Genomic DNA, 57,671 nt, shown 5'->3' on the forward strand with positions numbered 1-57,671 from the left:
TGTTTGTTTTAATAAAGTGAAACGCTTTTATCGGTATACTAAATCTATGTTTCTATATGTTTGAATTAATTGTACCCAACGGGTTAAAATGAAACTCTAAAACTCAGGTTTGGAGTTCTTTGCAGTGAAAATGTATCCACTTCTTCTATAGAATTGGTTAAAGAATTAATTCTATAATATTCGCTGATTTCATTTCTACGGTTTAGAATATTTAGAATTGAAATTCCTATTTTATATTGAATTCCGTCTCCGGTTTCCCACTTGTAGGTTGAAGAAAGATTAACCTGCGAAAACATATGCAGATTGCTATTGTTTGGTTTGTTATAAACCAGTACAGGATCAGAAAGATCAATTTGAGATAAGTCTGGAGATGTTTTTGGTCTTCCAGAAGTCCATTTTGTTCCTAAAGCAATCTTGAAATTATTTTTCTCATAAATTGCCGCCCACGATAAAGTGTGTGTCAGCTCAAAGTTATTTGGAAAACGAGGATATTCATAAGTAGTAAAATGATAATTGTTTTCATTGTAAGTATAACTTAACCACGTAAGAAAGTGCTTTATTTTTTTCTGAACCAACATTTCTGTTCCCCAAATTTCATAGTCACCAGTAGTTCTGACAAATTCCAACTGATTCTGAAAACCCTGGCTTGAGGTTGTTATTCCAGTTACTTTTTTGTAAAAGTTTTCGATGTCTAAAAGCCAGTCGTTCTTTTGGTAGAACAGATTTACAGATAATTGTCTGCTCCTTTGAATAGGAATTGTGCTGTTATTAGAGATAATCCAGCGTCTTTTTTCGATGCCAAAATAATCTTTCTGTAGATCAATAATCTGTTGGGAGTTTTGACTTTTGAGTTCGCCAAGAAGTTCTAAAGTTACACTTTTACTAAGTCCGTAACCCAATTGAATTCTAGGTTCTGCAATATATTTTTTGAATTTTTCAATATAATTAAGCCGCATGCCGCCTTTAAAATATACTCGGGAAATGGTGTCGTTATATTTTCCCTCTAAAATTAAAGCGTGAGTTCTTAGTACATCTTTTACTTTACGATAAAAATCAGGATTGGTTACCTGTTCTAAATTAGTAATACCAATTTCATTAAATTGATAACCGTCGCTAAAACTAAATTTAGAGTTTAGGATATGATTATTTTCTAAATTAACGCCATTGTTGTTTACCGTATTTTCCTGAACTACAGTTTGGTTTTCATAAGTTGTATTTTGATTGGCCAAAAGTTCATACGAAGAATTGTAAACATTAATTTTGGTCGTGTTGAAGTTATTCCAGTTTCTTTTCCAAGACAAATTTGCACCATAATTCTGCTGGCGTAAAGTATTGTTTTGCGATTTATTTATATTGTATGAAGCAGCACTTTTAGTAACTTGAAGATTATCTTTTATCGTTATTAAATCAAGAATGATTTGATCTTTGATTCCTATTTTTTGAGCATATTTTATGGTAGCATCATAAAAATCAAATTTTTTATCACTTTTATAATTAAGATTTTGGCCCTGCGAAAAATCCGTGATTGTAGTATTTTGAAATACTTTATTGAAATATTCTTTATAAGTAGGAGTTTCTACAAAATCAGTAATCGATTTACGCGCCGAAATTTCGATATAACTTTTTTTAGAAAGATTATACTTTCCATAAACATCAGCATTAATCATATTGATTCCTGCGCTGAATGAGTTTTTTTCTGCTTTTTCCGGAGTAGAAGAAATCGCGACTACACTTGAAACGCTTTCTCCGTAAAAGGCAGAACTTCCGTTTTTGTAGATCGAAATGGTATGTGCAAGATTTGGATTGAAAACAGATATCAAACCAAAAAAATGTCCCGTTTGAAACATTCGGATTCCATTCCACAAAAATAAATTCTGATCATGCGTGCCACCGCGAACGTTGATGCTGGATACACTTTCGTCGAGACTGTTTACACCCGGAATCTGCTGCATAGTCTGCAACGCATCAGGTTCAATAAGGCCTGGAAGAATACCAAATTTCTTAGGCTTAATTTCAAGAGATCCGTCGGTGTTTTTTGAGATACCCGAAGCTAAAATTGCATTCGTTTTAATTTCGTGCAATTCTGTAATTTCAGGTTCTAATACGATTTGAATGCAGTCTTTAGCCTCCGTATTTCCTGTCGTAATTCGCTTTGAGACAAAACCAACGTGACTGATTACAAAAGTATTTTTGCTCTCTTTATTAAATTCAAAATAACCTTCAGAATCAGTAGTAAAATGACTTTTATTATTTACACTAATATTGGCGTTTTCAATAGGTTTTTTATCGACTGAAGAAAAAACAAAGCCACAAATCATTTTTGGAATAGTATCCTTTTTATATATATTGATGAATTTGTTGCCTATATTTTCAAAAGATAAATTGGTTTTTTTTCTAAGATATTCCAGTTTTTGCTCTAATGAAAATGATTTTTTGGGAGGATTTAATTCGAGACCTATAATATTATCTTCGGTATAATTAAAACTTACACCATGCTGTTCTTCAATATCAATTATTATTTTTTTAAAAGGCATCACTTTTCCTTTGTCCTGAGCAAAAAGATTGAGGACAAGAAAAAAGAGAAAAAACAAAAAATGAAATTGTTTGGGGCGGAACATTTATTTTTCGTCAAAAATTATTTTGTTGTTTGAAACTTTTCTAGCTTCTAAATGATAGGTTGTACTAATAATCTGCAAAGCTGTATTTAGATCTTTTGCAGGTAATTTTCCTGTAAACAGAGAGATAGTATCTTTGGTGTTTAAATCGATTTTAATATTGTATTGTCTTTCAACTTCATCTAAAATAGTTCTTATGTTTTCTTTATAGAAACATATTTGGTTGTTCATCCATTCTGGTTGCAATGTATTTACAGTTCTTTGAACCTGTTTTCCATTTTCAAAACGAACGCTTTGTCCGTGATTTAATAGGATTTGAGTGTTCGCATAAGTTACTTTGACACGACCTTCGTAACACACAACATCAAACCTGTTTTTTCTGGCTTTAACGTTAAATTGTGTTCCTAAAACAGTTACTTTTCCAAGATTGGTCTGTACTTCAAATTTTCTGCCTTTCGCAACTTTGAAAAAAGCTTCTCCTTTTAGTTCCAGATTTCTGTTGTTGTCCCAGTTCCACTTTTTATAGTGAATTTCAGAACCTGAATTTAAAACCACCTCAGAATTATCAGGCAATGAAAAAGCGGTCTTTTTTCCAAGATCGGCAGTTTCCCTTTGAGATACAAAAAGGCTCATCGCAAACGTAATTCCAAGAGCAAGAACAAATATAGCTGCAGCTTTAAACATCCATTTTTTGTATAAAGGCACTACTTTTGGCGCTGTTTTTTTCTGGCTTAAGATGTTAGAAAGCATAGCATTTTCATCCAAATCGCCTGCTTCAAGACGAGCGGTATAGTTTTTTATCTTTTGGTATTTTTCAAAATCGGGGCTTGCCTCAAATGCTGCTAATTCATCCGGAGATAAATCGTCGTTGAGCCATTTTGCTAATAAGCGATTTTTTTTCATTTTATCGTATTATTTAATTAAAACAATTAGAACTAAATTTACCCTACTTTTTATAAATCAATTTCTTTACGTAAGCTTAACAGAGCCAAATGAATGCGTTTTTCTACTGCTTTTATGCTAATGTCTAGCTCTACAGCAATTTCGCTGTATTTTTTACCGTCAATTCTGTGCATTAAAAAAGCAGTACGCTGTTTTTCGTTTAAGTTTTCGATGGCTTTTAAAAGTTTTGCCTGAAATTGTTTTTCTTCCAGAAGATATTCCGGACTTTCATTAGTTTTATCTAAACCAGTGAAGTTTTTTTCATAATTCAAAACTACTTTCTGGTGTGCAATTTGGTTAAGACTGCTGTTATTTGCAATCGTGTAAAGATATGATTTTGCTTTTTCTAAAGGGACAGAAGCACAGTTCTGCCAAAGCTTTACAAATGCTTCCTGAGTTATATCTTCTGCTTGTTCTGCATTTCCAAATTTGTAAAAAAGAAAATTCCGAAGTGCTTTTACATGACTTTTGAAGAAAGACGAAAAAATGATTTCATCACAAGTATTAGATTGGTTTTGATGTGGCATTTAGAGTTTCAGTTTTTACAGCGTAAAAGTATTTGTTTTTAATTTAAGTAGGGTAAAAGTAAAGATGATTGTTTTATAGAGGAACAAAATGCTATTGGTTTTTGATAATTTAGTATAGATGAAAATTATGAAACCCTTGATGTTAGTTTATTAAAAAACAGTTTCTTTTAAAATTTATTTACCTTTGTAAAAACATAAAGATGTCCCTTTTGAAAAAATATTTATCAATTGCAGTTTTCCTGTTATTATTGTTTTCTTGTCAAAGTGAAATAGACGAACAAAACAATAATTCGCAGGGGACAATTACGACTGTTTCTCCACTTACTACTTATCTGCAAAGGGTTGCTATGGTTAGAACTGTACAAGATAATATGATCGATGGATCTAGTTACTGCACCATAAAACTCCCATATACTGTTACAGTAAATAATGAACAAATTGCACTGAATACGACTGCCGATTATCAAAAAGTTTTGGATAATATGAATGCGAGTTATTATGATGATGATATTGTAAAAATAGATTTTCCTGTAACAATGGTGTATTATAATTACATCGAAAAATTGATTCCAAATCAGGCAGATTTTGATTCTTTAATTGATTACTGGAATCTTTATCCGGATCTTTTATCTAAAATCAACGGACTAAAAATCAATTATCCCATAACAATTAATATTTATAACAGCATCAATCAAGCAGCAAGTTCTCAATCGATAGTAAGTGATCAGGCCTTTTTTAATTTCATTAAAAATTTGAATGAAAGTCAGTATATTTCTTTAAAATATCCTATCACGATTGCAGATTACAAGGATCAGACAAAAACGATTTCAAATAATCTGGAGTTCGAAAACGCTATTAAATACGCCATAGATTATTGCCCGGAAAATAATCTTGTGACTCTAGATTTTGCTGCAACCATCACAAAAGATTCTTGGGAAATACCTTATTTTTATGATGGTGCTGTAAATACTTCAAATTACAGTGGCTACACCTTTGTATTTAAAACAGATAAGTCTGTAGTTGCCACCAAAAGTGGAACTACAGAAATAGGACAGTGGCAAAGTTCAGTCCAAAATGGGATCACAGAAGTAAAGATCAGTTTTAGTACGGGAGTGCTTTCTAAATTAAATTTTAACTGGAAGCTGTTTGAATTCAATAATTCTCAGATAAGATTGCGAGATGCAGGAGCAACTACTAATTATCTTTACTTTCAGAAAAAATAGTAACGACTTTTTCTAATTCTGGATCTTCATAAGTTGAATTAGGTTGCAATTCTATAGATGTGTATTTTTTCAATAGCATTGAAATAAGTATCAATAGGTATTTTTTTATTCCGATGTTTCAGAATTTTAAAAAAATCAAGATTGATAAAACATCGATTCCGTCTTAAAAACTAAAATAGTTCAAATTAGGATTACTATAAATACAATAAGCTCGGACATAAGTCCGAGCCATAAATGTAAAAGCCCATTCTTTATTAATATAAAATGGGCTGTAAAAAGTATTTTCAAATGTAATTAACGCTTTTAAAAAGAGTAACCCAAAGTTAAAAGCCAATTCGAAGGTGCCCCAGGGAACAAACGAATATAATCATATCCTCCAACCCAATAGGTTTTGTTTAGAATATTATTAGCATTCAGCTGAATTTTAAACTTATTGATATTATAGTAAAAAGCAGCATTAAATAAGGTATATCCAGGAAGCGTTTCTGTAGTCGTCTGGCTCATAGTACGTGTTGTCGCAAAATTAGATCCCATTGCGATTCCAAAATCTTTTAAAGCGCCATTTGTAAAATTATAGCGAGTCCAGATATTACCCTGTTGCCTTGGAGTATTTGGTTTTTGTCTTCCAACTTCAACTTCAATCGGGCTTTCTGTAATAAAAGCTTCATTATAACTATAAGCGGCAGAAATGCTCCAGTTACGCGTAATATTTCCATTCAAATCAAATTCGATACCTTTAGATTCTTCCTCCCCAATAGATCTCATTAAATCTGGGTTTGACGGATCATTAGCAGGATATAAGGTGTTTTTCTGCTGTATTTTGAATAAAGCAACTGTCACAAAAAGTTTTTCTTTGAACCATGATGATTTTCCTCCAAATTCAACCATATTACTTTCTAACGGATTAAATGGTCCTCCCGAATTTGGATTGGCCAGAGTAGATGCCGTTTGAGGATTATATCCCTGAACGTAAGTTCCGTATAAGTTAATGTTTGGATTAAGTGTATAAGTAAGACCAAAACGAGGTAAAAACGAATGTTGTTTTACTTTTGTTTCTATGGCTTTTTTGTAATTTGCTTTATCTGAATATTCATCGTAACGAAGACCAATTAAAGCCTGGAAAGCGCCAAATTTAATATGGTCCTGAATATAAATTCCGTACAATGAATAGTATGTTGGATCAACTTGGCGGGCTACATAAAAATATTTACTCATATCTTTTAATTGCTGCGATGCAAGTGGATTGCTCAAATCAAAATGAGCTACGTTTGGCACTGGATTTCCCTTAGAATCCAATAAATAATTGGCTTTGTTTGCAGGATTATAAGTAGCGATAAAGCCATTGTTGGCAGCATTTCTATAACCACTTGCCGTTAATTGCGACCCACCAGAAGGAACTTCTTCCTGAGCATAATCAAAACCTGCAATTAAATTATGGTCTAAAGCACCTGTTTTAGCCTGATATTTAAAGAAAGTAGAAAGATTATCAATATAACGCTTGCGTTTACGTTGAAAAACCTGCATTTCGATTGCTGTTGGAATTGTCGATCCATCTCCGGCAGAAGCATATTTATTGGCACCGCGGTGCTCTAAAAGATCTTCATTATACCCCGTTCTGATATAAGATCCTGAAAACGATAAACGATCTGAAAACTGGTGATTCAAAGAGGTTGTAACGATGTAGGTTTCTTCTTTTAAATAATCGTTTGTTGAGTTTAATGAATTTGAAATTTTTGTAGAATAGAGGTTGTCTTCATAAGTAGATTGTCCGCGGTCCAGATTTCCATTTGAGCTGCTATAAATCAAATCAAAATTTACGCTTGTTTTATCATTTGGAAGAAAAGAAAGGGAAGGGGCTATAACAATATTTTTATCATATTGTAAATCCCTGAATGAATTAGCATTTTCGTAACCTAAATTCAAACGGTATAAAAGTGATTTGTCTTCGGTTAAAGGTCCGGTAAAATCGGCTAAAGCTCTTAAAGTATTAAAACTTCCGGTAGAAAAACTCACACTATTTGCTGCCTGATCTAATGGTTTTTTGGTCACACGATTTAAAACTCCTCCAGGAGAGGCATTTCCAAACAAAGCCGATGATGGTCCTTTTAAAACTTCCACACGCTCCAGATAATTTGCCAGAGGCTGTTTCCAAAATCCGGTAGATGTTCGCATACCGTTTAACAATTGTGTATTGCTTCCTCCGTTTATTCTAAAACCTCGAATAGAGATATCATCATAAAAAGTAAACTGACTAACACCGCTGAAATTTTTTACTACCTCGCCCACGCGAATTGCTCCCTGATCAGCTATTAATTCTTTGGTGGCATAGGAAACTGCTTGTGGTAAATCTTTTAAAGCGATTTCTGTTTTGGCTCCGATAAAAGATTTTGTATTTCGATAGGATTTCTCTTTACGTCCGGTAATTTCTACAGTCTGCAGCGTATTGATGTTTTCTTTTAAAGTAATAGAGATATTAAGATTTTCATTTTCATGTAGTTCAACGTTTTTTTCTTCAACTATAAATCCCATAGCAGAGAAATAAACAGTGTAGTTTCCAGGAATAAGATTTGTAATTTCAAAATTTCCCTTGTCATCAGAAGTGGTATTCTTTTTAAGACTTTTTATTGATACAGAAGCATAAGAGACGACTTCGTTATTTTCGGAAACAATTTTTCCGGTAATTTTAGCATTTTGTGCCAGACCAATATTTATAAAGGCAAGCAGTAAGAATGAGAAAGTTAACTTCATGGCGGTTATTTATTTTTAGGCCGCAAATCTACAATTATTTAGACTAAATACAAATAAGGTTTTGTTTAACAAAATTTTATTAAGTGCTAAATGATCTCAATAATTTAATTCCTGCAACTTCTTTTTCTATTTTAGTTTGTTTTTAATGCAAGTGATTAAAGCTGAAAATAAATGGATAAGTGTTTTATTTACAGATTGTAAAGAGTCAATTAATCGATTGTTTTCTTTTTGTATTAAATAAGGGATTTTTCATTTTAAAACTTTGATTTTTCTTAAAATGAAATTAAAAGAAGTTACCTAAAAGTAAGTGAATTTTAAAAAAGGGATAAGGTATTATCTTACAGATGTCTTTTACTATTTCCTAATTTTTTTGTTTTACCAATTAAAAAGCCAAAATGAATTCGTTTTTATTTGTTGTTTTTCTACACAGTTTAAGTTAGAAAAATTATAAAAACAGGGCTGTGTTTTTTAATTTCGTCCTATAAAAATATTTGGGAGTTATAATAAAATAAAAGAGTAATGATTAATTATTTAATAGTGCCTGGACTTGGAAATTCAGGAGCAGAACACTGGCAGACGTATTTTGAAAATTCAGGAGACAACTTTTACCGAATTGATCAAAAGGAGTGGGATGCACCAAATTGTGAAGAATGGATAGAAACTATTGATAAAAAAGTTTCAGAGTTCGATCCTTCTACTGTTGTACTTATTGGACACAGTTTAGGCTGTTCAACCATTGCGCATTGGGCAACAAAATATAAGAGACAAATTAAAGGAGCACTTCTTGTTGCGCCAAGCGATCTGGAAGCACCTCAGTATTCTTTTCCTGCAGTTGGTTTTGCGCCAATTCCTTTAGTTCAAATAAACTTTAATACCATTGTAGTAGCAAGTTCAGATGATATTTGGGTTTCGCTTGAGAGAGCTAAATTCTTTGCAGATAATTGGGGGAGCGAGTTCATTAATATTGGAGATGCGGGACATATAAATGTTTCTTCTGGACATACAAATTGGGAAGAAGGACTAGAAATACTGCGAAGAATTGTCTAGAAACAATTTTTAGTCTTTCATAAATATCAATTTTCAGGGACGTTGTCTAAATAATAAAACAAAAGCCATTGAATCAATGGCTTTGTAAAGAATCCAGCATTTTTTTTATGGTGCTGTAAATGTAATGCAGATCGTCATTGGAGATGCAGTAGGGAGGAACTAAATAGATGATATTTCCCAATGGACGCAAAAGAATCCCTTCATTTAAAAAATGAGAATAAAGATGGGCATATTGGTTATTGAAATAAGAACTTTTATTAGCTGTCTGTAATTCAATTGCCAGTATAGTTCCCTGTTGTCTTGTTTCTTTTATTTTTGGATGTCCATCTAAATCCGCGGCAAACTTTTCATGTTCTTTGCTGATTCTCTGAATGTTCAGTTGAGTTTGGGCACTTAAAAGCAGTTCCAGACTTGCCAGTGCAGCAGTGCATGCTGAAGGATTAGCAGTAAAGGAATGTCCGTGAAATAAGGTTTTATAAGGATCGTCAGAATAGAAAGCTTCATATATAGCCTCGCTGCAAGTTGTTATTCCTAAAGGGAAAAAACCTCCTGTAAGTCCTTTAGAAAAGCACATAATATCGGGTTGTTCTGTAAGATAGTCGGCAGCAAACAGTCGTCCTGTTCTTCCAAAACCTGTAAAAATCTCATCCTGAATCATCAGGATTCCGTTGGAGCGACAGTGTTGCATGAGTCGGCTTAAGTTTTCGGGTTCATGCATCAGCATTCCTGCAGCTCCTTGAACCAAAGGTTCGTATATAAAACAAGCCAGTTCATCAATATGCTTTTCAATAACAGCTTTAGTATCATCAAAGTTCTCTTTTGTGGGAGTTTCAATATAAATTACTTCAAAAAGTAATTCTTTAAAAGGTTCCGTCCATTTACTCCGACTGCTGACCGACATAGCTCCGAAAGTATCTCCATGGTACCCATTTTTAAAGGCGAGAATTTTTGTCTTTTTTAATCCGTTGTTGCAGGCATACTGAACGCACATTTTCAAAGCCGCTTCCACTGCAGTAGAACCATTATCGGTATAAAAAACTTTCTGCTGATTTGCTGGCAGCAGACCCAAAAGCTTTTCGGAAAGTTCAACAGCGGGCTGATGCGTAAAGCCGGCAAAAATCACTTGTTCTAAAACTAACAGTTGTTCAGCAACTTTTTTCGCTATAAAAGGATTTGAATGTCCATGTAGCGTTACCCACCAGGAGGATACGGCGTCAATGTAACGTTTGCCTTCAGTATCATATAAATAAGCGCCTTCACCTCGTAGGATCGGTATAATGTCATCCGCTGTTTTCATTTGGGTGTAAGGATGCCAGTTCACTTTTTTATCGCGTTCTTTTAAACTATTGTGCATGCTTTTTTATTTTCTTTAGTCATAGGTTTAAGACCAAGGTTTTGAAACATCTGCATGTCTTCGCTTACTCCTGGATTTGGTGTTACCAGAAGAGTTTCACGCTCGCCTGTAAAAATAGAATTGGCTCCTGCCATAAAACACCAGGCTTGTTCTTCTTCGGTCATTTCTATGCGTCCAGCGCTGAGACGTACTATGGAAGCGGGCATGATAATTCGGGCTGTGGCAATCATTCTTACCATATCCCAAACTGGTACTTTCGGATTATTTTCTAAAGGCGTTCCTTTTACTCTGGCCAGGGCATTTACAGGAACAGATTCCGGATGACTAGGCATAGTTGCTAAGGTTAACAGCATGGAAACACGATCGGCCGAAGTTTCTCCCAAGCCGATGATACCGCCTGAACAGACTGTAATTCCTGCTTTTCTAACATTGTTGATGGTGTCAATACGCTGGTCGAACTTTCGCGTGCTGATTATTTCATCGTAATAACTTTCTGAAGTATCCAGATTGTGGTTGTAAGCATGAAGTCCCGCTTCTTGGAGGCGAACTGCTTGTTCTTCGGTAAGCATTCCTAAAGTGCAACATACTTCCAAACCTAGATCGTTAACGCCTTTTACCATATCAATTACACGGTCAAAATCTTTATTATTTCGAACTTCTCGCCAAGCCGCCGCCATGCAGAAACGTGATGAGCCACTTTCTTTTGCTTTTTGTGCATGTTCAATTACTGTTTGAGTTGGCAATAGCGCCTGAACTTTTATATCGGTATGATAGCGTGCCGCTTGTCCACAGTAGGAACAGTCTTCTGGGCAGCCTCCGGTTTTTACAGAAAGTAGTGTACATACCTGTACTTCTGAAGATTTGTGCCATTCGCGGTGCACAGTAGCAGCCTGATAAACCAGTTCTAATAAAGGCTGGTCATAAATAGCTTGAATTTCGTTTTTGGTCCAGTCGTGTCTTACTTGTTTGTTCATTTTTTTTATGATTTAGGATTTTTATTTGTTTTGCGGCTTTTTGAATTGAAGCTGGTTCTAAAACTGTTATATCAGGCAGTTGTAAAATTGGGATACCTGTAGGTAAAAATGCAGTGATTACGCGTTGGGCATCTGGATCAAAAACTCCGTTAAAAACAAAACAGCAAAGCGGTATGTTTTCTGCCTGCAGTGCTTTAAGTGTCAGTAGAGTATGATTGATGCATCCTAAATAGTCTCTGGCTATGAGGACTATAGGAATTGAAAAATGACGAATAAGATCACTCATTAATACAGTGTCCGATAGAGGTACAAAAAGTCCGCCTGCTCCTTCAACGATCAGAGGATTATTGGTTTGTGGCAGCGTAAAATCTTCCAGCTTTAGGTTTAACTGTTCTTCAGCTGCTGATTTATGCGGAGAAGCGGCAAGTTTTAAGCGATAACGTTCGGTATGGATTTTCAGATTTTTGCTAATCATCTGCTCAACAAGTATACTGTCAGATTGATCCAGATCTCCAGACTGAATAGGTTTCCAATAATCAGCCTGAAGATATTCTGCCAGTACAGCAGAACAGATGGTTTTACCGATTCCGGTGCCAATTCCGGTTACAAAAAACTGTTTAGGTAATTTCATGTTTTTAAGCTGGTTTTTAGTGATTCAATAAGCAGTTCAACTTCAGCAGAAGTATTAAAAGCATGAAGACAGATGCGCAATCGCTCACTACCCGGTTTTACTGTTGGTGTAACAGCGGCAAAAGTCAGGAGCTGTTTTTCTTCCAGTTCTTTTTGCAATGCTTTTACAGCCGAATTATCGGGTACGAGAATAGTCTGTATAGGACTGCTTGTCGATGAAGTAGAAGTGAATCCAGCATTTTTAAATTGATTGATACGTTGCTGTAGGATTTGAGACAATTCAGGATGGTGTGCTATAAATTCGTAACCTTTCTGTATGCTTATAGCATGCCAGTCGTTTAAAGCAGTGGTGTAGATAAAAGGAGCGGCATAGTTAACCAAATAGTCAATCATAGACTGGCTTCCTAAAACAGCAGCGCCATGAAGGCCCATTGCTTTGCCATAAGTAACTACTGCAGCAAATATTTTATTTTGCATTTTTTTATGAGCAATTAATCCATAGCCAAAAACACCAAAAGCATGAGCTTCATCTACAATCAATGCAGCTTCATATTGCTCCGCTAATGAGGCAAGGTCTTCTAAAGGAGCAAAATCACCATCCATAGAATACAGGCTTTCCACTGCAATAAAAATCCTTCCTGATGCATTTTTCAACTGTTGTTCCAGATGTTGAAGATCATTATGTCTGAATTTATAGCATCGGGCAGTAGATAAACGTGCTCCGTCACGTACAGAACGGTGGATAAATTCATCCATCAGCAAAGTATCACCACGCTGTGGTATACTGGAAAATAGAGCGAGATTCGCCATGAAGCCGGAAGGGAAAAGAAGAGCGGCTTCAGTATTATGCTGCATTGTAATGAATTTTTCTGTCTGCATTGTATATTCAGAATTACCACTGATAAGCCTTGAACCTGTGGCTCCCATTATCAAGGCAGGTTCTGTATTTAAAGTCTCAATAAGTAAAGATTGAAACTCTGAATTGCAGGCTAATCCCAGATAATCGTTTGAATAAAAATCAACTCCTTTTTTAGGAGATTTTAAACGCCTCAGGATATCTAATTCAGAACGTTGCGTTAAGCTTTTCAGGAAGTGTTCTTCTATTTGAAACATCTTAAACTTCTTTTTTAATTTGCTGCATCCAGTTTTCAAACAATATTTCTTCGAATTTTATGACGGCAAGTGCATGTTTTTCCCAATCAGTATTAAAATGCGTTAACTGGTTGATCATCTCCTCTAAGTGACCTTCCTCTTCAACGATAATTGATTTTACCATTACAGGATGTTTAACTGAGGTTAAGCTATTCTGGTAAATCGGATATAATATATCGGCGCGCAACTCAATTGCATAAGTAACAAATAAATAAGCAGCATATCTGAGCTGTTCTCCCTGAAGTTGCAGCTGTTTTTTTAAGTAACGGGAGCATTGTATATCCAGAGCGTGTAAATAGTATCGGGTTGCTTTTGCAGCTAGAAGTTCATTATCAGTGTAGGTGTAACAGTTTTGAGGATCAATCTTTAAAATCTGTTTTTTTAAGTAGTAAGCATGACGGTGTTCTTCTGCTGCGTGCTTCAATTGAATGATGTCAACATGAGAAGGATGCTCACAGGCTGATATTTTACGTGCCCCTGCATTTTCCATAAATGACAAAGTATTGAGCCATTTAATATGAATAGTATTGTTTTTGACAATATTTTGAATTGTTTCTTCCATACTTTTAATTTTTGAATCAAAAGTATCGTCTTCTCCGGTAATCAAAATATACCGCTTTTTATATTTTGAGTGGTCCGGTTAAAATGATTTCTAAAAGGAGTTTTTATAAATAAGGAATATTTTTTTTAGAATTCTATAAGAAGCCCTTTAGTTTAAAGGGAAAAGACTCTTTTCATGTTTCTTTAATCTGAAGCGGTTTGATGAAACAATTAAGTTTGCAGCATATAATTTAAAGGACTATGATTTTGACTGCCTTCATGAAAATAATATGTAGAAATTACAAAAGAGTTGTTTGTAAGTGATATCTGTATGTAAGTGGTTGAAATGTAATTGAATAATATTAATTGAACTGTGACAAAAAACACAAAGACTATAAATGAGATATTTTACTTTCGCATTTTAACAACCAAAAAACTTTTGAATTAATGAAAACTTGATTTTTAAAATTGTAGCTAATCCTTTTAGATTAGAGATTTTAAGGATTAAAAACAAAAACATCAAATAAATGAAATTAGAAGATAGATATACAGCAGATAATTTAGGATTCTCAAAAAGAGTAGAGAATCTGGAATCTTATTTCAGTGCATTTCGTGAAGGAATTGTTGGAATAGGACAGAGTTTTGAATCTCCATACGGGGTTCAAGAGATTATTTATGCAGATTGGACAGCCAGCGGAAGATTATATCAACCAATTGAAGAAAAATTGCTCAATGAAGTTGGTCCTTATGTAGCCAATACTCATACAGAAACTGCTATTACGGGCTCTGTAATGACTCATGCTTACCATGATGCGAGACAGATTATCAAAGAGCATGTAAATGCATCATCAGATGATATATTGATTACTGAAGGAACCGGAATGACGGGTGCGATTAATAAATTCCAGCGAATTTTAGGACTAAAAGTCAATGAAAATTTAAAAAAGCATACCAAAATTCCTGAGGAATTAAGACCTATTATTTTTGTTTCGCATATGGAACATCATTCCAATCAGACTTCCTGGCTTGAAACTATAGCAAGAGTAGAGGTTATTCCTGCAGATTCAAACGGTGTTCCATCTTTGGAAGGTCTTGAAAATTTGCTTAAGAATTATAAAGACACACCTATAAAAATAGCTGCAATAACAGGTTGTTCGAATGTAACAGGCATACGAACAAATTATCATGCGATAGCCGGAATAATGCATAAAAATGGAGGGCTTTGTTTTGTAGATTTTGCCTGTTCAGCTCCTTACACAGATATTGATATGCATCCCGAAAAAGAAGAAGAGTATTTAGATGCGATTACTTTTTCGCCTCATAAATTTCTTGGAGGTCCAGGTTCCTGCGGTGTATTGATTTTTAATAAAAAATTATATAAGAATCTGGTTCCCGACAATCCTGGAGGAGGTACTGTATCGTATACCAATCCATGGGGAGACCGTGATTATATTGATGATATAGAAACTCGTGAAGATGGCGGTACACCAGGATTTCTCCAGACGATTAGAACAGCTATGGCTATTAGACTGAAAGAGCAGATGGGGACTGAGAATATTTTACAAAGAGAGCACGAACTGAATTCAATTATTTTTGAAAGACTTTCCAAAATAGAAAACCTGCAGCTGTTGGCGCCAAACAATACAGAACGTCTTGGGGTATTTTCTTTTTATATTGAAGACTTGCATTATAATTTAATAGTCAGGCTTCTAAATGACCGTTTCGGTATCCAAACCAGAGGAGGTTGTTCTTGTGCAGGGACTTACGGACATTATTTATTAAATGTAGATGTGTCTTTATCGAAATCAATCGAGCAGAAGATATTGGGCGGATGTTTAGCAGATCGACCAGGCTGGATTAGAATGTCAATCCATCCAACAATGACAAACAAAGAGACAGAATATATCTGTGATGCCATTGAAGCTGTATCGCAGAATGCTGCCCATTGGCAGAATGCTTATCGTTATGATAATAAAAAAAATGATTTTATTCATTTAGCAGGGGAACCAGCTGAAAAAGATATTATTAAAAATTGGTTTATTGTTTAAAGTTCTTTAACGAGCATTATAAAAGATAGAAAATGATTGAAAAAATTAAATGTCTGATTATAGGATCAGGTCCCGCAGGTTATACAGCAGCAATTTATGCAGCAAGAGCAAATATGAATCCGGTTTTATATCAGGGCATGCAGCCGGGAGGTCAGTTGACTACAACTAATGAAGTAGAAAATTTTCCTGGGTATGTTGATGGTATTACAGGACCGGAAATGATGATGCAGCTTCAGGAACAAGCAAAACGTTTTGGTGCCGATATTCGTGATGGCTGGGCTACAAAAGTTGATTTTTCAGGAGATATACATAAAGTCTGGATTAATGATTCTATCGAATTACACTGTGAAACGGTAATTATTTCGACAGGAGCTTCGGCTAAATATTTAGGATTACCTTCAGAACAGCATTATCTAAATATGGGTGGAGGAGTATCAGCCTGTGCGGTTTGTGACGGATTTTTCTATAGAAATCAGGATGTAGTAATTGTTGGAGCAGGAGATTCAGCCTGTGAAGAAGCACATTATTTATCAAAACTATGCAGTAAAGTAACGATGCTGGTAAGAAGTGATAAATTTAGAGCATCCAGAATAATGGAAGAACGAGTTCGTAAAACTCAAAACATTACTATTCTAATGAATCATGATACAATAGAAGTAGTGGGAGATAATCATGTCGTATTTGGTGTTAAGGCTCTTAATAAAACGACAGGAGAGGTTCTTGAAATTCCGGCAACTGGTTTTTTTGTCGCTATTGGTCATAAACCGAATACGGATATCTTTAAAGATTATATTAATCTGGATGAAACAGGATATATCATAAATACTCCGGGAACATCTCATACGAATGTTTCAGGTGTTTTTGTAGCCGGTGATGCTGCAGATCATGTTTATCGTCAGGCAATTACTGCTGCGGGAACAGGATGTATGGCAGCCTTGGATGCAGAGAGATATTTGGCGGCAAAAGAATAAGTGTAAATTAGGAATACCATTGTGTTAGCAAAATAATTGATTTTTAAAAATATATTGAATGAGGAACTGCTATCGCATTATTTAAAGCAATAAAATTTATCAGGAAGTGAGTCTGAGAAAAATTGTTGCGGCATTATGAATAAAGCGTTTTAAAAGTTCTATTGCATTCAGTGCTATAAATTTTGTTTAATATTTTATTTAAATTATTAGGATGAGAATAATTTCTAAAATGCCAGCTGCAAATAGAGGAGTGATTGCACTGGAGAGATTCCGTCTAACTTCGGAATCAGTTAAAAAAAACACAATGGTCAAAGAGCTATTGGTGCAGAGATTTTTATCAATGATTTTACGGTTTATAAGAGAACTGTTATTTCTTTGGAAGTACAGGAATTTTTGAAAATCCGAAAGTATAGTTCATGCAGTTCTTATTTAAGAATGCTGGATAGAAAAAAATATGAATTCAGTTCATATTTTTTTTAACCCTTTTTACTATATCGATTTCGTAATAATTAAAATCATTTAAAAACTACACACTAAATAACTTAAATTATGACTGACTTAAAAAAAACGGTATATACGTTTGGAAGTAAAAAAGCACAAGGAAATGCTCAGATGAAAGACCTTCTTGGAGGCAAAGGAGCAAACTTATGTGAGATGAATCTTCTAGGAATGCCGGTTCCTCCGGGATTTACAATAAGTACTGAAATGTGTTCGCTCTATTCTAACAGCGGACGTTCAGTAGTCTTGAATAGAATAAAACAGGAAGTAAAAACGGCTATGATCGAAATGGAAGGCCAAATGGGATGCCTGTTTGGCAGTAATTCGGAACCTCTTCTTGTTTCTGTTCGTTCCGGTTCGAGAGCTTCCATGCCTGGAATGATGGACACTATATTAAACTTAGGGCTGAATGATGAATCAGCAGAGGGATTAACCAACAAAACAGGAAATCCCCGTTTTGTATGGGATTCTTACCGCAGATTTGTTCAAATGTACAGTGAGGTTGTTATAGGTATTAAGCCTTTAAACAAAGATGATAAAAATCCTTTTGAAGAAATTATTGAGGAATTAAAAAAGGTAAAAAACGTAAAACAGGATCATGAATTTACAGTTGAAGATTTAAAAGAAATGGTTTATCTTTTTAAATCTATGGTCAAGAAAAATTCAGGAACAGATTTTCCTTCTGATCCATGGGAGCAGTTGTGGGGAGCAATCACAGCAGTTTTTGACAGCTGGATGAATGAAAGAGCTGTTTACTATCGTCAGTTAAATAATATTCCGGAAGATTGGGGAACAGCCGTAAATGTTCAGGCAATGGTATTTGGCAATATGGGAAAAAATTCGGCAACAGGTGTCGCTTTTACCCGTGATGCCAGTACAGGTACAAATATTTTCAACGGAGAATACTTAATCAATGCGCAGGGTGAAGATGTGGTGGCGGGTATCCGTACTCCTCAGCAGATTTCCTTGGAAGGTTCCAGAAAATGGGCCGATTCAGTTGGAATTTCTGAGGACGAACGCTTAGAAAAATTTCCTTCACTGGAAGAAACGATGCCTGAAATTTTCATAGAACTTCAGAATATTGGAGTAAGACTTGAAAATCATTACAAGGATATGCAGGATATTGAGTTTACTATTCAGGAGGGCCAGTTATGGATGTTGCAAACCAGAAATGGAAAACGTACCGGATCGGCCATGGTAAAAATGGCAGTAGATATGTATAATGGAGGACTTTTAACAGAAAAAGAAGCTTTGTTAAGAGTACAGCCTGAGAGACTTGATGAGTTGTTGCATCCTGTTTTTGAACGCAATAACCTCAATAAAGCAATTGTTTTAGGACAGGGACTTCCGGCATCACCGGGAGCGGCTTCAGGACAAATTGTATTTTTCGCGGAGGATGCTGTTAAATGGGCAGAAGAAGGAAAAACGGTTATTTTTGTCAGACTAGAAACTTCGCCGGAAGATTTAAAAGGCATGGTTGCAGCACAGGGCATTCTTACTGCCCGAGGCGGAATGACATCTCACGCAGCAGTTGTAGCCAGAGGGATGGGAAAATGCTGTGTATCAGGAGCAGAAACCTTAAAAATAAATTATAAGACTCGAAGTCTTAAATGTGGTGCTATTGAACTTCAGGAAGGAGACTGGATTTCGCTTGATGGTTCTACAGGAAAAATTTATAAGGGACAAATTGCTACTACTGCAGCTACATTAAGCGAGGATTTCGATACACTGATGAATATGGCAGATAATCATGCAAGAATGAAAGTCCGCACCAACGCTGATACACCTAAAGATGCCGAAGCTGCAAGACGTTTTGGAGCTCAGGGAATTGGATTGTGTCGCACAGAGCATATGTTTTTTGAGGGAGATAAAATAAAAGCAGTACGCGAAATGATTTTAGCAGAAGATAAAGCGGGGCGTGATGCCGCACTTGCTAAACTGCTTCCTATGCAGCGTCAGGATTTAGAAGGAATTCTTTGGGCTATGGAAGGACTGCCTGTTACCATTCGTCTATTAGATCCTCCTTTACATGAATTTGTTCCTCATGAAGTGGCAAGTCAAAGGGAAATGGCAGAAGAGATGGATATTTCACTTGCAATGCTTCAGGATAAAATAAGGACTATGCATGAGTCTAATCCAATGTTGGGACACAGAGGGTGCCGCTTAGGAAATACGTATCCGGAAATTTCAGAAATGCAGACAAGGGCCATTATAGAAGCAGCTCTGAATTTGAAAAAAGCAGCTATTAAAACTTTTCCGGAGATCATGATTCCTTTAACGGGAACTCCTGCAGAAATGGAAATGCAGAAAAAGATTGTCAATCAAACAGCAGAACAGGTTTTCCTGGAATACGGGGAACGCATCGATTATAAAGTGGGGACTATGATTGAGGTTCCTCGTGCTGCTCTTGTTGCCGATAAAATTGCCCATTGCGCTGAGTTTTTCTCTTTTGGGACTAATGATCTTACACAAATGACCTTTGGTTATTCAAGAGATGATGCCGGTAAATTTCTTCCGTTTTATCTTGAAAAAGGTATTTTAGAACATGATCCTTTTCAGGTGCTGGATCAAAAAGGTGTAGGAGAGCTTATGAAAATGGCTGTGGCTAAAGGTTTATCTGAAAGACCTGATCTCAAATTAGGAATCTGCGGAGAACATGGGGGAGATCCGTCTTCTATAGAATTCTGTCATAATATTGGGATGGATTATGTAAGCTGTTCTCCTTTTCGAGTTCCTATTGCTCGACTTGCAGCAGCTCAGGCAGCAATTAAAGATTATGAGAGCAATAAATTGAAATCTCTCAAAAACCTTGAAATGCTGTCAGTATTATAATGCGGTTTATTTAAAGCAGTATCAGGCAGCTCATTATTTAGGGAATATTAATTAGAAATCAAATGCAGGAAATAGTAAAGCAACATATCAATAAGATAGTACAAATATCGCATGAAGAGTTTGAAGAAATTGAAACCTTTTTTTATAAAGAACACTACAAGAAAGGCAGTTATCTGGTTGAGGCTGGAAAACTGGCAACTTATGAATTTTACATAACAAAAGGCCTGGTAGCTTCTTCTTTTCTAAATGAATATGGGAAAAACAGTATTCTGCATTTCGCTGCTGAAAACCAATGGATATCAGATATAGAGTCTTTTAATACCGGCGCTCAAACCAGAATAAATATAAAATGTCTCGAAGACACCGAGGTATACAGGATTTCATATCAGGATAAAGAAAAGCTTTGCGCTGTTTCAAAAAAGATGGAATATTTTTTTCGAAAAAAAAGTAATGATACCTGTATTATGCTTCAAAACAGAATCATGATTTTTATGTATACCAATTCAAAAGACAGGTATGATAAATTTATGGCTTTACACCCATCGATTTTTTTAAGAGTTCCGAAGTTGCTTTTGGCTTCTTTTTTAGGCGTGACAGAAAGAACTTTAAGTGTAATCTAACCTAAATTAGAATTTTTATTGAAAAGCAATTAGGTGTATTTGTACGTTGTAAATCCGTGAGTATAGATTGCTCACGGATTTTATTAAAAGGATTCTTTTAGCATAGTGTATGCTTTGTGCGATTCCTTTTTTAACTTATCTTCGCTGTTTATTCATTTGTGAGTACATTTGACTCATTAAAAAATCTAATCTGTGAAACAAAAACATGAAGATCTACAGGACAATCAGCTTAAACGTGGATTGACTAACCGACACATTCAGTTAATTGCCTTAGGCGGATCAATAGGAACAGGTCTTTTCCTTGGTATTGGTCCGGCAGCTGTATTAGCAGGACCATCTGTTATTTTAGGCTATGCTGTTGCCGGAATTATCGCTTTTTTTATTATGAGACAACTTGGCGAAATGGTTGTTGAAGAACCTGTATCAGGAAGTTTTAGCTATTTTGCTTATAAATATTGCGGTTCTTTCGCGGGTTTTGCTTCAGGTTGGAATTATTGGATTTTATATATTTTAGTGAGTATGGCTGAACTTACAGCCATTGGGGTTTATGTACAATTTTGGTGGCCCGAAATTCCGTTGTGGGCATCCAGTTTATTTTTCTTTCTGGTTATTAATGCTTTGAATTTTGCCTCTGTAAAAGTGTACGGAGAAACAGAATTTTGGTTTTCAATCATAAAAGTTGCCGCAATCATTGCCATGATTCTTTTTGGTACTTACCTGCTAATAAGTGGTACAGGAGGAGAACATGCTACAATTCATAATTTATATAACGATGGAGGTTTTTTTCCAAAAGGGCTCTTTGAAAAAAATACTGATGGCAGTTTTCAAGGTTTACTATCAGCAATGGCGTTGATTATGTTCTCTTTTGGTGGATTAGAACTTATTGGAATTACTGCAGCTGAAGCAGAAAATCCGGAAAAAAATATTCCAAAAGCCACTAATCAGGTTATTTATAGAATCCTTATATTTTATGTTGGGGCATTGGTTATTTTATTTGCTTTATCGCCCTGGAGACAAATTACGACAGACAGTAGTCCGTTTGTAATGGTTTTTCAAAATTTAAACGGAATGGAATTTGAGTTGTTTGGACACAAGATATTCTTCACAAGTCTTATAGCCAATGTGCTTAATTTAATTGTCTTAACTGCCGCTTTGTCTGTATACAATAGCAGTGTTTACAGTAACTCCCGTATGTTGTTTGGTTTAGCAGATCAGGGTAGTGCGCCTGAGTTTTTAAAGAAGTTAAACAAACAATCGGTGCCCGTTAATGCCATTTTAATTTCTTCATGCTTTGCTGCTATTTGTATTTTAATAAACAAAGTAATTCCGGAAGAAGCTTTTAGTATTTTAATGTCTTTAGTTGTGTCTTGTTTGGTGATTAACTGGGTTATGATTTCTTATACGCATTTAAAGTTTAGACAAGCGAAAGACAAGGAAAATACCAAAACGAAGTTTGCTTCTATATTTTATCCAATAAGCAATTACATCTGTTTTGTATTTTTATTGGGTATTTTATCCATAATGTGGATGACGAATATGAAGATATCTGTAGAATTAATTCCTATTTGGCTGGGGATTCTTTTTATATTTTATAAAGTTTTTAAGAAGAAAAAATAAATCCGAAGAACGTATAAAGTTATATTGAAAACTAAATTATGTATATTTGATATATGAACAAACAGACATCTTTTTCGGTATGTGGAGAATCATTGTCGGCTCCAATGCACATTTGCGGTTTTTTCGATTCCAGAGAACAGCAATATGAGGTAATTATTCCTTATATTTTGGAAGGACTGGAAGCGAATGATAAAGTAATTAATATTCTTGAAGGAAACCGTCATGGTGAGCATTGTCGTTGTCTCTCTGATAATGGCGTATCTATTGCTCAAAAACTGGCGAGTGGTCAGTTGGAGGTGCTGGCTTCTGAAAATACTTACATCAAGGATGGTGAGTTTGCTGCCGAAAAAATGTATAAAATGCTCGAACAAACTCTATTATCTGCTTCAAGAGCTGGTTATGATAGTGTAAGGGCGTGCGGAGATATGGTTTGGGCTCTCAAAAATCTGCCAGGAACCGAAGAACTCTTAGAATACGAAGCCAGACTGAATCTACTTACACCACAACATGCAGTTTCACTAATTTGTATGTATGATATTAGCAGTTTCAGCCCAGGTACACTTACAGATATATTGCTTACACATCCTTATGTAATTAAGGATGGAAAGATCAGCAAAAATCCACATTATGTAGAACCTTTAGAATTGATTTCAAGTCTTTCTTCTCGATCTGGTGCGCTTAAGTCTTAAGTAATTATTTTTTATTTCCTGATAGTCCGACTCCCCGAAGAGTTCAACTGAATAACTGCACAATCCTGAAACATTTTGGGACTGACTTTACGTATTTTTTGATCCGTTTTAAATGAAACTTTGCTGGTGAGAGTATCTCGCGTGTGCACTTAATACTCAAAATCAATTTACATGATTATCTCAATTGCTAGAATGGGCATGGCAGATAGCTACAGATTAATTAGTTGAGACCTAAATTTTCTTTACCAGTATTAATTAAAGTAATTTTATTGAATTAATTGCAATTTTGATGTAGTCACTTTGATTTTTGCAATATTATATAAGTTTCTATTTTTCAAAATTATCCTGAGTACTGTGAAAATTTGCGACTTTAATCTTTAAACAAGTACTGCGTAAAATTTAATAGTAAAAACGATTTCTAAATCAATAATAAAATAGCATTAAAGTATTATTTTTTAAAATAAGAATCTAACAAATAAAATATACTGTAAAATGACATCCGATTTTAATCCTGATGTTATTAATTTATTATTTTTACAACCAGACATAGAATTTTTAAAAGGCACAGAAAAATTGAATTCAGGTAATAGCCCACGTATTAAGGACGATTTGAAAACGGTATTTGACCTATATTACGAAGCTCTCGTATTATATGCAAATCGCTTTGTGATTGTTCTTGATGAGTGTGAAGATCTTGTTCAGGACTTATTAATTGAGTTGTGGGAAAAAAATCCCTATTTTCCTGATGATATTTCCCTTAAGGTTTTTTTATACAAGTCTACACGTAATAAATGTTTGAATGCTATTAAGCATAGTAAGGTTAAGGATAAATATGCAGCCGCAAATTCTATTGCACAGTTAGAAGATGACAGCTTATTTTTAGAACAAATTCTAGAGGAAGAAATAGTCAGACAGCTCTATCAGGCCATTGAGCTGCTTCCCGACCGTAAAAAAGAAATTATAAAATTGAGCCTGAAAGGATTAAAAAATCAGGAAATCTCAGAAATACTCAATATAAAACTTCAAACTGTAAAAACTTTAAAATCCCAGTCCTATACAATTCTACGACAGCAGTTTCAGGATTTGGATACTTTTTTATACTTCTTATTATCGTAAAAATAGCTCTCGTTTAGTGGTGTTTTAACTTTTTTTTTGCTTTTTATGTAAAAAAAATCAAAAAGCGATAGTACTTTTTTATCTCTTTGTTGTTCTATATAAAAAAGGATAACCTAATGCGAGATATTTTCCACTTATCTGTATTGATAATTAAAAAGAAACTGAAGATTTTAAAAGATGATGAAAGACATCTTTTAAAGTCAATAAAAAACGAGCACTCTATTAATAAGAAAACTGATTTTGCAAACATCGTCAAAAAAATTTCAGATTATTCTTTAATAAATAAAGAGCAGGCGTGGAATTCGATTTTGGAAAAAAGAACACGAAATATAGTTCCACTTTATCCAAATAAAAAACAGTCATGGTATAAATATGCCGCAGCTGCATCTTTAGTATTGCTTTTTTCCGTTACTTATTTTGTGTGGAATAAAAACGGCATTAAATCACAAGACAAGATCGTGACAAATGAGGTTATTGAAATCGGAAGTAATAAAGCAACTTTAACCCTTGAAGACGGATCTGTAGTTGGGCTTGAAAAAGGTGCTGCTTATAATAATCAGAATGCTTCCAGTAATGGCGAGAAAATTGTTTATAAATCAGGACAAAAAACTGCTTCCCAAGCTTTCAATGTTTTAACGATTCCAACTGGAGGTCAGTTTAATATACAGCTTGCAGATGGAACCAAAGTTTGGCTTAATTCCGAGTCTCAGTTAAAGTTTCCTGTAGCCTTTACAGAAGGAGAAACAAGAGAGGTGCAACTTATTTATGGAGAGGCTTACTTTCAGGTTTCCCACAGCACCGAGCATAAAGGATCTCATTTTAAAGTTTTATCAAAGGGACAAAATATTGAAGTGCTGGGAACCGAATTTAATCTTAAAGCTTATCAGGATGAGGAATCTGTTTTTACAACTCTTGTTAATGGTAAAGTTAAGTTGTCAAGTTTAAATGCAGGAAGTACATTTTTAAAACCTGGACAACAGTCTGTTTTAGATAAAGAAGGAACCGAATTCATTATTAAAAATGTCGACGTATTTAATGAAGTTTCATGGAAAGAGGGCATATTCAGCTTTAATGCAATGCCATTAAAAGACATCATGAAAGTGCTGTCGAGATGGTATGATGTGAAAGTGGTATTCAGAGATCCTAAAAATGAAATGGTTCGAATTAATGGGATATTAGACAAAGATCAAAAAATAGAGGAAATTTTAAATATAATAAGCAAAACAAACAAGATACCGTATGAAATAAAAGAGAAGACAATTATTTTTAAATAAATCTTTAAAAAGGAAAAACGGCTCGAATCTGGAAAATACTAACCGTTTGTTCCCTTAAGAAGGTTTATAATTAAACGCAAAGATTAACCAAAAACCAACCAAATTTATGGAAATTAATTTTACCAGTGCTTTTTCGTGGAAGAAAAAAAGCATCTCGATTTATCTTATGAGAGCAATAGTTATTTTTTTATCCCTTTTCTTATTTAGCTTTATACCTAATGAAGTATTGTCGCAGAATGCTAAAATTGTAATAAAGAGCGATGTTACTCTAACTCCCGATCAGGTTTTTAATTTAATCAGGCAGCAGACTAAGTATAGATTTGCGTATCGTTATGATATGTTTGCCAATCTTCCTGATGTCAAGCTTGAAAAAGGGACAATCACGATAGGAAATCTAATAAATAAGACACTATCAGCAGGAAATTTCAAATATGAAGAATCTGCAAATAATACTATAATTATTAAAGAAGTACCAGTAAATGCGGGGCTGAAAACTGCAGCGATAGAAATTAAAGGAAGAGTTACAGATAACAATGGTGTGCCGTTGCCGGGTGTTAATGTAATTTCAGAAATGAATTCAGCCCGAACAACTACACTTGTAGTAACCGATTTTGATGGAAAATACTCCATTAGTGTTCCCAACGAACAAACCGTTTTGATGTTTTATTTTATGGGTTTTGAAACTCAAAAAATCACTGTAGGCAATAAAACCACTATCGATGTAAGTTTGAAACCAAGTGTGAGTAAGCTGGATGAAATTGTACTTATTGGTTACGGACAACAAAAAAGTACTAACGTGACAGGTGCGGTTTCTTCTGTAAAAATGACCGATTTTGTACAACAGTCAAACGGCGTAGCAGGTTTTGACCGTGCATTGGGCGGATTGATAAAAGGGGTTCAGGTTTCTCAAAATTCAGGACGTCCGGGTTCTCCTGTTATGATAAACATTAGAGGAATTACTTCTCCTCTATCAGGAAGTTTAAATCAGCCGTTATATGTTATTGATGGAGTGCCTTTTAATGTAGATGGAATGCCGGGAACTTACGATGGAGGAAGCAATCCGTTATTGACTTTAAATCCAAATGATATTGAAAGCATCAATATTTTAAAGGATGCTGCGGCAACTTCGATCTATGGTTCCAGAGGAGCAAATGGAGTTATTATTGTAACTTCTAAAAAAGGGAAAAAAGGAAAGCCGGTTACCAATGTTAATTACAGCACTTTTTTTGCGACACCTATCAATACGGTACGCAGTTTAAACACGGCTGAATACAAAAGTTTTTTCAATAGAATTCTTTCCAGTTCAACAATGTCTCCTTATGATATGGGAATGCTGAATTTTGCCAATATGGATTTCTCCAAAAATCCGCCTACATATTTAGGTTTAAATGAAGATGCTTTTGGTAAAGAAGATATCAATTGGAATGATAAAGTTTTTCGAGATATGGCACTGACTCAACAGGCTAATATTAATTTTTCCGGAGGTTCAGACATGACCAATTATATTTTCGGATTATCTCTTATAGATCAGGAAGGTTTGGTTGTTAACGATAATTATAATCAATACAATACCAGATTTCATATTGATTCTAAACTTTCTAAATATGTAAAAGTAGGAGGAACTATGAATGGAGGTTATAATAAATCGAAATCCGGAGAAACTTCTACCAGAATGAGTGCCGGAGTAAATACAGCTGCAGTACAGGCAAGACCAGATCAGCCTTATTTGGATGCACAGGGAAATTTAATTCCGTGGTCAGATTACACGTATGGTTTTGAGACTTTTACACCAAATCCGTTGCAGACATTAAATAATAAAAACATCAGAAATTCGTATAATTTTATTGGTAATTCTTATATCGAAGTAACTCCAATTTCAAATTTAACGCTTAAAGCAGATTTAAATTCGGCTTTGTTTATCAATCAGAATTCTATTTTTTCGCCAAAAAGTACAATGGTTAATTTCGGTTACGCAAACAAATCAACTTTAACTGATTTAGAAAACGTAAACAGTAACCTTACCACCAATTTAACAGCTAATTACGATTTTAAAATTAAAGACAATAATTTTGGTTTTTTAGTTGGTTATTCTTGGGACAGAACAAAATATAGAGATAAAAGAAATGCGTATTCAGGTTTCCCGGATGATGAAGTTTTAATCAATGCAAGTTCAGCTGAAAGAGTAACTTCATATTCTGATCAGACTGTAGAATCTGGTATTAACTCCCTGTTTTCTCGTTTGACTTATAACTATAAAGACAAATACAATCTTACCGTTAACTTTAGAACGGATGCATCTTCTAAATTTGGGCCGGACAATAAAAGAGGTTATTTCCCATCTGTTTCTGGAACTTGGAATTTAGCCAAAGAAAATTTCTTAGCAGACAATGACTATATTAATAAACTGCAATTGCGCGGTAGTATTGGTAAAGTTGGATCTACCAATGTTGCAAACTTTTCTTATCTGCAATTTTTCAGCACCAGTTCTTCTAACTTATATGCAGGCAGTACAGCGGTAGTAGCATCAAGCACATTACCGAACCAAAATATTGGATGGGAGACTACAAAAGAGTATAACTTAGGTTTAGATTTCTCCATTATAAAAGACAGAATCAAAGGAAGTTTCGATTATTATAACAGAAGTACAACTGGAGCATTGGCACAGACTCCTGTTCCGTTGGAGTTAGGTCCTTCGCAATATTATTCTAATTTAATGGATGTTTCAAACAAAGGAATAGAAATTTCATTAGGTGCAGATATTATTAAAACTCAGGATTTTCTATGGAGTTTTAATATCAACTGGTCATTAAACAGAAACATTTTAGAGAAATTAAACAGTGCGACAATAAGCAGTAACATTGCAGATAATTATACTGTTGGAAAACCAGTTGGAACTTTGACTGGTTACAAAGTGGTTAAAATAATTCAGACTCAGGAGGAAGTAAACAAACTAAATGCCGGAGCGCCAGACGGAGTATATAGCAGAGCTTCTTTAAGTGTTGGTGATTATATGTTTGAAGACATTAACGGAGACGGTAAAATTACCTCATTAGACAGAACTGTTATTGGAACAATGCAGCCAGATTATTTCGGAGGATTTTCAAATGTATTAACCTATAAAGGTTTATCATTAAGTTCTTTATTTCAATATTCTGTTGGAGCTCAGGCTTATTGGGATATGCTGTTGTTTCAGGGAGCCAATTATTTAGGGCAGAATGTGGTAGCAGAATATGGAAATAATACCTGGAGTCCTGATAATACAGGAGCAAGATTTGCTAAACCAACCTATCAGGATCCATCAGGAAACTCAAGATCTTCCGACAGACAAATGTATAGTACGTCTTATTTAAGACTAAAAAGTATTCAGTTAACGTATCAGTTACCAAAACAGATTATAGATAATCTTCATTTAAGCAGCGGGAATGTTTTTGTTAGTGGTACCAACTTATGGACCTTAACCAAATGGCCGGGAAGTGATCCTGAATCTTATGGAGAAAGCGGACTTCCGTCAATCACTGGAAGAACCAGAAATAATGATCCGTATCCGCTTGCAAAAGCAATTTCGTTAGGGTTTAATCTGCAATTTTAATTTAATTATCATGAAAAAAATAAAACATATTAAGTTTATATATCTGTGTATTTGCTCTCTTTCTATCGCAAGCTGTAGTATTGATGAAGTAAAACCAATCAATCAGTTAACAGATGAAAATGTTATCAGGGATAAAGAGTCAGCACAAAATGCTTTAAATGGAGTGTATAAACAATGGAGAGAATACAATACAGGATTTTTACCAATTCATTTGGCAGCAGAAGGAAATGAAGGTTTTATTACCGGCGCTATTTCTGGCTCTACAGGTATGAATCTGAATCAGGTTGATCCTGACAATGATTATCTTTCTTCAGTTTATAATAATTACTATGCGATTATAAATCAGGCCAATATTGTAATTGAAAAATTAGAAAATGGCAGCGCAGTAGGTATTGACGAACCAAGTAAATTACAAATGATTGCCCAATCAAAATTTAACAGAGCGCTGGCTTATTTTAATTTGCTTAGAAATTTTGGGCAGTTTTATGATTTAGGTTCTACTTACGGAGTAGTAGTGCGAACTAAATTTTCCCGAGATGTAGAAGCTCAAAAACGAAATACAGTTCAGGAAAGCTATAATCTGATCATTCAGGATTTAGAATATGCGATAACAAACGGCCCTAAAAATGTAAAACATTATTATGGAGGAAGTCTGGCAGCAAAAGCATTGCTTGCAAAAGTAAAACTGACTACAAAAGATTATACAGGAGCTGCAACTCTGGCACTTGAGGTAATCAATAACTCAGAAAATTATGCACTTGAAACGAGTTATGCAGCAATATTTACAAATTCGTACAATTCAAAAGAAGTCATTTTTGCACCTTATACCAATCTTACAACCACTGAAAAAGATGTTTCGATGAACCAAATAAACAGAACGACTTTCAGTACGATTTTAGATAAAGTGGCAGATGCACAGGTAGCCGGAACAGGAAGTTTAACAGGAAATGGATCAGGGTATGATTCCAGATTTTTATTTGCTTATTCTGCCAACACAAAAGGGACAAACAAACAAGGTAAATATCCTTTTAACTCAAGTGGAAATACAGGAATTGGAAACACCAACTATTATCTTAGAATGGCAGAAATGTATTTAATTTACGCAGAAGCCATCGTACGAAGCAACGGCGATTCGAGTTTGGCTCTTACTAAATTAAATGCCATAAGAAATCGTTCCGGAGCAACTGCAAAAGTATTTACTACTAAAGAACAATTATTAAAAGACATTCGGGAAGAAAAACTCTTAGAACTGTTCTTCGAAAATGGAGAATGCTGGTACGATTTAATTCGTTATCATGCTTTAGGAGATGTTTCAGCATTTACTGAAAAACCTTCTTTGACTTCGGTGAATCAATTCATACTTCCAATTCCTTTGAAAGCAATGATTGGTAATAAATTGTTAGAAAAGAATCCGGGATATTAGATATCCATTACCCTTGAATCGGAATTAGTATTCATTTTTTTTAATGCTTAGTGTTTATCTGATAGGTTGTTAAAACCTATCAGGTACACTAAACTATTACCTTATTTTAAAATTTCAACATCAATTATACTTTAACATTTTAATAAAAAATCAACAATGAAAACAAATTTGAAACAAATACTTGTTCTATTGGCTTTGCCATTCATTTCAGTGAATGCTCAGACTAAAAATGCAGATTATGCAATCGTTTCGGGAAAAATTACTAAACCTATTGAAGGAAAAGAATTAAAACTATTGAATAGAAAAGAGAATAAAAATTTTACAATAAAAATTAACAGCGATGGCACTTTTAAAGAAACCATTAAGTTAGATAATCCTGGTTATTACAGTTTTTATTATGCAAAAGGAAATGTGGTGTATCTTAAAAAAGGATCTGACTTAAAAGTTAAGTTTGTAAATGAAGCAAAATCTTTAAAATTTGAAGGAAATGGAAGCATCGAAAACTCCATATTATATTTAAAAGATTCGCTTAATAATGCTTTGATCGGAGAATTTCCGTACAGTGACTTTTTAAGTCTGGAAGAAAAAGAATATAACAGACAGATTGATGCTTACAAAAAAACAATAATAGATTTGGTAGAAAAAAACAAAGGAAAAATTGATCCGGCATTTTCAGCCAAACAAGTAGAAGATGTTTCTAAATTGAAAGAAAGCATGCAGCCAATGTATGAGGAACAGAAAAAAATATTAAAAGAACTGGCTCCCGGAATGGCATCTCCTGAATTCAACAATTACTTAAATTATGCAGGCGGAACAACTTCATTAAAAGACCTTCGTGGCAAATATGTTTACATAGATGTTTGGGCAACCTGGTGTCATCCATGTTTAAATGAAGTTCCTTTTTTGAATGAAATTGAAGAAAAATACAAAGATAAAAACATCACGTTTGTAAGTATTTCTATTGACAGGGAAAAAGAATTAGAAAAGTGGAGAGCAGTGATTGTTGAAAAAAAGATGGGCGGCATACAGCTTTGGGCAGGCGGTAATTCTCCTGTAGAATTTTCAGATCGTTATTACATTAAAGGAATTCCTCGTTTTATTTTGTTAGATCCAAAAGGCAATATTGTAAACCAAAATGCACCAAGACCGTCAGATGAAAAATTGGTAAAATTGCTTGACAGCTTACTGTAACGGATTGATCTAAAAATCAAAAAGTTACTTCAAGCTAAATATCTCAATCACAAAAAATGAAAAAATATATTTTACTGGGCTACTGCTCATTAGCTTTCTGCACCCTGATTTCAGCGCAGAATAAATCGGTTAACTTCAAGAAAATAAAAGAATTAGGCGGAATAGAAGAATATTTATACCAGCCAAATGGTATGAGTGTGCTTCTTTTACAGGACAATGCTTCGCCAGTTGCGACCGTGCAGATTGTTTATCGTGTAGGTTCTAAACATGAGGTTTTAGGAAACACGGGATCAACACATCTTCTGGAGCATTTAATGTTTAAGGGAACGCCAACTTTCAATAAAAAGAATAAAAATTCCATACCTGATGTTCTCCAGAATAATGGAGCGCAGATTAATGCTACGACCTGGTATGATAGAACTAATTATTATGAAACATTGCCGAGTGATAAAATAGAACTGGCGCTTCAGATCGAAGCCGACAGAATGCGTAATTCTTTACTGTTAAAAGAAGATAAAGAAGCAGAAATGACGGTGGTACGCAACGAATTTGAAAGAGGAGAAAATAATCCGAACAGTTTACTGGACAAAGAAATCTGGGCTTCGGCATATATTGCACATCCATATCATCATTCGACAATAGGATGGAAATCGGATATTGAAAAAGCACCGATTGAAGTTTTGAAGAACTTTTATAATATGTATTACTGGCCTGATAATGCGACTTTAACTATTATTGGAAATTTTAGAAAAGAGAATATTTTTGAATTAATCGAAAAGTATTTCGGAAAAATTACAAAAGCGCCGCACGTAATGCCTCAGCCTTACACGGAAGAACCTCAGCAATATGGTCCGCGTAAAATTGTGGTAAGAAAACCGGGAGAATTGGGTGTTGTCAACAAAGCGTACAAAATTCCGGGCGCTCTAAATGAAGATCTTCCAGCATTAAATATTCTGGCTCAGATTATTGGAAATGGGCCATCTGCAATTTTGAATAAAACTTTTGTTGATACTCGTTTAGGGAATTATTCTTATGCCAGCGCAACCAACTTTAAAGAAGTAGGATTATTTACAATTGGAGTAGGATTTCCAACCACTTCAAAACACGAAGATATTGATGCTAAAATCAGCGAAGTTGTGGCTAAAATCCAAAAAGAAGGCGTTACTCAGGATGAAGTAAACCGTGTTGTGGCAAAAATCAGCGCTCAGACTGTCTTGAAAAGAGATGGTTCCGGAGTAATTGCGTCAGAATTAAACGAAGCCATTGCATCGGGAGACTGGACAGATTATATAACAGGAGTTGACCGACTGAAAAAAGTAACTCCTGCTGATGTTCTTCGTGTAGCCAATAAATATTTGGTTGAAGACCAGAGTACAACAGGCTATTTTATTCCGAAACAATCCGGAAATCAAAATGTAGCTATTGTTAAAGCAAATAATTTCGTTGAAGAAAAGGAACCGTTTTATTACAGACATCCTGAAAATGAGCATAATCATGAAGAGATTGCATCCTCAGCTCTTTCATTAGAACAAAAAAATATTTCGGAAATTACTTTTGATGATACTGTAATCGAGAAATCAGCATCAGCTTATAAAAGAGAAAAAGTTTCCGGAATTGATGTGGTTGCTGTAAAAACTTCTGCTAAAGATTTTGTGACTGTTGCAGCTAGTATTTCGTTAGGAAATTATGCGAGTGAAACTAAAAATGATATAATTCCGGCTTTGACAGCTTCAATGCTTTCAAAAGGAACGACGATTAATGATAAATTCAAATTTTCAGAAAAATTACAGAAATTAGGTGTTTCTTTAAATGTAAATGCTTCCACTTTCAAAATCAACATTGGCTTTAAATGTTTGAAAAAAGATCTGGATCAGGTTGTTGCTTTACTGGCAGAAGAATTAAGAAATCCTTTGTTTGATACTAAAGAATTTGAGAATTTGAAACAGCAGTTTATCGGGAATACAAAGCAGAGTTTAAATGATCCGGGAGAAAGAGGCGATATTGCTTTGTCTCAGGCAATTTATCCAAAAGGAAATCCAAATTACAATTTGAGTGTTGAGGAAAATATCGAAAATATCAAAAAAGTAACTTTAGATGAAGTAAAAGCTTTTCATAAAAAATATTTCGGACCAGCTTCGATGCGATTAGTAATTGTAGGCGATACAGAAGGAGCAAACTTAAATAATTCCTTAAAAAAATCATTCAAAAACTGGAATGGCGGAGTATCAGAAAAATTAAAATTCGAAGAACCTTCAAAATCAAATTCAAAAACTGAAGTAGTGACAATTCCGGAGAAACCAAGTGCAGAATTGTTCATAGGACAATATACAGGTTTAAAAAGAGCCGATGCTGATTATATTCCGTTCTACATTGGAAACTATACATTAGGAGCCGGATTTGCAGGACGTTTAATGCAGACAGTTCGTGACAACGACGGATTGACCTACAACATTTCATCCGGAATTGGCGGAAACATTGAAACAGGCGGTTATTGGTTTGTAAATGCTTCTTTTAATCCAAATTTATTCCAGAAAGGTCTGGACGCCACAATGGTTCAGGTGGACAAATGGGTAAAAGACGGAATTACAGCCGAAGAACTGGAAAACAAGAAAACCAATTTAATTGGAAGTTTTAAGGTGGGAATGTCTACTACAAGCGGAATGGCGAGAACAATTTTAGGTTTTATCGAAAGAGGATTAGAACCAAATTATATTGACCAATATCCAAAAGACATTGAAAAAGCCACTTTGCAACAGGTAAACGATGCGATCAAAAAGTATGTAAAACTGGATAAAATGATTATCATCAAATCGGGTTCTTTAGACAAAGAGGGAAATCCGTTGAAATAAATTTAAAAACTTATGCTTTTATTGTTTTTTTTAGAAGTATAAACTATAAAAAAAGTATAAAAGAGCTGTCTTAGGACAGCTCTTTGTCAATTTAGCTTAAGCTAAAAATGTAAAGTTTTAATGATTTGTTTGGTGTTTTACTGTTGCGGACACGAATTGCAAATCTGCGTTATCGGGGTAGCTGTGAAGTATGTAATCTGCAATATCAAAAGTTAGGCTATCGTCGCCATTTGTAAATGCTATTACAGTCATTCCTGCATCTTTACCAGCTTTCATTCCATTAAAGGAGTCTTCTATAACAATACAATTTTCTGGTAAAACATTTAATTTTTTTGCTGTTGTAAGATACACAGCAGGATCCGGTTTTCCCTTTTTTTCATGTTCAGAAGAAGAAATAGCATCGAACAAATCGTTAATTCCGGCTCTTTCCAGACTTATTGCTATAAAAGATTCGGGTGAATTTGTTGCCAGACCTATTTTGTAGTTAGCTGCTTTTAAATGCTCGATAAAAGGTCTGATATTTTCTATAATACAGTCTTCGGTACGTATTAAATCCATAACTCTTCGAATTACCATTTGTTCGGCTTCTTCTAAAGTTACATTATGCCAGGGATATTTGGCAAACCAAAAGTTTGTTACTTCCCTAGTTGTCATTGTCTGTGTTAGCAACCGATCCGAATGAGAAAGTTGTACTCCTAATGAGCTAAATATTTCGGTTTCTGCCTGCTTCCAAAAATGTTCACTGTTAATTACAACACCGTCCATGTCGAATATTACAGCTTCTTTATTTTTCATTTATTCTATTATTTCTGCATTGTTAAACATCGGAGCCAGAAATGAGAAACGGTTTAAGGTTTCAAAATCTTTCCGAAGCATAAATTAATTTACAAACCTTGATAAAAGTTTAAGGAGGAATAGGCAGAATGTACCTGTACAGGAAGTATCTGCTTTTCCCTACGCCAGTATAAACTGATTCAGGTTCAAAGGGTGTTTCTCAATTCTGCTTCTGCCAGAATACCCCTAAAGCAATGCGAAAGTAGAAAAAAAATATTTTCTATTAAATAATTGTTTGTGATTAATTTTTAAAGCCCTCGCTGTTGCGAGCGTCTCGCTCGTGCACTAAGCCGTTTTACAACGATAGAGCAGATCTGTGCCCACAAAGATTGGTTAGTTCTCTTTGTAAATATAAAAAAGCACATTAGTTTATGTAGCTTTTGTTTTAATGATTTGTTTTGTGTCTTACTGTTGTGGGTACGGATTACAAATCTGCGCTATCGTTTTTTATGCTATAGTTTACTAAAATTGGTTGCAAATTATAATTTGCAACATTATAATAATTTTTTGTATTCGTTGGGTTTGTAATTTAGTGTATATCAAAATTATAGATTATGAGAATAATTAATAAATCAGGATTATTGCTATCTATTTTAACGATTGTTTTTATCAGTTGTAACCAATCAAAACAGAATGATGCTGTTATAGAAAAGAGCAATTCGGGAGAATTAGATCGAACTACATTACCAATTCCAGAACCTCCTTTTGGTGGTAAGATTGGGGAAACGTATAAAGACTCTAAAGAAGAATGGCCTAAATTAGTTACTCCGCCTCAAGGAGCTCCAAATGTTATTATAATTCTTTTAGATGATGTAGGTTTTGGTCAGGTAAGCACTTTTGGAGGTCCTGTTCCTACACCTGCATTAGATCAACTTGCTGCAAATGGTTTAAAATATAACCGATTCCATACTACGGCAATATGTGGACCCTCCAGAGCTGCATTGCTTACAGGACGAAATCATCATAACGCAGGATCAGGATTTTTAGCAGAATGGGCTACAGGTTTTCCAAGTTATGATTGTATGATTCCGAAAACGACTGCTACTTCGGGAAGAATATTAAAAGGTAATGGATACAGCACAAGCTGGTTTGGAAAAAATCATAATACACCAGATTGGGAAACTTCTGTTGTTGGTCCTTTTGATCGTTGGCCTACAGGTTTAGGATTTGATTACTTTTATGGATTTAACGCAGGAGAAACACATCAGTATTATCCAGTTCTTTTTGAAAATACAAAAGCAGTTGAGCCTAATAAAACACCTGAGCAAGGATATCATTTTATGACTGATATGACAGACAGGGCGATTAACTGGCTCGAATACAATAAAGCTCTTGCGCCACAGAAACCAGTCATGATGTATTTTGCTCCTGGAGCAGCACATGCGCCACATCATGCACCAAAGGAATGGCGTGATAAATTTAAAGGTCAATTTGATAAAGGCTGGGATGTAGTAAGACAGGAAACCTACGAGCGTCAGTTAAAAATGGGAATTATTCCAAAAGGAACCAAACTTACTCCAAGACCTGATTGGGTCACTCCTTGGGATAAACTTTCAGCTGATCAGAAAAAACTATTTGCCCGCTTAATGGAAAATTATGCAGGTTATCTTTCTTTTGCGGATCACGAAACAGGACGTCTCTTAGAAGCTATTAGTAAATTACCAGATGCCGATAATACTTTAGTGTTTTATATTGTGGGAGATAATGGAGCAAGCTCAGAAGGAGGTATGGAGGGAACTATTAATGAGATAAAAGCATTGAGCGGTATTGCAACTCCACTCACAGATAATTTGAAACATCTTGATGAAATTGGAAACCCTAATACAGAACCTCATTATCCTGTAGGTTGGGCATGGGCGGGTAATGCTCCGTTTCAATGGGTTAAACAAGTTGCATCGCATTTTGGAGGAAGCCGAAACCCTATGGTGGTAAGCTGGCCAAAAGTAATAAAGGACAAAGGAGGAATGCGTAGCCAGTTTGTGCATTTAATAGATGTACTGCCAACTATTCTGAACGCTTCACATTTACCATCTCCAAAAAGTGTTGACGGTGTTGAACAAAAACCAATGGACGGTGTTTCTTTTCTTCCCACTTTTAGTGATAAAAATGCTAAACCAGTTCGAACACGACAATATTTTGAAATCTTTAGTAATAGAGCAATTTATGATAACGGTTGGGTTGCTGCAACACAGCACACATTTCCTTGGCGACAGGATTATGCTCCGGGCAACTGGGATAAAGACAAATGGGAACTTTATAATATTGACGAAGATTATAGTGAATCTGTTGACCTAGCAAAAAAATATCCAGAGAAATTAGCAGAACTTAAAAATATATTTAATGAAGAAGCTAAAAAGTATAATGTATACCCGTTAGATGATAGAGGAACAGGAAGATTAATTTCTCCAAAACCCACACCATCAGATCCAAAACGTAAGCATTTTACTTTTTATGCGGGTGCGACAAGATTGGCTGAAACAGCATCACCGAACACTAAAAATAAATCGCATAGTATATCGGCAGATATTGAATTAAAATCTAAAGGAGATAGCGGTGTAATTGTTGCTTCTGGAGGAAGTTCAGCAGGATTTGCATTATATGTGCAAAATGGAAAACTCGTCTATCATTACAATTATTTTGATGAATCACGTTTTGTGATAACTTCTAAGGAATCTCTACCACTAGGGAAAAGTACTGTGAAATTTGATTTTACTTATGATGGAGGCGGAACAGGAAAAGGTGGTACAGGTAAACTTTATATTAATAATAAATTAGTTGGAGAAGGACGAATAGATAAAACTGTCGCTGCCCGTTTTGGAATTGACACTTTTGGAATTGGTGAAGATTCGGGATCTCCTGTGACATATGCTTATAAATTGCCTTTTAGGTTTACAGGAATTATCGATAAAGTTGATATAGATTTGAGGTAATTTGTTTTTATACTCAACAAAAAAGAGACTTCAAGTCTCTTTTTTGTTTTATATCTCTATAAATATTTATTTCCCAATCAATTTCTCAAACCTAACCATCATTTCCTCTTTCTCCTTCAACATACGCTCGTACAAAGCAATTTTTTCATCATATAATTGAACAATTTTATCAATTGTATTAAACGTACAATTGTCATTCTTTTGATAACCAATTGCGCCATTGTCAAATGTATTAGAAATAATATTTATCACTTGTTCTTCATCAAAATTCTGAAAAGCTTCAACCGGAATTTTCAATACAGCGGAGATTTGTTTTAGCAGGCTGTCTTCAATTACATCTTTTTGCTCCAGCAAAGAAATTTTTTTTTGAGTCCAGTCTTCGCCCAGATCATAAGCCAATGCTTCCTGCTTGATGTTAAGCATTTCTCTAAAACGTTTTACGTTTCTTCCCTGATGTATTTTCTGTTCCATAATGAATATTGGTTTTCTAAAGTTTCAAAGATAAAGCCATTTGTGCTAAAAAGCATGAGTTTCAAAGATAAAAAAATATTTCAGAGAAGAATTATTTTGTAAGAATATTATAGGTAATTTTTGAATAGGTTATTCTATTGAAGGAGCAGAATTTTGCTGAAGAATTTTAATTTGATTGACGATGAAAAAGAAGAAAATATCTTTCGAAACGAGTTTTTGGGCGGGATATGTGGCGAAAAATCCATTTAAAGCAATTAAAGCCTTTTTCGCCTTTGCTCATCTGGAGTATTATAAACAGAATTTAAGCGAAGTGGTAATGTACTGCTATAAAACAAAAGTTTGTAAAGAGGAAAATCCTTCGGATGTTTTTGTTTTGTACACTGTTATCAACTCATTTCTGAAAATCTGTTATTGCCTGAAAAAGAGAAGCAAAAAATGGAAAGTGAAAGATATTTTGCGAAATGAAACGGTATTTCATCTTTCTTCCCTTACAAAAGAAGAATACGATAATCCTTTTATGGTATTTCAAAACGCATTTGATGAAAAAAGACTGAAAGAGTTTGAATTATTTCTATATCAAATTCTGGAACTTTCATTGTCTCCTCATTCCGCAGATTCTGACTCAGACCTAACGACGCCTTATATTCATTTAATAAAAATGCTCGATGCAGTAGAACTAATAAGAGAAAGGGGAGTTGAGAAAATAAATAAAACAGAGCAGCTTGATGCGGTAACAGAATAAAATATTGCTTACTAATAGGGAAGAAGAGGGTAAGTCATTCTGTATGTTGCATACCCAACGGTTTACAATTAATCTTTATATTTGAGGATTAAATGAACAAAATGAGCGAAAAAACGAAACCGTATGCCTTAATAACTGGTGCCAGCAAAGGTATTGGAAAATCTATTGCTTATGAATTAGCAAAAAAGGGTTATCCGCTATTACTTATTGCAAGAAGTGACGAGGAATTAAAAACACTATCTAATGATCTTCAAGTTAAACACGGGATCAGTGTTTTTGTTTTATCGATTGATCTTTCGATAAATGGCGCAGCACAAAAAGTAACCGATTGGATAAAAATGAATAACTATCCGGTTGGCGTTTTAATTAACAATGCAGGTTATGGGGTATGGGGCGATTTTAGTAAATCTTCTCTAAATGATCAGCTTGGCATGATGCAGCTTAACATGAATGTAGTGGTGGAGCTTTCGCATTTATTAGTACCTCTACTTTCTCAGGAAAAACAAGCTTACATTTTAAATATATCGAGTACAGCTGCCTATCAGGCGGTACCTACGCTTGCTGTTTATTCGGCCACAAAGGCTTTTGTATTATCTTTTACACGTGCCTTGCGTTTCGAACTTGCCCAAACTTCAATTTCAGTAACCTGTTTCAGTCCGGGTCCGGTTGATACCGGTTTTGCCGCAAGAGCTGGTTTAAACGCTTTAAACAAAATGGCGGAAAAGTTTAATATGCAGCCAAATGAAGTTGCAAAAATGGCGGTAAAAGCCATGTTCAGCAAAAAATCTGAAGTTATTCCTGGTTTTACCAATATCATTTCGGTTTATGCTAACCGCATACTACCAAAGGCTTTTATCGAAAAAACAGCAGCTGGGATTTATAAAATTTAATTTTTTCGAAAAAAAATAAAAAATATTTTTTGCAAAAGAGAAAATATATATTATGTTTGTATTAAATTCTACTAATCCTATAGAGTATGTCAAATAAAAGAAAAAATAGTTTTAATTTTCCTAAAAGTCAAATGCAGGCAAACATGCGAATGTGCTGTTGTTGCTGTTGCTAAACTTTTAGATAAAATTTTAAACTTATTATTTCATTTATTAAATACATATTATCATGGTATCTTCTTATAAAACATTTACCCTTACTGAGCAATTAACTAATGAGCAAATTGCCTTTTTTAACGAACATGGCTTCATTCATTTCAAAAAATTCATAAATCCGGAAACGGTTTCATCCATCATTGATGCCTCCAAACAAGTAGAGCAAAATTGGATTGAAAACGATCTTCAAAAAGTAAACGGTGTTCCAATTAAATATGGAAAAGATTTAGACGGTTCTGCTATTGTGCAACGTTTTGCTTTTATCAATCAGCATCATCAAACCTTAAGCGGTCTTTTACTTGATCCAAGATTTAATGGTTTATTGCCGTTGGCAGGCGATGGCGCCAGATTAGGCACAGAAGAAAAAGACGGAATGGTTTTTAATCATTACATCAATGGTCCGGAAAGTAAGTTTACAAAAATGGGCTGGCATACAGATGGTTTGAGAGATATTTTTTATGGTGCAAAATTAAACCCGATGTTAAATGTTGGGATTCACTTAAGTACTTTAAAACCCGAAAACGGTGGTCTTAAAATCATTCCTGGTACACATAAACAAAGTATTTATCAAATGCTTTTTCGTAAAAAATACTTTTTGGATAACAAACCCGATGCAGAGGAAGTTTCCATCAATCCGGAAGCCGGAGATTTAACCATTCACGATGGTCGTTTGTGGCACAGAGTGGCAGAATCCTCTATCCGTGGTGAAGAAAGCAGAAGAAGAGTTATTTATATTCCAATTATAGCTGGAAAATACGCTCCTAAAAACGAAAACAGTCCAACGGTTTTCTATCAGCGTTTTGCAGGTATTGTTAAATAATTATGCTGATTATTATAGCATTTAGTTATCTGGTTAGATCAGGTAAGCTAAAAAGTACCACAGATTTTTTTAAAAATACCCAAAGGAAAATAAAAGTAAAAATTGCAAAACTGGAATTGGCTATACTATCTGGCTTACAAATATTGAGCTAATAATGGAAAAAGAAACACAGCTTGAAGATTATAGTACAATTGCACAAAGAACATTTTCAGATCGTAATCGAACAAACATTTTAAAAAAAGCAGAGCAGTTAACGATTGTATTTTTGCTTCCAAAAGTGCCTAAATTCATTTCGCCAAATGTACTCACCTTAATTGGTACAGTTGGGTCTGTATTCGTTTTTTTAGCTTTTGTTTTAGGTACTTATGTAACAAACCGGTATTTGCTTTTGGGTATTATCGGTTTGTTTCTAAATTGGTTAGGTGATTCTTTAGACGGAAGATTGGCTTATTACAGAAATATTCCGCGCCGTTGGTATGGTTTTGCAATCGATATTATTGCCGATTGGATTGGTATTGTACTTATAGGCTTTGGCTACTATATTTATGCTAAAAATGGCACACAAATAGTAGCCTTCGCTTTTGTCGCATTGTATGGCTGGTCTGTTATCATCAGTCAGTTACGCTACAAAATTACAGATCAATACAGCATAGATTCAGGCTTTGTTGGTCCAACAGAACTTCGATTTATTATTGCTTTCATTTTAATTGCAGAAGTTTTATTTCATGGATCAATTGCTTATTTGGCGGGCTTAATCGCTATTGTATTATTTGTAATCAATATTGTAGACAGTTTTAAACTTTTAAAACTGGGTGATTTAAAAGATAAAAACCAAGGCTGAAATGTTCAGAAAAAAAGCTGTTTTCACTTTTCTGCAAGCACAGGTTGCGGCATTTTTAGGCGGTATAACCGATTATGGCTTAATGATTCTGTTAACAGAAGTCTTTCAATTGCATTTTACCTTTTCTATTCTAATCTCCGGAACCGTTGGTGCCATTATCAATTTCAGCATCAATAGATTTTGGGTATTTAAAAATCAATCCGGTTATAAGAACTGCATCAATAGTCAGATTTTTAAATTTGCGTTGGTTGTATTGGGAAGCATTTCTTTAAAATCATTTGGTACGCTAATTCTGCAAAACATATTTCAAATCGATTACAGAATCGGAAGATTAATCACAGATAGTTTTGTTTCTTATGGATTCAATTATCCGCTAATTAAATATTGGGTTTTCAGGGGAAAAGAAAAACAGAACGTAATCGAATCAAATTAATCTGTTTAGTTTAAAAAAAGTGATTTAACACATAGAAACATAAGCTTTAGATTCGTAAAAAGAATAAAAAAAACTAGTTTCTAACACATGGCCAACTATGTTTGTTTAAACAAGTGAAACGCCTTTTTTTAGGCGTTAAAAATCTATGTTTCTATGTGTTAAAATAATTGCATCCAATGAGGTGTATAAATATGTCGTTATGAATAAATTATCATTTAAACATTTTACAAAATCACTAATCGTTATAACGATCTTAGTAAATATAATTTCTGAAGATGTATTGGCACAATCCAAAAATCCATCGCCATTGCATTTTCCAACGCCTAAAAATATAGATAATATGCTATTTTATATTCAGCGTGACCTAAATATAAATACCGCTATTTATGCCATAAACTATCAGGAAAATGGAAAAATTGACAAAAACAATCCCATAAAAGCATATTGGATTCGATATGCTGAGAAAGGAGAAAAAAAAGATTTTAATTATATGCAACGCAAATTTGCATACGGAATAGAAAGTAAAACCTTAGATAATGAGGAGTTTGAGCTTCAATTTGTATCGTATAAAAAGTTGCCTTTAATCTTGAAAAAGATAGATTCAGATCAAAAATATCATGTTTTTGTAAATGTAAATCAGAAAAAAATACAGGTAGAGAAAATATTTGTACGCATTGAAGGAGGTTCTTTTTGGGTGCCCAATGTAAAGTATGCCGAGGTTACCGGAATTGATACATTCTCAAATAAGACAATTACGGAAAGAATGTTGTTGAAATAAGATAGATTAGGATTCTAGAGTTATAAAATTTAAAAAATGGAATACTAAATTATTTCAATAATTACCATCAAAAACAGAGTGGAAAATAACTGTTATTTTTGAGTTAATATTATATTGAATATTTACCCTTAACTATTAAATATCTATTTTTAAATTTTTAATAGACATATTCCAAAAATGATTAAGAAGTTTTTAAAAAAAGGTGCAATTATTATTGTAAGCCTGTTTCTGCTTTTAGTATTAGTTCTCACAATTGTACCCTATATTTTTAAAGATGAAATAACAGATAAAATAGAAAGTATTGCTAATGAAAATCTGAATGCGGAAGTGCGTTTTGATGAAATTGGACTTTCTGCTTTCAAACATTTTCCAGCAATAATTCTTTATGCTAAAAATGTCAGCATAGTAAACAAAAAAACACAATTTGCCTCATCAAATGTTATAAAGGCTGAAACAGCAGCTGTTGGAGTCAATTTTTACAGTTTACTAAAGGGCAAAATAGTTTTAGATGCTGTTTATTTGGATGACGCCAATTTAAACCTTGAAATAGATTCTAAAGGGCATGCAAACTTTAATATTATAAAGCCTTCTAAAGCTACTGCAGATACCACCCAAACGGAATTTAAAATAAAGAAAGTCGTTATAAATAAAACAAATATCCTTTACAATGATAAAAGTACTCTTTTAAAATTTAAAGTTCAGGAACTTAACTATAAAGGAACAGGAGATTTAAGTGCCGATTTTTTTGATCTTAATTCGAGTGTAAAAATAAAGTCGTTTGATTTTAGTGTAGCCGGTGTCGATTATGTTCGCAGTAAACCCATAAATGCTGAAATTGTAACCGACATAGATACAAAGGCGCTTAAATTTAAGTTTGAGCGAAATGCGATTAGAATTAAAAATTTTCCTTTCTCGTTTAATGGCTATTTTGCTTTTATAAAAGGCGGATATGATTTTGATTTGCGAATGCTTTCTAAAAATTCTACGTTAGAAGAAATGTTGTCGCTTGTACCGCCGGCTTATGATCAGTGGCGTGAACAAATGACTATTACAGGTAACATTAATTTTGGAATTTTTGCCCGTGGAAAATACATGCAGGATCAATCTGAAAAACCGGTTGTTTCGGCAGATTTACAAATCAATAACGGAACTATTGCTTATAAAAAAATTAAAGAACCTATAAAGGATATCAATATTTCTGCCAAAGCTTTGGTTAGAGATTTAGATATTAATAAATTAAAATTTGATTTAGATAACTTGTCGTTTAATCTTGATAAAAAGAAAACAACAGTTAATTTTCATTCAGAAGGTTTTAAAAAGTTGAAGATTAAAACCGCAATAAAAGCCCATTTAGATGCGACGAAATTTAAAGAAGCACTAAATCTGAACCAGAATGATATTCGCGGAGATATTGCACTTGATCTAAAAGCTAATGGAATATTTTTACGAGATTTAGGATTTAGTCCGCGTTTGAATAAAATAGATACGATAATTAAAAGTATACCTAAATTCCAGCTAAACGTAAGTTTGAAAAATGGCTATTTAAAAAATATAAAGAAGAACGAAGCGGTCAAAAATGTTAATCTAGACCTGAGTTTAACGGCTAAAGACAGTATTTTACGTAATGTTTCTGGTAAAGTAACTAATTTGAATGCAGAGGCTTTAGACAATTTTGTTCGCGGACGCTTCGAACTTCATAAATTATATCCTTTTACAGTAGACACCGAATTAGAATCAAAGATTAATTTAGCAACAATACATAAATTTTATCCTTTAGATAGTTTGGAAGTTAAGGGGGATTTGAATTTAAAAGTAAGCATGCACGGGATTTTAAACCGTAAACAGAAAAAATATCCTTCGTCAAAAACAATTGTGAATATAAAAAACGGCTATTTAAAATCACTTAAATTTCCTAATATTCCTATTGAAAATATAAATGTAACTGCAGCTGTAAGCAGTAATAAAGGTACAGGAGAAGATTTAAATGTAAAGTTGCAACCAGCGGAATTTGTTTTGGCAGGATCGCCTTTTAAAATAGAAGGTGAAGTCAATAATCTTTACGATTTAGTTTATAACATCAAAACCCAGGGAACTTTAGATTTGGGTAAATTAACGCAGATATTTCCGATTAAGGATATCAATATTTCAGGTATAATTCAGACCAATCTTATTGCTAAAGGTTCCAAAAAAGATTTAGATGCCAAAAATTACGACAATATCAAAAATGGCGGAAAACTCGAAGCAAAAAATATAATAATCAAAAGTGCTATGTTTCCTGAGACTTTTCAAATATCTAAAGGAACGTTTAAGTTTTTTAAAGATAAGATGCGTTTTGAAGATTTTAATGCCACCTATGGTAAATCTGATATTGCATTAAACGGTTATATCCATAACATTTTGAGATATCTTTTTAATAGAAAGTACTTACGTCAGTCTAACGAAAAACTTAAGGCTGATATTGATCTTTTTAGTAATCACGTCAATGCAAATGAGTTTTTTGATATGATAGCAAAATATACAGACCAGAAAGCCGAAGAAGAAGCGATGCAAAAAACTGATTCTGCTTCTGTAAATGGTATTGCTAAAAGTAACGACGCTAAAAATAAAAACTATGTTATAAGAATCCCAAGTACAGCCGATTTAAAAATAACAGCAAAAGTTAACAATCTTCAATTTGATACCTATAAGATTAATGATTTTAATGGAATCCTGACGGTTAACGATAGAAGGGTTCAAGTGAATCAGGCCGCTTTTAATATGGCTGGAACCAAAATAGAGATGATAGGAGATTATAAAGCGCAGCATCGACTGCTGGCTAAATACAATGCTAATTTTAAAGCCAGTAATTTTGATATTCAACGTGCTTATGCAGAGATACCAATCTTTGCAGAATTGGTGACAATGGCTAAGAATGCTTATGGTCTGGTATCTGTTGATTACCAACTTGGAGGAAGCATTGACCGAAATATGAATATTGATTTTAAATCTATCGATGGTGAAGGAACACTTACTTTGGAAGATATTAAATTTAAAAATTTTAAACTTTTAAATCACGTAGCCAAAAAAGCAGATGCCGCTGATTTAGAAAAAGCTTCATTTAATAAAATTGCCATTCACTCCGCTATAAAAAATAATGTAATGACTATTACGCCAACAACCATGAAGATGGCTGGATTTAGAGGTAAACTGGAAGGTCAGGTGACGATGGATGGAAAAATAAATGTGGGTTTCAGGTTAGGTTTGCCCCCAATGGGTCTAATTAATATTCCGATGAAAATTACAGGTACTGCGGAAGACTTTGAAATTTCTACGGGTAAATTTAAGGAAGATACCAGTTTTGCAGAAGAAAGCGAACTCAAAAATTTGAAGCCCGAAGAACGCCGTAGATCAAGAGAAAGAGATAGTTTAGGCTCGTCTCATCAAAATTCTTCTGGCATTGATACAATAAAGTAAAAATTGTTTTAAAAGAGATGTAAAAAGTAATTTAAGTAATGTGCAGTACATTATAGCTTGATTTTTTTACAAAGCTAATTTAACACAAAGTTAAATTAACTTCTTAGGTATTTTTTGTCGGTTGTTTTTCATTTGCTTTTTTAATCTCACATGGAAAAAGATCTTTTGACAATGCCTGACGAAGAACTTCAGAAATTAATTTTTGAAGGAAATGATGCTGCGTTTTCAATTATTTTTAACCGTTACTGGAAAAAGCTTTATTCATACGCTTTTAAAATCTATAAAAATGAAGCAATCTGCGAAGATATCGTTCAGGAAATCTTCATAAGTCTTTGGAAAAATGCCTCCAGTACTGTAATTCTTAATCTTGAGGCTTACCTTTTTAGAGCTGTTAAATATAAGATTGCCAATCAGATCAGAAATCTGAAATTTGATCAGCAACATATTGAAGTATTGGAAAGTATTCCAGATACAGGTTTGACTATAAATGATTTGGAATATATTGATCTGGAGAAAAACATCAACGACCAAATTAATAAATTGACTCCCAAATGCAGAGAAGTCTTTCTGCTCAGCCGTATGGATCATTTTACAAATGCTGAAATTGCAGCAAAACTCAATTTATCTATTCATACTGTAGAGAAGCATATCAGCAATGCTCTGAAGCAGCTTCGTCTTAATAACGCATCTTATAATTATCTTCTTTTTTACTGGGCAGCGTTCTTTTATGTTAACTAAAAAACACTGGTTTTAAGAAAACGTTAAGCCTGCATTTTGGACTACTTGTTCGAATCAAAAAATGTGACTTGTATATAAAAGCATATATTTTGAAAAAACAAATCTTTTTGCAGTTAGCAAAAAAATACGAAGAAGGTACCTGCACACCTGAAGAAAAAATAGCAGTTGAATCATTTTTTGATAAAATGCAGGAGCAACCATCAGATTTAAAAATATCTGATGAAAAAGGTGATATTATTCTAAATAAGATACTTTTAGAATTACAGGTTAAACCAAAAAAATACAGTATTCAAAAAGCGTTGAAAATCGCAGCTGTTTTAGTTGTCGGACTTACCATTGCATTTTCTGCCACTAAGTTTATTTTCAAACCTGCAGTAATTACTCAAATTACTGCCAAAGGGGAAAAGAAAGAAATTTTCCTTGAAGACGGAAGTGTTATTGTATTGAACTCAAACAGCAGCATTACTTATCCGGAAGAATTTGATGAGACTAGAAATATCGAACTTGTTGGTCAGGCTTATTTTAAAGTTTTTAGAGATGTAAAACGTCCTTTTATTGTACAGACACACGACGTAAAAGTTAGAGTGCTTGGAACATCTTTCGATATTAATTCCTATAACCATCATGACACCAAAGTAAGCGTTATCAGTGGGAAAGTGGAAGTCAGTTCGCCAACCGGAAAAAAAGTGCAAATTATTAAAAATCAACAGGCCGATTTGGTTAAGCATTCCGATTTTCAGATTTCTACAGAAAACAGCGAAGATAAAATCGCCTGGATCAGCAATACCATCATGCTTAAAAATACCAAACTTTCAGAAACAGTTAAAATTATTGAAAACTGGTATAATGTAGATATTACAATTGAAGATCCAGAATTAAACAACCTTACGATTTCCGGAAAATTTAAAGATGAAAAACTGGAGAATGTATTGGAAAGTATTGCCTATTTAAAACAGCTGAAAATAAATTACACAACCAAAAACCATATCACTATAAGAAAAAAGACACCTTAAAAAACAGAAAAAACAAACCCGCTTCCGGTGCAACGGAAACGGGCGATTTAAAACAGACTAAAAATAAAATTTATAGCCTAATAGTAATGAATACGAAACTACAATTTTTTTTCAATAAGTATATAAAGATGAAAAATCTTTACTTAATGATTTTATTAATTTTTTCCTTTAAAGGATTTGCTTCTGTACAGTCGGGAAAAGATGTGCAGATTAGCCTTAATTTAAAAGATGCTGCAATTACAGAATTTTTCAGTGCAGTAGAACAGAAAACATCTTTTACTTTTCTTTTTGACGAAAAGATATCCGGAAGTTCACAGCGCATTTCCATTTATGCAGAAAAAGAAAGCCTTGACGGAGTGCTTGCAAAAGTTGCTGCAAAAACAGGCCTTTCATTTAAAAAACTGAATAACACTATTACAGTTACCAAAAATCTTCGTGCTCAAATGAATGTGCGCGGAAGAGTTTTGGACGAAAGCGGTATGCCAATGCCGGGAGTCACCATTCTTGAAAAAGGAACAAAAACCAATACAATGACAGATATGGAAGGAAATTTCAGCTTTGCTGTAAATGCTTCGGCTGTACTTGTCGTTTCTTATATGGGATATGTTTCTCAGGAAGTTCCGGCGAGCAGTAATCCAATTACAGTTATCATGAAATTAAGCACAAGCGAACTTAATGAAGTGGTGGTAACGGCTTTAGGAATTAAGAGAGAAGAAAAACGATTAGGATTCTCGCACCAGACTATCAAATCGGATAATTTATCGCAGGGAAGGCCAAACAACTGGTCGTCTGGATTAAAAGGAAAAGTGGCAGGTTTAAGTATTACTTCTACAGGATCTGGCCCATTAAATTCACAGCAGATTACACTTAGAGGAAACAGATCATTAAGTCCTAAAGGAAACTATGCACTGATCGTTGTAGACGGAGTTCCTGTAAATGCTGAGATGACAACTTCAGGATCCAGCAGCGCTTATATGGGAGAAGATTCTCCTATTGATTACGGAAACGGAATTTCTGATCTTAATTTGGATGATATCGATGCTGTTACAGTGCTGAAAGGAGCAGGTGCAACTGCGCTTTATGGAAGTCGTGCAGCAAACGGAGCTTTAATTATTACTACAAAATCTGGAAAGAAAAATAAAGGTTTAGGAATTTCTTTAAACACAGGAGCAACATTTGATGTAATTCAGAGATGGCCAGATTATCAATATAGTTATGGGCAGGGAACAGGAAATTCTCCAGACGCTTCGGGTAATCAATATTATTCTTATGGAAATTCTATAGATGGAACTTCAACCAGCGGAACCAGCAGTGCCTGGGGACCAGCTTTTGCGGGACAAAATTTCTATCAATATGATCCAGCTTTGCAGGGACAATCCGCAGAAAGACTTCCTTGGCAATCTTATAGAGATAACCGAAAAGATTTTTGGAGAACGGGTGTGACTTTAAATAATAATGTTTCTATTCAAGGAGGTGATAGTAAAGGATCGATGCGTCTTTCTGTTGGAAATCAAAAAAATGAATGGATTATGCCAAATACAGGTTTTGATAGAGTTACTGCTGCTGTCAATGCCAACTATCAAGTCTCTGATAGAATCAAACTAGGAACAGCAATCAATTATAATACAAGAAATAGTGACAATTTACCTTCTACAGGTTATAACAATGGATCTATCGCTTATTTTATGATTTTCCAGCAACCTAACATCGATTTGGACTGGTATCGTCCAATTTGGGTGAAAGGTAAAGAGCAAATCGAGCAGTTGCATCCTTTCAGCTCTTTTATAGATAATCCCTATTTGATTGCTTATGAGGCAACTAATACATTAGATAGTGATCAGATTGTAGGTAATATTTTTGCCAACATCACTTTGTCTTCAAATCTGGAATTAATGCTTCGTTCGGCTATGAACACATACAATCAGACAAGAGAACAGAAAAGACCTTACAGTATCAACAGATATGCAAAAGGATTTTACGAAAGACAAGATGTTTTCAAACAAGAAATCAACTCGGATTTTTTGCTTTCTTATAAAAAAGACTTCGGAAATAAATTTTCTCTTGCCGCTTCAGCCGGAGGAAATGCGATGAGTTATAAATACAGAAGAACAGAAGCAGAGGTTACAGGTTTAGTCGTACCTGGAGTTTATAAACTTTCAAACGGTTCCAGCGCACCAATTTTGACTTTAGGGGATGCTTACAAAAAAATGAGCAGTTTGTATGGATTAGTTTCGATGTCTTATGCCGATATGCTTTTTGTTGATATTACAGGAAGAAATGACTGGACGAGTACGCTTCCAGTTGAAAACAATTCCTTCTTTTATCCGTCGATTAATACAAGTGCGGTTATTTCTGAAATGGTTTCACTTCCTAAATCAATTGATTTCTTAAAATACAGACTTTCTTTTGCTCAGGTAGGGAATGATACTGAACCATATAAAACCCAAAAATATTACGGACAAAGTGCTTTCCCAAGTTCTGCGCAGACTTTAACGGTTTTATACAACGACCATTTTAAACCTGAAATTACAACGAGTTTTGAAACAGGTTTCGAAATTAGAATGTTTAAAAACCGACTTACAGCAGACGCTACGGTTTACGAAAGTGTAACAAAAAACCAGATTATCGATATTCCGATGGATTTTTCAACAGGTTACAGCGGAGCGGTTTTGAATGGTGGAAAAGTAAGAAACCGTGGAATTGAACTTACGCTTGGCGGAAAAATTATTGATGGCGATAATTTTAAATGGAATTCAACAATAAACTGGTCTCGTAACTGGAATAAAGTAATGGAATTACCGGAAGGAATCGATGGTCAGCAAATTATTGGTACAGGAGGAACGGCTTCTATCATTGCAAAAGTAGGCGGAACAACAAGTGCCATTTACGGTTTTGGATTCGTGAGATCTCCTGATGGACAGATTGTTTACGATAATGCAGGTCTTCCCGCATATCCTGAAGAGATTCAATATATTGGTGATGCCAGTCCAAAATGGAAAGCAGGTTTTACCAATAGTTTTTCAATCGGAAACTTTACTATGAATGTAACTTTAGACGGGCAATATGGAGGAATCATCTATTCGCAGACCCATCACAAACTTTCTGAACAAGGAAAATTAAATTCAAATAGTATGGGCAGGGAAACCGGCTTTATCATTGGTGAAGGTGTGGTTCAAAATGCAGACGGATCTTATTCGCCAAATACAAAACAAGTAAAAACGGCAGATTGGTATACTCGTTATTACCGAAGAGCCAATATCGAATCCAACTCTTTTGATGCTTCTTTTGGAAAACTTCGCGAAATCAGTCTTCAATACAACATGCCAAAAAAATGGCTTAAAAACTCAGGACTTCAGTCAGTTCAGGTTTCAATTTTCGGAAGGGATTTAGCAACTGTTTCAGATTTCCCAATTTATGATCCAGAAACAGCAGCATTAAACGGAGATACCATTTTACCAGGTATTGAAATGGGGCAGATGCCATCTCCAGCAACATATGGTTTCAATTTAAGTTTGACTTTATAATAAGAAAATGAAAAAGATAAAAATTACTGCAATATTAGTACTGCTTACAGGACTGACTATTTCCTGCACCGGAAGTTATGAAGAGCTTAACGAAAACCCTAATCTTATTACTGAAATAAGTCCAGGGACCTTAATTAATCCAATTATTTACGGAATTGCTTCTCAAAATGCATCACAGAGTGTAGATGTTACTTTCAATTTGATGCAGGTTTCGCTTCCTTTTCCAAGTATTTCAGGAGGTTTGCATCGTTATGATGTCAGCAATAATATTGGAAATTCGGCTTGGAATAATTATTACAAATGGCTGAACAATATCAGAGAAATGCGAATGGCTTCAGTAAAAGCAGGCGATGGCAATTACGAAGCAGTGGCACTAACGCTAAATGCTTTGGTGTATGCCAATCTAACAGATCTTTTCGGCCCTGTTCCGATGACCGAAGCGGTGAGCGGAGAAGACGGAATTCTATACCCAAAGTACGATACACAGGAGTTTATTTACGAAACACTTTTAGCTGATTTAGAGAGAGCTAATACACTTTACGATACAAGTAAGGCAATGATTTATACAGAAGACATTTTGTTTCAAAACAATGTTCTGAAATGGAAGAAATTTACCAATTCTTTAAAAATGAGATTGCTGTTAAGAGTTTCTAACAGAACAGAAACGGGAGCTTTTACAAAATTGGCTTATATGGCAGATCATCCGGAAGTTTACCCAGTTTTTACTAGTACTGCCGAAAGTGCAATTTTGAAAGTAACAGGTGTTTCGCCAAATGTTTCTCCATGGGGAAGACCGCAGGATTTTAATTTGAACATCAAAATGGCTTCTTTCTTTATTGATAATCTAAATACGCTTGAAGATCCGAGAAGAGCCATAATTGCAACAGGTGCGACAGCTTTGGTTACCAATGCCCCAATCGGGTTTAAAGGAATTACAAGTGCTTATGAAGGTTCGGATTCTCAGTTCAAATATAATGCTTCAACACTTTATAATGTGCAGGTACAAAATCCGATGCAGATCTTTTTATTAACGTATGCTGAGGTTGAATTTATTAAAGCAGAATTAGCACAGAGAGGTCTTATTACAGATGCAGCTGGACATTACGAAAAAGGAGTGAGAGCAGGGATAGAGCAACTAAAAGCAACAACTCCAACAACTTATTTTAGTAAACCCGAAGCACAGTACAATGGAACTTTGGAAAGAATCATGCTTCAAAAATACTACGCTTTATATTTTACAGATTATCAGCAATGGTTTGAATATCGTAGAACAGGATTTCCTGTATTACCAACAACAACTGCCATGTTAAATAATGGAGTTATGCCGTCAAGATTCACTTATCCGGACAATCAGCAGATTAAAAATACTGAAAACTATCACAAAGCAGTTGAGATGGTTGGAGGTGATAATATCAATACTAAAGTTTGGTGGGATAAATAAAATTTAAAAAAAATGAAAAAGACATTTATATACAGTGCGATTTTGTTTTGTGGTGTTTTAACAGCACAGACAACCGTAAAAGGAATCGTATTTGAAGATTTAAATCAAAACGGTAAAAAGGAAAAAAAAGAAAAAGGGATTGCAAATGTTGCCGTAACCAATGGACGTGAAGTAGTTTTAACTGATAAAAAAGGAAACTATGAATTGCCGTTGCAAAATGATGCTATAATTGCTGTAATCAAACCTTCGGGTTATAAGATTCAGGTTAATAAAGATAATCTGCCTCAGTTCTTCTATAATCATAAGCCAGCAGGTTCTCCTAAAGGAAAGTTTGAAGGCGTTGCACCAACAGGAAAATTACCGGAATCTGTAGATTTCGGATTGCTTCCGCAGAAGGAAACCAATGATTTTATAGCGCTTATTTTTGGAGATCCGCAACCGTATACTTTAGAAGAAGTTGATTTTTTTACAAGAGGAATTGTTGCCGAAGTCGAAGGCATTAAAAATATTCCGTTTGGATTAAGTATGGGAGATTTGGTTGGAAATGACCTTAGTTTATTCAATCCTTATATTCAGGCAGTAAAGAAAGTTGGAATTCCATGGTACAATCTTTTAGGAAATCATGATTTAAATTTTGATGCCAAAGAAGATAAATTGGCAGATGAAACCTATGAAGCTCATTTTGGCCCAGCCAATTATGCCTTCAATTATGGGAAGGTACATTTTGTTGTTTTGGATGATGTTTTGTATCCAGACCCAAGAGATCATGAAGGTTATTGGGGCGGTTTTACAGAAGAGCAAATGCAGTTTATAGCAAATGACCTTAAAACGGTTCCAAAAGACAATTTAATTGTTTTGGCTTTCCATATTCCGATAAGCGAACCGGACAGTAAAGACGATTCTTTCAGAGATGAAGACCGTCAAAAATTATTTGAATTGTTGAAAGACTTCCCGAATACACTTTCCCTTTCGGCACATACGCATTTACAAAGACAAGATTTTTTCGAAAAGAAAGACGGCTGGTTACAGGAAACTCCGCATCATCATTATAATATCGGAACCACATCGGGTGATTGGTATTCCGGAAAACTGGATGAGAAAGGAATTCCAATTTCGGTTATGAGAGATGGAACTCCAAAAGGGTATGCTTTTATTCATTTTAATGGAAATAAATATACTGTAGATTATAAAGTAGCCGGAAAACCAGAAAACTATCAAATGAAAGTTTTTGCTCCAAAAGTGGTTGCGAAGGGAAAACGTACCAAATCTGGTGTATTCGCCAATTTTTTCATGGGAAGTAAAAAAGATAAAGTGGTGTACCGTGTAGATCAGGGAGAATGGAAAGAAATGGAATATGTAGAAGTACAAGATCCGTCGTATGTTGAATTAGTTTATGAATGGGAATTATCGGAGGTACTTATGCCTGGAAAACGTTCTTCTGATCCTGAAAAAAGTACTCATGTCTGGAGAGGAAATATCCCTTCTGACCTTGCTATTGGGGAACATGCGATTGAAATCAAAGCTACAGATATGTTTGGTAAAACCCATTCTGCAACTACCACTTACAGAATAGATAAAGTCAAATAGAAATGCTAAAATTTAAAAAGATAATTTGTGTTTTAAGTGCGGCAGCAGCAATATATTCTTGCGGAAGTCAAAAGACAGTTACATCAAAAAGTAAAATAGAAGTGCAGGGACATAGAGGTGATCGTGGTAATTTTCCTGAGAATTCTATTCCTGCTTTTCTCAGTGCTGTTAAAAAAGGAGCAGACGTTGTAGAATTGGATGTTGTGATTTCTAAAGACAAGAAAGTCGTGGTTTCTCATGAGGTTTTTATGTCTTCGCAATATATGCTGGACAGTGAAGGAAAACCAATTGCAAAGGATAAAGAAAAGAGCTACAACCTTTATGAAATGACCTATGACAGTATTAGAAAGTTTGACGGTGGTTCTAGAGGAAATAACGCTTTTCCGATGCAGCAGAAACAAAAAACATACAAGCCTTTATTATCAGAAGTGATTGATAGCGTTGAAGGATTTATTGCCAAAAACAATCTGAAATCAGTTCGATATAATATTGAAATCAAATCTGAAAAATCAGATTACGGCAAAAGACAACCGGAACCGGAAGCTTTTACTGATTTGGTGATGAAAATCATTAAAGACAAAGGAATTGAGCAAAAGATTAATATTCAGTCTTTTGATCCTGCAGTATTAAATGTAATGCATAAAAGATATCCTAAAACAAAAATTGCCTATCTGGTTGGAGAAGGCAGTATATCAAAAAATCTTTTACTGCTTGATTTTAAGCCGGAAATTTACAGTCCGCATTATAAATTACTCAATAAAACAGAAGTCGATTCACTTCGATTGCTGAAGATGAAAATCATTCCATGGACTGTTAATGATGATAAAGCAATTGACAATATGATACAGCTTCAGGTAGACGGAATAATTACAGACTATCCTGAAAAAGTATTGCAAAAACTGACTTTGTAAAAGAATATTTTTTTGAATAATTAATTTAATAAATAAGATTTAATAATGAATGGAATAAGTTCCAGAGAGCACCGGATTATCACAGCGGCTTTCAATAAGTTTGAAGCGATGTCTTCTGTATTTTCTTATGTGTTAGAAGAATCACAGGAATCAGAAATTCGAGAAGGGATGGAATCACTGGAAAAGTTATATGAGAAATACAATAAGCTTTACGGCGAACTCGAAAGATGTATTAAGGAATATGAGGGAAAGAAAAAAAGAGTGCGAACAGCGATAAACAAAGGAAACCGAAAACTGATTTCTGAAGGGCAAAAAAATCCGCCATTATTAAATTTTTAATTTCATTTATTCAAATAAATTACAGTCGCAAAACCTTCAAGTGTTTAAGCTTGGAGGTTTTTTGTCTCTGTATGCTTTCTATTTTTTTACTCTAGTAATCTTTGATGAAAATAATGTAATAAACAGAATAGTTAAACATCATATTATTTTATAATTTTAACTTTATCACTGTATCGAATTGGTGCTTCAGGACTTTCTGCCGGATGACCAAGAGCTACATTGATAGTAACTTCGTATCCTTCAGGAATGTTCAATAGTTTGAGAATGTCTTCATTTTCAGGAAGGTTCAGCACAGGTACCAGAGAACCAATAGGGCATGTACCCAGATCAAGAGCATTGGCGCTTAGTAATATATTCTGCAGTGCAAGTCCAGCGTCAAGTTTGGTGTAGGAACTTCCTTTTTCTCCGGCCATTACAATCAGTGTCGGAGCATGGTGAAAAATGCTGAAACCTTCTTCCCGGTAACGTGATGCGCTTCCCTGAAGTTCTTTACCCTGTGCAAAAGCAAGAAATCTTTTGTTGATTTCTTCCAGGATTTTTTGATTTTGAACGACACGAATTTCCCATGTCTGTTTATTAAGCGCGCTTGGAGCATAAATCGCACATTTCATTATCGTATCAAGCTGCTGTTGTGTAACCTGTTTGTCTGTATATTTTCGAATAGATCTTCGTTTTAAAATATTACTGACAATTGCTTCTCTGGAACTACCCTGAAAAACAGTACGTTATATCTTGGGTTCACTGCATCCATAAAGCAGAACAGCCGCCGCTCCGGACATAAATAATTTTTTCATGTTTTTACTCTTAAATTGCATTGTTAATTTTTTTTGAAAAGGAAAAGTTGAATTTAGTGATGAGGTATAATAGGTATAGAAAAACTGCATACGGAATAAGTCCATAATAAGAAAGACTCAGGACTGCAAAGGCAGCACCTGAAATTTTGATAGTAAGATTAAATACCGGCTCGATTTTTTGCTTCCAGTCTGTTGGATCTCCCCAGGCTGAAGGACGGAACAGTATACTGATTTGATGTGAAAAAGCATTAAGGAGCAAGATAGAGTAGGACATATATTCAAACTGTACACCGCCTTTTATTAATATAAAAATAATCAGACCTGTCATCATACCGTAATAGAGTTTACCATTTGGAGTTACAGGACTTGAAGGCATATCGGTTGCCATAAATATAGTGCCAAGGAGAATGCCTGCTGCAGAGTAGTGAAGATGTGCACCTACCGGGAGCC

General features: G+C 34.5%; 42 protein-coding genes and 1 riboswitch (1 of these 43 running past the window's edge). Of the genes, 29 read left to right on the plus strand and 13 right to left on the minus strand.

The genetic code is table 11. The features are described from left to right. Window positions 1–83: 83 nt before the first annotated feature. The 3 genes from ACFS3A_RS09130 to ACFS3A_RS09140 form a co-directional block, all read right to left on the minus strand. Entirely contained in the window at window positions 84–2,534 is a 2,451-nt protein-coding gene (locus tag ACFS3A_RS09130; protein ID WP_379825094.1) for a TonB-dependent receptor, read from the minus strand. Between the two features lie 84 nt (window positions 2,535–2,618). Beyond that, window positions 2,619–3,518 (minus strand): FecR family protein, encoded by a 900-nt coding sequence (locus tag ACFS3A_RS09135; RefSeq protein WP_379825095.1) that lies wholly within the window; start codon window positions 3,516–3,518, stop codon window positions 2,619–2,621. Window positions 3,519–3,568: 50 nt separating this feature from the next. Further along, complete coding sequence (locus ACFS3A_RS09140; protein ID WP_379825096.1) at window positions 3,569–4,084, minus strand: RNA polymerase sigma factor; 516 nt, start codon at window positions 4,082–4,084, stop codon at window positions 3,569–3,571. 200 nt (window positions 4,085–4,284) lie between these two features. Here ACFS3A_RS09140 and ACFS3A_RS09145 point away from each other — a divergent pair, with 200 nt between their 5' ends. Continuing rightward, window positions 4,285–5,307, plus strand: coding sequence for a hypothetical protein (locus ACFS3A_RS09145; protein WP_379825099.1), 1,023 nt, complete (start codon window positions 4,285–4,287; stop codon window positions 5,305–5,307). 303 nt (window positions 5,308–5,610) lie between these two features. On the opposite strand, the gene ACFS3A_RS09150 is transcribed toward ACFS3A_RS09145, so the two are convergent. Next, on the minus strand, window positions 5,611–8,055 hold the full coding sequence (locus ACFS3A_RS09150) for a TonB-dependent siderophore receptor (protein WP_379825100.1): 2,445 nt from the start codon (window positions 8,053–8,055) through the stop codon (window positions 5,611–5,613). A 519-nt stretch (window positions 8,056–8,574) separates the two neighbouring features. Here ACFS3A_RS09150 and ACFS3A_RS09155 point away from each other — a divergent pair. Further along, window positions 8,575–9,102 carry an RBBP9/YdeN family alpha/beta hydrolase gene (locus ACFS3A_RS09155; RefSeq protein WP_379825101.1) on the plus strand — a complete coding sequence of 176 codons (528 nt, stop codon included), beginning with the start codon at window positions 8,575–8,577 and terminating at the stop codon, window positions 9,100–9,102. Window positions 9,103–9,175: 73 nt separating this feature from the next. On the opposite strand, the gene bioA is transcribed toward ACFS3A_RS09155, so the two are convergent. From bioA to ACFS3A_RS09180, 5 genes are read right to left on the minus strand one after another with little or no spacing between them, the layout of a single operon-like run. Further along, window positions 9,176–10,456: an adenosylmethionine--8-amino-7-oxononanoate transaminase gene (gene bioA, locus ACFS3A_RS09160; RefSeq protein ID WP_379825102.1), complete on the minus strand. Its 1,281-nt coding sequence runs from the start codon at window positions 10,454–10,456 to the stop codon at window positions 9,176–9,178. Next, window positions 10,441–11,430 carry a biotin synthase BioB gene (gene bioB, locus ACFS3A_RS09165; RefSeq protein WP_379825103.1) on the minus strand — a complete coding sequence of 330 codons (990 nt, stop codon included), beginning with the start codon at window positions 11,428–11,430 and terminating at the stop codon, window positions 10,441–10,443. Before bioB ends, bioA begins: the two co-directional genes overlap by 16 nt. Beyond that, the gene (gene bioD, locus ACFS3A_RS09170; protein WP_379825104.1) at window positions 11,375–12,061 is read right to left on the minus strand and encodes a dethiobiotin synthase; all 687 of its coding nucleotides are present in this window, start codon (window positions 12,059–12,061) and stop codon (window positions 11,375–11,377) included. Before bioD ends, bioB begins: the two co-directional genes overlap by 56 nt. Then, window positions 12,058–13,173: an aminotransferase class I/II-fold pyridoxal phosphate-dependent enzyme gene (locus tag ACFS3A_RS09175; RefSeq protein WP_379825105.1), complete on the minus strand. Its 1,116-nt coding sequence runs from the start codon at window positions 13,171–13,173 to the stop codon at window positions 12,058–12,060. Before ACFS3A_RS09175 ends, bioD begins: the two co-directional genes overlap by 4 nt. 1 nt (window position 13,174) lies before the next feature. Continuing rightward, window positions 13,175–13,774: a hypothetical protein gene (locus tag ACFS3A_RS09180; RefSeq protein WP_379825338.1), complete on the minus strand. Its 600-nt coding sequence runs from the start codon at window positions 13,772–13,774 to the stop codon at window positions 13,175–13,177. 505 nt (window positions 13,775–14,279) lie between these two features. On the opposite strand from ACFS3A_RS09180, the gene ACFS3A_RS09185 reads away from it, so the two are divergent. The 12 genes from ACFS3A_RS09185 to ACFS3A_RS09240 all read left to right on the plus strand — a co-directional run bounded on the left by ACFS3A_RS09185 (window position 14,280) and on the right by ACFS3A_RS09240 (window position 34,469). Beyond that, on the plus strand, window positions 14,280–15,800 hold the full coding sequence (locus ACFS3A_RS09185; protein ID WP_379825106.1) for an aminotransferase class V-fold PLP-dependent enzyme: 1,521 nt from the start codon (window positions 14,280–14,282) through the stop codon (window positions 15,798–15,800). Between the two features lie 32 nt (window positions 15,801–15,832). Next, the gene (trxB, locus tag ACFS3A_RS09190) at window positions 15,833–16,771 is read left to right on the plus strand and encodes a thioredoxin-disulfide reductase (RefSeq protein WP_379825107.1); all 939 of its coding nucleotides are present in this window, start codon (window positions 15,833–15,835) and stop codon (window positions 16,769–16,771) included. A gap of 549 nt (window positions 16,772–17,320) precedes the next feature. Then, window positions 17,321–20,101 (plus strand): pyruvate, phosphate dikinase, encoded by a 2,781-nt coding sequence (gene ppdK / locus ACFS3A_RS09195; protein WP_379825109.1) that lies wholly within the window; start codon window positions 17,321–17,323, stop codon window positions 20,099–20,101. Window positions 20,102–20,163: 62 nt separating this feature from the next. Next, entirely contained in the window at window positions 20,164–20,721 is a 558-nt protein-coding gene (locus ACFS3A_RS09200; RefSeq protein WP_379825110.1) for a Crp/Fnr family transcriptional regulator, read from the plus strand. Between the two features lie 192 nt (window positions 20,722–20,913). Further along, window positions 20,914–22,338 (plus strand): amino acid permease, encoded by a 1,425-nt coding sequence (locus ACFS3A_RS09205; protein ID WP_379825111.1) that lies wholly within the window; start codon window positions 20,914–20,916, stop codon window positions 22,336–22,338. A 53-nt stretch (window positions 22,339–22,391) separates the two neighbouring features. Further along, entirely contained in the window at window positions 22,392–23,027 is a 636-nt protein-coding gene (locus tag ACFS3A_RS09210; protein WP_379825113.1) for an MEDS domain-containing protein, read from the plus strand. Window positions 23,028–23,519: 492 nt separating this feature from the next. Further along, window positions 23,520–24,143, plus strand: coding sequence for a sigma-70 family RNA polymerase sigma factor (locus tag ACFS3A_RS09215; RefSeq protein WP_379825114.1), 624 nt, complete (start codon window positions 23,520–23,522; stop codon window positions 24,141–24,143). Between the two features lie 116 nt (window positions 24,144–24,259). After that, window positions 24,260–25,417: a FecR family protein gene (locus ACFS3A_RS09220; RefSeq protein ID WP_379825115.1), complete on the plus strand. Its 1,158-nt coding sequence runs from the start codon at window positions 24,260–24,262 to the stop codon at window positions 25,415–25,417. 106 nt (window positions 25,418–25,523) lie between these two features. Further along, on the plus strand, window positions 25,524–29,006 hold the full coding sequence (locus tag ACFS3A_RS09225) for a SusC/RagA family TonB-linked outer membrane protein (RefSeq protein ID WP_379825116.1): 3,483 nt from the start codon (window positions 25,524–25,526) through the stop codon (window positions 29,004–29,006). Window positions 29,007–29,016: 10 nt separating this feature from the next. Next, window positions 29,017–30,429 (plus strand): RagB/SusD family nutrient uptake outer membrane protein, encoded by a 1,413-nt coding sequence (locus tag ACFS3A_RS09230; RefSeq protein ID WP_379825117.1) that lies wholly within the window; start codon window positions 29,017–29,019, stop codon window positions 30,427–30,429. A 156-nt stretch (window positions 30,430–30,585) separates the two neighbouring features. Continuing rightward, a complete protein-coding gene (locus tag ACFS3A_RS09235; protein WP_379825119.1) occupies window positions 30,586–31,620 on the plus strand; it encodes a TlpA family protein disulfide reductase in 1,035 nt (344 codons plus the stop codon). 56 nt (window positions 31,621–31,676) lie between these two features. After that, on the plus strand, window positions 31,677–34,469 hold the full coding sequence (locus ACFS3A_RS09240; RefSeq protein WP_379825120.1) for a M16 family metallopeptidase: 2,793 nt from the start codon (window positions 31,677–31,679) through the stop codon (window positions 34,467–34,469). 117 nt (window positions 34,470–34,586) lie between these two features. Here the strand turns inward: ACFS3A_RS09240 and ACFS3A_RS09245 are convergent, their stop codons facing one another. Next, window positions 34,587–35,264 carry an HAD family hydrolase gene (locus ACFS3A_RS09245; RefSeq protein WP_379825121.1) on the minus strand — a complete coding sequence of 226 codons (678 nt, stop codon included), beginning with the start codon at window positions 35,262–35,264 and terminating at the stop codon, window positions 34,587–34,589. Between the two features lie 139 nt (window positions 35,265–35,403). Then, window positions 35,404–35,501, minus strand: a riboswitch (TPP riboswitch). 356 nt (window positions 35,502–35,857) lie between these two features. Here ACFS3A_RS09245 and ACFS3A_RS09250 point away from each other — a divergent pair. After that, window positions 35,858–38,233: a sulfatase-like hydrolase/transferase gene (locus ACFS3A_RS09250; protein ID WP_379825122.1), complete on the plus strand. Its 2,376-nt coding sequence runs from the start codon at window positions 35,858–35,860 to the stop codon at window positions 38,231–38,233. A 66-nt stretch (window positions 38,234–38,299) separates the two neighbouring features. On the opposite strand, the gene ACFS3A_RS09255 is transcribed toward ACFS3A_RS09250, so the two are convergent. After that, entirely contained in the window at window positions 38,300–38,704 is a 405-nt protein-coding gene (locus ACFS3A_RS09255; RefSeq protein ID WP_379825123.1) for a helix-turn-helix domain-containing protein, read from the minus strand. A 181-nt stretch (window positions 38,705–38,885) separates the two neighbouring features. Between ACFS3A_RS09255 and ACFS3A_RS09260 the strand changes: the two genes are divergently transcribed. The 14 genes from ACFS3A_RS09260 to ACFS3A_RS09325 all read left to right on the plus strand — a co-directional run bounded on the left by ACFS3A_RS09260 (window position 38,886) and on the right by ACFS3A_RS09325 (window position 56,427). Beyond that, window positions 38,886–39,446, plus strand: coding sequence for a hypothetical protein (locus tag ACFS3A_RS09260; protein WP_379825125.1), 561 nt, complete (start codon window positions 38,886–38,888; stop codon window positions 39,444–39,446). A 101-nt stretch (window positions 39,447–39,547) separates the two neighbouring features. Beyond that, window positions 39,548–40,336 (plus strand): SDR family NAD(P)-dependent oxidoreductase, encoded by a 789-nt coding sequence (locus ACFS3A_RS09265; protein WP_379825127.1) that lies wholly within the window; start codon window positions 39,548–39,550, stop codon window positions 40,334–40,336. A gap of 226 nt (window positions 40,337–40,562) precedes the next feature. Next, window positions 40,563–41,369 (plus strand): phytanoyl-CoA dioxygenase family protein, encoded by an 807-nt coding sequence (locus tag ACFS3A_RS09270; protein WP_379825128.1) that lies wholly within the window; start codon window positions 40,563–40,565, stop codon window positions 41,367–41,369. A 154-nt stretch (window positions 41,370–41,523) separates the two neighbouring features. Further along, window positions 41,524–42,210 (plus strand): CDP-alcohol phosphatidyltransferase family protein, encoded by a 687-nt coding sequence (locus ACFS3A_RS09275; RefSeq protein WP_379825130.1) that lies wholly within the window; start codon window positions 41,524–41,526, stop codon window positions 42,208–42,210. Between the two features lies 1 nt (window position 42,211). Further along, window positions 42,212–42,643, plus strand: coding sequence for a GtrA family protein (locus ACFS3A_RS09280; RefSeq protein ID WP_379825131.1), 432 nt, complete (start codon window positions 42,212–42,214; stop codon window positions 42,641–42,643). A 199-nt stretch (window positions 42,644–42,842) separates the two neighbouring features. Next, window positions 42,843–43,421 (plus strand): DUF4833 domain-containing protein, encoded by a 579-nt coding sequence (locus ACFS3A_RS09285; RefSeq protein WP_379825132.1) that lies wholly within the window; start codon window positions 42,843–42,845, stop codon window positions 43,419–43,421. Window positions 43,422–43,598: 177 nt separating this feature from the next. Next, complete coding sequence (locus tag ACFS3A_RS09290; protein ID WP_379825133.1) at window positions 43,599–46,874, plus strand: AsmA family protein; 3,276 nt, start codon at window positions 43,599–43,601, stop codon at window positions 46,872–46,874. A 150-nt stretch (window positions 46,875–47,024) separates the two neighbouring features. Next, complete coding sequence (locus tag ACFS3A_RS09295; protein ID WP_379825134.1) at window positions 47,025–47,612, plus strand: RNA polymerase sigma factor; 588 nt, start codon at window positions 47,025–47,027, stop codon at window positions 47,610–47,612. An 89-nt stretch (window positions 47,613–47,701) separates the two neighbouring features. Continuing rightward, window positions 47,702–48,625: a FecR family protein gene (locus tag ACFS3A_RS09300; protein WP_379825135.1), complete on the plus strand. Its 924-nt coding sequence runs from the start codon at window positions 47,702–47,704 to the stop codon at window positions 48,623–48,625. Between the two features lie 146 nt (window positions 48,626–48,771). After that, window positions 48,772–52,149, plus strand: a complete 3,378-nt coding sequence (locus ACFS3A_RS09305) for a SusC/RagA family TonB-linked outer membrane protein (RefSeq protein WP_379825136.1) — start codon at window positions 48,772–48,774, stop codon at window positions 52,147–52,149. Between the two features lie 7 nt (window positions 52,150–52,156). Beyond that, on the plus strand, window positions 52,157–53,590 hold the full coding sequence (locus ACFS3A_RS09310) for a SusD/RagB family nutrient-binding outer membrane lipoprotein (RefSeq protein WP_379825138.1): 1,434 nt from the start codon (window positions 52,157–52,159) through the stop codon (window positions 53,588–53,590). Between the two features lie 12 nt (window positions 53,591–53,602). Beyond that, on the plus strand, window positions 53,603–55,177 hold the full coding sequence (locus ACFS3A_RS09315; protein WP_379825139.1) for a calcineurin-like phosphoesterase C-terminal domain-containing protein: 1,575 nt from the start codon (window positions 53,603–53,605) through the stop codon (window positions 55,175–55,177). Window positions 55,178–55,179: 2 nt separating this feature from the next. Beyond that, entirely contained in the window at window positions 55,180–56,088 is a 909-nt protein-coding gene (locus ACFS3A_RS09320; RefSeq protein WP_379825140.1) for a glycerophosphodiester phosphodiesterase family protein, read from the plus strand. Between the two features lie 45 nt (window positions 56,089–56,133). Next, complete coding sequence (locus tag ACFS3A_RS09325; RefSeq protein WP_379825141.1) at window positions 56,134–56,427, plus strand: hypothetical protein; 294 nt, start codon at window positions 56,134–56,136, stop codon at window positions 56,425–56,427. Between the two features lie 143 nt (window positions 56,428–56,570). Here the strand turns inward: ACFS3A_RS09325 and ACFS3A_RS09330 are convergent, their stop codons facing one another. Next, on the minus strand, window positions 56,571–57,119 hold the full coding sequence (locus ACFS3A_RS09330) for a nitroreductase family protein (RefSeq protein WP_379825339.1): 549 nt from the start codon (window positions 57,117–57,119) through the stop codon (window positions 56,571–56,573). Window positions 57,120–57,231: 112 nt separating this feature from the next. After that, window positions 57,232–57,671: the end of an RnfABCDGE type electron transport complex subunit D gene (locus ACFS3A_RS09335; protein WP_379825143.1), read on the minus strand. It continues 646 nt past the right edge of the window; only the last 440 of its 1,086 coding nucleotides appear in the window; its start codon lies off the right edge, out of view — the gene reads right to left on this strand; it ends in the stop codon at window positions 57,232–57,234.

Source organism: Flavobacterium notoginsengisoli (genome assembly GCF_042686225.1).
In the GTDB taxonomy this organism is placed as follows: domain Bacteria; phylum Bacteroidota; class Bacteroidia; order Flavobacteriales; family Flavobacteriaceae; genus Flavobacterium; species Flavobacterium notoginsengisoli.

What these genes read in the sequence shown, in the direction of transcription:
- bioD (WP_379825104.1), bottom strand. Translation starts at nt 12,061, where the DNA reads ATGAAATTACCTAAACAGTTTTTTGTAACCGGAATTGGCACCGGAATC.
- ACFS3A_RS09260 (WP_379825125.1), top strand. Translation starts at nt 38,886, where the DNA reads ATGAAAAAGAAGAAAATATCTTTCGAAACGAGTTTTTGGGCGGGATAT.
- trxB (WP_379825107.1), top strand. Translation starts at nt 15,833, where the DNA reads ATGATTGAAAAAATTAAATGTCTGATTATAGGATCAGGTCCCGCAGGT.
- ACFS3A_RS09320 (WP_379825140.1), top strand. Translation starts at nt 55,180, where the DNA reads ATGCTAAAATTTAAAAAGATAATTTGTGTTTTAAGTGCGGCAGCAGCA.
- ACFS3A_RS09285 (WP_379825132.1), top strand. Translation starts at nt 42,843, where the DNA reads ATGAATAAATTATCATTTAAACATTTTACAAAATCACTAATCGTTATA.
- ACFS3A_RS09220 (WP_379825115.1), top strand. Translation starts at nt 24,260, where the DNA reads ATGCGAGATATTTTCCACTTATCTGTATTGATAATTAAAAAGAAACTG.
- ACFS3A_RS09230 (WP_379825117.1), top strand. Translation starts at nt 29,017, where the DNA reads ATGAAAAAAATAAAACATATTAAGTTTATATATCTGTGTATTTGCTCT.
- ACFS3A_RS09270 (WP_379825128.1), top strand. Translation starts at nt 40,563, where the DNA reads ATGGTATCTTCTTATAAAACATTTACCCTTACTGAGCAATTAACTAAT.
- ACFS3A_RS09150 (WP_379825100.1), bottom strand. Translation starts at nt 8,055, where the DNA reads ATGAAGTTAACTTTCTCATTCTTACTGCTTGCCTTTATAAATATTGGT.
- ACFS3A_RS09240 (WP_379825120.1), top strand. Translation starts at nt 31,677, where the DNA reads ATGAAAAAATATATTTTACTGGGCTACTGCTCATTAGCTTTCTGCACC.
- ACFS3A_RS09295 (WP_379825134.1), top strand. Translation starts at nt 47,025, where the DNA reads ATGGAAAAAGATCTTTTGACAATGCCTGACGAAGAACTTCAGAAATTA.
- ACFS3A_RS09215 (WP_379825114.1), top strand. Translation starts at nt 23,520, where the DNA reads ATGACATCCGATTTTAATCCTGATGTTATTAATTTATTATTTTTACAA.
- ACFS3A_RS09225 (WP_379825116.1), top strand. Translation starts at nt 25,524, where the DNA reads ATGGAAATTAATTTTACCAGTGCTTTTTCGTGGAAGAAAAAAAGCATC.
- ACFS3A_RS09245 (WP_379825121.1), bottom strand. Translation starts at nt 35,264, where the DNA reads ATGAAAAATAAAGAAGCTGTAATATTCGACATGGACGGTGTTGTAATT.
- ACFS3A_RS09175 (WP_379825105.1), bottom strand. Translation starts at nt 13,173, where the DNA reads ATGTTTCAAATAGAAGAACACTTCCTGAAAAGCTTAACGCAACGTTCT.
- bioB (WP_379825103.1), bottom strand. Translation starts at nt 11,430, where the DNA reads ATGAACAAACAAGTAAGACACGACTGGACCAAAAACGAAATTCAAGCT.
- ACFS3A_RS09135 (WP_379825095.1), bottom strand. Translation starts at nt 3,518, where the DNA reads ATGAAAAAAAATCGCTTATTAGCAAAATGGCTCAACGACGATTTATCT.
- ACFS3A_RS09275 (WP_379825130.1), top strand. Translation starts at nt 41,524, where the DNA reads ATGGAAAAAGAAACACAGCTTGAAGATTATAGTACAATTGCACAAAGA.
- ACFS3A_RS09310 (WP_379825138.1), top strand. Translation starts at nt 52,157, where the DNA reads ATGAAAAAGATAAAAATTACTGCAATATTAGTACTGCTTACAGGACTG.
- ACFS3A_RS09200 (WP_379825110.1), top strand. Translation starts at nt 20,164, where the DNA reads ATGCAGGAAATAGTAAAGCAACATATCAATAAGATAGTACAAATATCG.
- ACFS3A_RS09235 (WP_379825119.1), top strand. Translation starts at nt 30,586, where the DNA reads ATGAAAACAAATTTGAAACAAATACTTGTTCTATTGGCTTTGCCATTC.
- ACFS3A_RS09305 (WP_379825136.1), top strand. Translation starts at nt 48,772, where the DNA reads ATGATTTTATTAATTTTTTCCTTTAAAGGATTTGCTTCTGTACAGTCG.
- ACFS3A_RS09265 (WP_379825127.1), top strand. Translation starts at nt 39,548, where the DNA reads ATGAGCGAAAAAACGAAACCGTATGCCTTAATAACTGGTGCCAGCAAA.
- ACFS3A_RS09290 (WP_379825133.1), top strand. Translation starts at nt 43,599, where the DNA reads ATGATTAAGAAGTTTTTAAAAAAAGGTGCAATTATTATTGTAAGCCTG.
- ACFS3A_RS09185 (WP_379825106.1), top strand. Translation starts at nt 14,280, where the DNA reads ATGAAATTAGAAGATAGATATACAGCAGATAATTTAGGATTCTCAAAA.
- ACFS3A_RS09315 (WP_379825139.1), top strand. Translation starts at nt 53,603, where the DNA reads ATGAAAAAGACATTTATATACAGTGCGATTTTGTTTTGTGGTGTTTTA.
- ACFS3A_RS09250 (WP_379825122.1), top strand. Translation starts at nt 35,858, where the DNA reads ATGAGAATAATTAATAAATCAGGATTATTGCTATCTATTTTAACGATT.
- ACFS3A_RS09255 (WP_379825123.1), bottom strand. Translation starts at nt 38,704, where the DNA reads ATGGAACAGAAAATACATCAGGGAAGAAACGTAAAACGTTTTAGAGAA.
- bioA (WP_379825102.1), bottom strand. Translation starts at nt 10,456, where the DNA reads ATGCACAATAGTTTAAAAGAACGCGATAAAAAAGTGAACTGGCATCCT.
- ACFS3A_RS09325 (WP_379825141.1), top strand. Translation starts at nt 56,134, where the DNA reads ATGAATGGAATAAGTTCCAGAGAGCACCGGATTATCACAGCGGCTTTC.
- ACFS3A_RS09155 (WP_379825101.1), top strand. Translation starts at nt 8,575, where the DNA reads ATGATTAATTATTTAATAGTGCCTGGACTTGGAAATTCAGGAGCAGAA.
- ACFS3A_RS09130 (WP_379825094.1), bottom strand. Translation starts at nt 2,534, where the DNA reads ATGCCTTTTAAAAAAATAATAATTGATATTGAAGAACAGCATGGTGTA.
- ACFS3A_RS09210 (WP_379825113.1), top strand. Translation starts at nt 22,392, where the DNA reads ATGAACAAACAGACATCTTTTTCGGTATGTGGAGAATCATTGTCGGCT.
- ACFS3A_RS09280 (WP_379825131.1), top strand. Translation starts at nt 42,212, where the DNA reads ATGTTCAGAAAAAAAGCTGTTTTCACTTTTCTGCAAGCACAGGTTGCG.
- ACFS3A_RS09140 (WP_379825096.1), bottom strand. Translation starts at nt 4,084, where the DNA reads ATGCCACATCAAAACCAATCTAATACTTGTGATGAAATCATTTTTTCG.
- ACFS3A_RS09145 (WP_379825099.1), top strand. Translation starts at nt 4,285, where the DNA reads ATGTCCCTTTTGAAAAAATATTTATCAATTGCAGTTTTCCTGTTATTA.
- ACFS3A_RS09180 (WP_379825338.1), bottom strand. Translation starts at nt 13,774, where the DNA reads ATGGAAGAAACAATTCAAAATATTGTCAAAAACAATACTATTCATATT.
- ppdK (WP_379825109.1), top strand. Translation starts at nt 17,321, where the DNA reads ATGACTGACTTAAAAAAAACGGTATATACGTTTGGAAGTAAAAAAGCA.